The organism is Fontibacillus forbon (assembly GCF_046559655.1).
Taxonomy (GTDB): domain Bacteria; phylum Bacillota; class Bacilli; order Paenibacillales; family Paenibacillaceae; genus Fontibacillus.
Map to the genome: position 1 here is coordinate 286261 of NZ_JBKGFV010000004.1, position 57671 is coordinate 343931.

Annotated in this window: 52 protein-coding genes (1 of these 52 running past the window's edge); 16 read left to right on the top strand and 36 right to left on the bottom strand. The window is 52.2% G+C overall.

Annotated elements, in window-relative coordinates:
- Positions 1 to 397: 397 nt before the first annotated feature.
- On the top strand, positions 398 to 991 hold the full coding sequence (locus ACLB09_RS17105; RefSeq protein WP_410771067.1) for a DUF2087 domain-containing protein: 594 nt from the start codon (positions 398 to 400) through the stop codon (positions 989 to 991).
- A gap of 140 nt (positions 992 to 1131) precedes the next feature.
- Positions 1132 to 2568, top strand: coding sequence for an MFS transporter (locus ACLB09_RS17110; RefSeq protein WP_410771068.1), 1437 nt, complete (start codon positions 1132 to 1134; stop codon positions 2566 to 2568).
- A gap of 17 nt (positions 2569 to 2585) precedes the next feature.
- On the opposite strand, the gene ACLB09_RS17115 is transcribed toward ACLB09_RS17110, so the two are convergent.
- From ACLB09_RS17115 to ACLB09_RS17145, 7 genes are all read right to left on the bottom strand, one after another.
- Positions 2586 to 4142, bottom strand: a complete 1557-nt coding sequence (locus tag ACLB09_RS17115; RefSeq protein WP_410771069.1) for an amidohydrolase — start codon at positions 4140 to 4142, stop codon at positions 2586 to 2588.
- Between the two features lie 15 nt (positions 4143 to 4157).
- Positions 4158 to 5660 (bottom strand): Na+/H+ antiporter NhaC family protein, encoded by a 1503-nt coding sequence (locus tag ACLB09_RS17120; protein ID WP_410771070.1) that lies wholly within the window; start codon positions 5658 to 5660, stop codon positions 4158 to 4160.
- Between the two features lie 39 nt (positions 5661 to 5699).
- A complete protein-coding gene (locus tag ACLB09_RS17125; protein ID WP_410771071.1) occupies positions 5700 to 6554 on the bottom strand; it encodes a PfkB family carbohydrate kinase in 855 nt (284 codons plus the stop codon).
- Positions 6555 to 6645: 91 nt separating this feature from the next.
- Complete coding sequence (locus ACLB09_RS17130; RefSeq protein WP_410771072.1) at positions 6646 to 7659, bottom strand: SIS domain-containing protein; 1014 nt, start codon at positions 7657 to 7659, stop codon at positions 6646 to 6648.
- Positions 7660 to 7817: 158 nt separating this feature from the next.
- Positions 7818 to 8546 (bottom strand): GntR family transcriptional regulator, encoded by a 729-nt coding sequence (locus ACLB09_RS17135; RefSeq protein ID WP_410771073.1) that lies wholly within the window; start codon positions 8544 to 8546, stop codon positions 7818 to 7820.
- 103 nt (positions 8547 to 8649) lie between these two features.
- A complete protein-coding gene (gene nfsA / locus ACLB09_RS17140) occupies positions 8650 to 9393 on the bottom strand; it encodes an oxygen-insensitive NADPH nitroreductase (protein WP_410771074.1) in 744 nt (247 codons plus the stop codon).
- A 236-nt stretch (positions 9394 to 9629) separates the two neighbouring features.
- Positions 9630 to 10250, bottom strand: a complete 621-nt coding sequence (locus ACLB09_RS17145) for a LysE/ArgO family amino acid transporter (protein ID WP_410771075.1) — start codon at positions 10248 to 10250, stop codon at positions 9630 to 9632.
- Between the two features lie 178 nt (positions 10251 to 10428).
- Here ACLB09_RS17145 and ACLB09_RS17150 point away from each other — a divergent pair, with 178 nt between their 5' ends.
- The 5 genes from ACLB09_RS17150 (at position 10429) to ACLB09_RS17170 (ending at position 14531) form a co-directional block, all read left to right on the top strand.
- The gene (locus ACLB09_RS17150; RefSeq protein WP_410771076.1) at positions 10429 to 11877 is read left to right on the top strand and encodes an aminotransferase-like domain-containing protein; all 1449 of its coding nucleotides are present in this window, start codon (positions 10429 to 10431) and stop codon (positions 11875 to 11877) included.
- A 141-nt stretch (positions 11878 to 12018) separates the two neighbouring features.
- Positions 12019 to 12699 (top strand): hypothetical protein, encoded by a 681-nt coding sequence (locus ACLB09_RS17155; protein WP_410771077.1) that lies wholly within the window; start codon positions 12019 to 12021, stop codon positions 12697 to 12699.
- A gap of 175 nt (positions 12700 to 12874) precedes the next feature.
- Entirely contained in the window at positions 12875 to 13729 is an 855-nt protein-coding gene (locus ACLB09_RS17160) for an SPFH domain-containing protein (protein WP_410771078.1), read from the top strand.
- Between the two features lie 15 nt (positions 13730 to 13744).
- The gene (locus ACLB09_RS17165; protein WP_410771079.1) at positions 13745 to 13942 is read left to right on the top strand and encodes a type II toxin-antitoxin system antitoxin; all 198 of its coding nucleotides are present in this window, start codon (positions 13745 to 13747) and stop codon (positions 13940 to 13942) included.
- On the top strand, positions 13929 to 14531 hold the full coding sequence (locus ACLB09_RS17170) for a hypothetical protein (protein WP_410771080.1): 603 nt from the start codon (positions 13929 to 13931) through the stop codon (positions 14529 to 14531). The genes ACLB09_RS17165 and ACLB09_RS17170 overlap by 14 nt, the downstream gene beginning before the upstream one ends.
- 68 nt (positions 14532 to 14599) lie before the next feature.
- Here the strand turns inward: ACLB09_RS17170 and ACLB09_RS17175 are convergent, their stop codons facing one another.
- The 3 genes from ACLB09_RS17175 to ACLB09_RS17185 form a co-directional block, all read right to left on the bottom strand.
- A complete protein-coding gene (locus ACLB09_RS17175) occupies positions 14600 to 16831 on the bottom strand; it encodes a heavy metal translocating P-type ATPase (RefSeq protein WP_410771081.1) in 2232 nt (743 codons plus the stop codon).
- Positions 16832 to 16981: 150 nt separating this feature from the next.
- The gene (copZ, locus tag ACLB09_RS17180) at positions 16982 to 17182 is read right to left on the bottom strand and encodes a copper chaperone CopZ (RefSeq protein ID WP_410771082.1); all 201 of its coding nucleotides are present in this window, start codon (positions 17180 to 17182) and stop codon (positions 16982 to 16984) included.
- Between the two features lie 27 nt (positions 17183 to 17209).
- Positions 17210 to 17560, bottom strand: coding sequence for a metal-sensitive transcriptional regulator (locus tag ACLB09_RS17185; protein ID WP_410771083.1), 351 nt, complete (start codon positions 17558 to 17560; stop codon positions 17210 to 17212).
- Between the two features lie 299 nt (positions 17561 to 17859).
- On the opposite strand from ACLB09_RS17185, the gene ACLB09_RS17190 reads away from it, so the two are divergent.
- A complete protein-coding gene (locus tag ACLB09_RS17190) occupies positions 17860 to 18771 on the top strand; it encodes a hypothetical protein (RefSeq protein ID WP_410771084.1) in 912 nt (303 codons plus the stop codon).
- A 237-nt stretch (positions 18772 to 19008) separates the two neighbouring features.
- Here the strand turns inward: ACLB09_RS17190 and qoxD are convergent, their stop codons facing one another.
- The 5 genes from qoxD to ACLB09_RS17215 form a co-directional block, all read right to left on the bottom strand.
- Positions 19009 to 19293, bottom strand: a complete 285-nt coding sequence (qoxD, locus tag ACLB09_RS17195; protein ID WP_410771085.1) for a cytochrome aa3 quinol oxidase subunit IV — start codon at positions 19291 to 19293, stop codon at positions 19009 to 19011.
- Position 19294: 1 nt separating this feature from the next.
- Complete coding sequence (qoxC, locus tag ACLB09_RS17200; RefSeq protein ID WP_410771086.1) at positions 19295 to 19891, bottom strand: cytochrome aa3 quinol oxidase subunit III; 597 nt, start codon at positions 19889 to 19891, stop codon at positions 19295 to 19297.
- Positions 19888 to 21831: a cytochrome aa3 quinol oxidase subunit I gene (qoxB, locus tag ACLB09_RS17205; protein WP_410771087.1), complete on the bottom strand. Its 1944-nt coding sequence runs from the start codon at positions 21829 to 21831 to the stop codon at positions 19888 to 19890. Before qoxB ends, qoxC begins: the two co-directional genes overlap by 4 nt.
- 25 nt (positions 21832 to 21856) lie before the next feature.
- Positions 21857 to 22837 carry a cytochrome aa3 quinol oxidase subunit II gene (gene qoxA / locus ACLB09_RS17210; RefSeq protein ID WP_410771088.1) on the bottom strand — a complete coding sequence of 327 codons (981 nt, stop codon included), beginning with the start codon at positions 22835 to 22837 and terminating at the stop codon, positions 21857 to 21859.
- 439 nt (positions 22838 to 23276) lie between these two features.
- Entirely contained in the window at positions 23277 to 24254 is a 978-nt protein-coding gene (locus ACLB09_RS17215; RefSeq protein ID WP_410771089.1) for a diaminopimelate dehydrogenase, read from the bottom strand.
- A gap of 320 nt (positions 24255 to 24574) precedes the next feature.
- Between ACLB09_RS17215 and ACLB09_RS17220 the strand changes: the two genes are divergently transcribed.
- Together ACLB09_RS17220 and ACLB09_RS17225 are read left to right on the top strand one after the other, a co-directional pair.
- Positions 24575 to 26293: a copper resistance CopC/CopD family protein gene (locus ACLB09_RS17220; RefSeq protein ID WP_410771090.1), complete on the top strand. Its 1719-nt coding sequence runs from the start codon at positions 24575 to 24577 to the stop codon at positions 26291 to 26293.
- A gap of 36 nt (positions 26294 to 26329) precedes the next feature.
- Positions 26330 to 27142 (top strand): YcnI family copper-binding membrane protein, encoded by an 813-nt coding sequence (locus ACLB09_RS17225; protein ID WP_410771091.1) that lies wholly within the window; start codon positions 26330 to 26332, stop codon positions 27140 to 27142.
- 358 nt (positions 27143 to 27500) lie between these two features.
- On the opposite strand, the gene ACLB09_RS17230 is transcribed toward ACLB09_RS17225, so the two are convergent.
- From ACLB09_RS17230 to ACLB09_RS17255, 6 genes are all read right to left on the bottom strand, one after another.
- Positions 27501 to 28712, bottom strand: a complete 1212-nt coding sequence (locus ACLB09_RS17230; protein WP_410771092.1) for an SLC45 family MFS transporter — start codon at positions 28710 to 28712, stop codon at positions 27501 to 27503.
- A 4-nt stretch (positions 28713 to 28716) separates the two neighbouring features.
- Entirely contained in the window at positions 28717 to 29454 is a 738-nt protein-coding gene (locus ACLB09_RS17235) for a glycerophosphodiester phosphodiesterase (RefSeq protein ID WP_410771093.1), read from the bottom strand.
- Between the two features lie 204 nt (positions 29455 to 29658).
- Complete coding sequence (locus ACLB09_RS17240) at positions 29659 to 30522, bottom strand: ABC transporter permease (RefSeq protein ID WP_410771094.1); 864 nt, start codon at positions 30520 to 30522, stop codon at positions 29659 to 29661.
- 30 nt (positions 30523 to 30552) lie between these two features.
- Positions 30553 to 31587 (bottom strand): aliphatic sulfonate ABC transporter substrate-binding protein, encoded by a 1035-nt coding sequence (locus ACLB09_RS17245; protein ID WP_410771095.1) that lies wholly within the window; start codon positions 31585 to 31587, stop codon positions 30553 to 30555.
- 31 nt (positions 31588 to 31618) lie between these two features.
- On the bottom strand, positions 31619 to 32785 hold the full coding sequence (locus ACLB09_RS17250) for an LLM class flavin-dependent oxidoreductase (RefSeq protein ID WP_410771096.1): 1167 nt from the start codon (positions 32783 to 32785) through the stop codon (positions 31619 to 31621).
- Positions 32786 to 32917: 132 nt separating this feature from the next.
- On the bottom strand, positions 32918 to 33478 hold the full coding sequence (locus tag ACLB09_RS17255) for a flavodoxin family protein (RefSeq protein ID WP_410771097.1): 561 nt from the start codon (positions 33476 to 33478) through the stop codon (positions 32918 to 32920).
- A 246-nt stretch (positions 33479 to 33724) separates the two neighbouring features.
- Here ACLB09_RS17255 and ACLB09_RS17260 point away from each other — a divergent pair, with 246 nt between their 5' ends.
- Both ACLB09_RS17260 and ACLB09_RS17265 read left to right on the top strand, forming a co-directional pair.
- Positions 33725 to 33949: a PspC domain-containing protein gene (locus ACLB09_RS17260; protein ID WP_410771098.1), complete on the top strand. Its 225-nt coding sequence runs from the start codon at positions 33725 to 33727 to the stop codon at positions 33947 to 33949.
- A gap of 67 nt (positions 33950 to 34016) precedes the next feature.
- Positions 34017 to 34691, top strand: coding sequence for a PspA/IM30 family protein (locus tag ACLB09_RS17265; RefSeq protein WP_410771099.1), 675 nt, complete (start codon positions 34017 to 34019; stop codon positions 34689 to 34691).
- 683 nt (positions 34692 to 35374) lie between these two features.
- On the opposite strand, the gene ACLB09_RS17270 is transcribed toward ACLB09_RS17265, so the two are convergent.
- From ACLB09_RS17270 to ACLB09_RS17315, 10 genes are all read right to left on the bottom strand, one after another.
- Positions 35375 to 36301, bottom strand: a complete 927-nt coding sequence (locus tag ACLB09_RS17270; RefSeq protein ID WP_410771100.1) for an SPFH domain-containing protein — start codon at positions 36299 to 36301, stop codon at positions 35375 to 35377.
- Positions 36301 to 36735: an NfeD family protein gene (locus tag ACLB09_RS17275; RefSeq protein ID WP_410771101.1), complete on the bottom strand. Its 435-nt coding sequence runs from the start codon at positions 36733 to 36735 to the stop codon at positions 36301 to 36303. The genes ACLB09_RS17270 and ACLB09_RS17275 overlap by 1 nt, the downstream gene beginning before the upstream one ends.
- Positions 36736 to 36920: 185 nt before the next feature.
- Positions 36921 to 37559 (bottom strand): hypothetical protein, encoded by a 639-nt coding sequence (locus tag ACLB09_RS17280; protein ID WP_410771102.1) that lies wholly within the window; start codon positions 37557 to 37559, stop codon positions 36921 to 36923.
- Complete coding sequence (locus ACLB09_RS17285) at positions 37556 to 38104, bottom strand: PilN domain-containing protein (RefSeq protein ID WP_410771103.1); 549 nt, start codon at positions 38102 to 38104, stop codon at positions 37556 to 37558. Before ACLB09_RS17285 ends, ACLB09_RS17280 begins: the two co-directional genes overlap by 4 nt.
- On the bottom strand, positions 38101 to 39066 hold the full coding sequence (pilM, locus tag ACLB09_RS17290) for a type IV pilus biogenesis protein PilM (protein ID WP_410771104.1): 966 nt from the start codon (positions 39064 to 39066) through the stop codon (positions 38101 to 38103). The genes ACLB09_RS17285 and pilM overlap by 4 nt, the downstream gene beginning before the upstream one ends.
- On the bottom strand, positions 39036 to 39758 hold the full coding sequence (locus tag ACLB09_RS17295) for a prepilin peptidase (protein ID WP_410771105.1): 723 nt from the start codon (positions 39756 to 39758) through the stop codon (positions 39036 to 39038). Before ACLB09_RS17295 ends, pilM begins: the two co-directional genes overlap by 31 nt.
- A 23-nt stretch (positions 39759 to 39781) precedes the next feature.
- On the bottom strand, positions 39782 to 40243 hold the full coding sequence (locus tag ACLB09_RS17300) for a prepilin-type N-terminal cleavage/methylation domain-containing protein (RefSeq protein ID WP_410771106.1): 462 nt from the start codon (positions 40241 to 40243) through the stop codon (positions 39782 to 39784).
- 26 nt (positions 40244 to 40269) lie between these two features.
- Complete coding sequence (locus ACLB09_RS17305; protein ID WP_410771107.1) at positions 40270 to 41481, bottom strand: type II secretion system F family protein; 1212 nt, start codon at positions 41479 to 41481, stop codon at positions 40270 to 40272.
- A 1-nt stretch (position 41482) separates the two neighbouring features.
- Positions 41483 to 42532, bottom strand: coding sequence for a type IV pilus twitching motility protein PilT (locus ACLB09_RS17310; RefSeq protein WP_410771108.1), 1050 nt, complete (start codon positions 42530 to 42532; stop codon positions 41483 to 41485).
- Positions 42529 to 44220, bottom strand: coding sequence for a GspE/PulE family protein (locus ACLB09_RS17315; protein WP_410771109.1), 1692 nt, complete (start codon positions 44218 to 44220; stop codon positions 42529 to 42531). Before ACLB09_RS17315 ends, ACLB09_RS17310 begins: the two co-directional genes overlap by 4 nt.
- Before the next feature lie 262 nt (positions 44221 to 44482).
- Here ACLB09_RS17315 and ACLB09_RS17320 point away from each other — a divergent pair, with 262 nt between their 5' ends.
- The 3 genes from ACLB09_RS17320 to ACLB09_RS17330 are packed head-to-tail and all read left to right on the top strand — an operon-like array spanning position 44483 to position 46745.
- On the top strand, positions 44483 to 44956 hold the full coding sequence (locus tag ACLB09_RS17320) for a type IV pilus modification PilV family protein (protein WP_410771110.1): 474 nt from the start codon (positions 44483 to 44485) through the stop codon (positions 44954 to 44956).
- A gap of 2 nt (positions 44957 to 44958) precedes the next feature.
- A complete protein-coding gene (locus ACLB09_RS17325) occupies positions 44959 to 45456 on the top strand; it encodes a hypothetical protein (protein ID WP_410771111.1) in 498 nt (165 codons plus the stop codon).
- An 11-nt stretch (positions 45457 to 45467) separates the two neighbouring features.
- Positions 45468 to 46745: a hypothetical protein gene (locus ACLB09_RS17330; protein WP_410771112.1), complete on the top strand. Its 1278-nt coding sequence runs from the start codon at positions 45468 to 45470 to the stop codon at positions 46743 to 46745.
- Positions 46746 to 47053: 308 nt separating this feature from the next.
- On the opposite strand, the gene ACLB09_RS17335 is transcribed toward ACLB09_RS17330, so the two are convergent.
- The 3 genes from ACLB09_RS17335 to ACLB09_RS17345 form a co-directional block, all read right to left on the bottom strand.
- Complete coding sequence (locus ACLB09_RS17335; RefSeq protein ID WP_410771113.1) at positions 47054 to 48028, bottom strand: DUF4367 domain-containing protein; 975 nt, start codon at positions 48026 to 48028, stop codon at positions 47054 to 47056.
- Positions 48021 to 48593 (bottom strand): sigma-70 family RNA polymerase sigma factor, encoded by a 573-nt coding sequence (locus ACLB09_RS17340; protein ID WP_410771114.1) that lies wholly within the window; start codon positions 48591 to 48593, stop codon positions 48021 to 48023. The genes ACLB09_RS17335 and ACLB09_RS17340 overlap by 8 nt, the downstream gene beginning before the upstream one ends.
- Positions 48594 to 49078: 485 nt before the next feature.
- Positions 49079 to 50470 (bottom strand): L-cystine transporter, encoded by a 1392-nt coding sequence (locus ACLB09_RS17345; protein WP_410771115.1) that lies wholly within the window; start codon positions 50468 to 50470, stop codon positions 49079 to 49081.
- 234 nt (positions 50471 to 50704) lie between these two features.
- Between ACLB09_RS17345 and ACLB09_RS17350 the strand changes: the two genes are divergently transcribed.
- Positions 50705 to 51400 (top strand): 4'-phosphopantetheinyl transferase family protein, encoded by a 696-nt coding sequence (locus tag ACLB09_RS17350; protein ID WP_410771116.1) that lies wholly within the window; start codon positions 50705 to 50707, stop codon positions 51398 to 51400.
- Positions 51401 to 51501: 101 nt separating this feature from the next.
- Here the strand turns inward: ACLB09_RS17350 and ACLB09_RS17355 are convergent, their stop codons facing one another.
- Entirely contained in the window at positions 51502 to 57069 is a 5568-nt protein-coding gene (locus ACLB09_RS17355) for an amino acid adenylation domain-containing protein (protein WP_410771117.1), read from the bottom strand.
- 4 nt (positions 57070 to 57073) lie between these two features.
- Positions 57074 to 57671, bottom strand: partial view of a glycosyltransferase family 4 protein gene (locus tag ACLB09_RS17360; protein WP_410771118.1) — the end only. 737 nt of this gene lie beyond the right edge of the window; 598 of the gene's 1335 nt are visible here — the last part of the coding sequence; its start codon lies beyond the right edge, outside the window; its stop codon occupies positions 57074 to 57076.

The following is a 57671-nucleotide window of genomic DNA, read 5'->3' on the forward strand; positions in this document are numbered from 1 at the left end:
AGGTAACTACGAATTGCGGCTGCGAATTTTTGATACAGGCTAGACTATGGACTATAGGCTTGAGGCTTTGGCTTTTGGGCTATGGGCGGCGAGCCCTCGCCGGTTCTAACGGACATGAGAGACGTTATTCTCCGTACTGTGACCTTATTGAGCCGAATTCTGCCTAATTAAGGTCTCTGGTGTCCGTTAGCTTATAAAAAAGCGAAATTTGAGGTTATTAACGTCTCCCATGTCCGTTAGAGCAGAGCGCATCACGTCGGCTACGACGCAAATTTAGCGTTGAGGCCAGCTTGTCGCCCTGTCAACAGCTCCTATTGACAATGGACTTCTCAAATGCAATAATTTGATAATCATCTAATTAGCGTAACGTCAAATCATTTTGCCAGGAGGATGCCTCATGCAATTAGACCGTCTAGTCCACTTTCATAAAACGATTGGCGACGTCACCCGCATCCGGATCATCGCTTTACTTAAGAACGGGCCGCTTCACGGACAGGCACTGGCCGGCAAACTGGGCGTCTCGCCTCCCACCATCACCCATCATATGACCAAATTGCGTGAAGCCGACCTGATTTTTGAACGCCGGGACAAAAACACGATCTATTTCTATTTGAATGAAAAGAGCCTTTCCTTACAGGCTCAGGCCATATTGAACATCGGAACGAACCCCGAGTCCGAATCCGGCAATGACAGCAATGCTGCGAATGAGAAGGCCTTGGAAAAAATGGCGGTCATCCGCAATTTCTTCACCAAAGACGGGATGCTGAAGCATTTGCCTGCGCAGTTAAAGAAAAAGCGGTTTGTCCTCGAGCATCTGGTGCAAGGTTTGGAGCCGCATAAGAAATACACCGAGAAAGAAATCAACGAATACATTAAAAAATACCACGGAGATTTTGCCACGATCCGCCGCGAGTTCATTATGCATCATTATATGTACCGGGAAAACGGGATCTATGAACTGAATCCGCCGGAACTGTGGGGAAGATCCTGATCTGATCGTCCATAATATCATACCGCGGGAAGAAGGGAACACGGTTTTATGCCGGCTTCCCTCTTTTTTCGGTCAACTAATTAGATGATCATAAAATTAGATAGGCCTCTTATTGCCCGGATTAGAAAGGAGTTCTCAACTTGAATCACTGGTCCTTGTTAAAACAGGAAAAAAATTATGCCCGGCTTTTCGCGGCAAGTATCGTTAATGGCATGGGGGACCGTTTCAGCCAAGTCGCCGTGCTAGGTCTGCTGCTCTCGCTCTCCGGATCCGGGCTGGCCGTCGGCATTACGTTTGCCATCCGGCTTCTGCCCTTCTTGATCTTTGGCCCCTTGGGAGGCATGCTTGCGGACCGGTTCTCTAAAAAGCGCATCATGATTGCTACGGATCTGGTCCGGGCTGCTTTCGCCTTATCGCCGCTGCTTGTCCGGGATGCCGGTGACGTATGGATCATTTACGTTAGCTCGTTTCTGATGGCAGCCGGCGAAGCGCTATATTCGCCGGCCCGCATGTCTTTGATCCCCAACTTGGTCCGGAAAGAAAACCTGCTGCACGTAAACAGCTTGGAAGAGGTTCTGGTCGGGCTCGTCCTGATCGGCGGCTCCGTGACGGGCGGAGCGATTTCCTCGCTGCTCGGCGTGGAGACCACTTTCCTCCTGAATTGTCTGTCGTTTCTGGTTTGCGCGTTGCTCCTAATGCGGCTACCTATCCTTCATAAGGCTCCGCACATTCCTGATTCGCAGCCGCTGCTGCGGGCGGGCGCTGAACCGGCGATACAATCCGAAAGCCATGCCGGGCCTAACAGAGCGGAAGAGACTGTACTCCCGTCGGAGTATCATATCGAATCAACCTCACCAAAGGGTCGTCCCGGATTCAGACGGAAACGCGCTTCCGCGCGGCGGCGAACTAACGAAACCTGCCAGACTACTACGGCCGCATTCCGTGAGCTGCTTTCCGGCGCCCCGTTTCTCCGGCTGATGCTAATAATTTTTGCGGTCTGGCCGATTGGAGACGGTATCTTCAATATTTTGCTCAGCGTGTATGCGGTGAACGTTTTCCATATGGGCGACCTGGGCATCGGAATATTATACGGAGCCCTTGGCGCCGGGCTGGTGGTAGGATCGGGACTGACCGGCAAATTCGCCCGCCATATTAAAGCCACCGCCATCCTCGCGTTATTGGCGGAAGGAATCTTTCATGTGCTGATCAGTCAAAGCGGATCCTTTGGGCTGCTGCTACTGCTGCTGGCTTGTATGGCCGTATGCTCCGCCATAGGAAACGCCTGCAACCAAACGCTTCTGATGACGATCGTGCCGGGCCGGATGCGGGGGCGGTTCATGGGGATGCTCGCCACCTTGCAAAATACGATCATGGGAACCGCGATGTTTCTCGGCGGGTTCTTGCTGGAAGTCCTTTCGCCCCGCATGTTAGGCCTCTCCGGCGGATTGTTGCTAACCGTGTTGGGAACGGGATTCGCTGCCGTTTACTTTGTATCCCGCCGCCGCTATCATCGCAAGGATGGTGGCGAAAAACCCGACGCCGCATCGGCTGCATCGCAAACGGAGGCCACCCTCTAGGGCAGCCTCCGCTTTGTTTATCCTTGATCATGGACAATGCGTCCATCTGATAACGTAAATATGACTTTGGCGTCCCGCCAATTCTCCTCCGGAGTTTGGAACAAATCCCGGTCGAGTACGGCGATATCCGCATATTTTCCCGGCTCCAGCGTGCCCGTCTTATCCTCCAGGCCATTATGGTAAGCCCCTGAGATCGTCCATGCTTTCAATACTTCGGCTATGGACAGCCCGTTTTCCTTATGCCAGCCGCCTTCCGGCGAACCGTCCGCAAACTTCCGGGCAGTTACCGCATAGAGGGAGTCCGGTACGCTCGGATACATCAAGGGCAAGTCCGTTCCCATCGTAACGACAACGCCTTCGCGCCGCATCGTTCCGTAATTATAGAAATTCCCCTCCCGCTCTTCCCCTGCGAATTCGCGCATATAGGCCGATTCCTCCGAATCGTTCATCAGCAGAATTTGCGAATACACTTCCGCAACGATGCCGGCCTGTCCCATTCGCCGCAAATCATCCGGGTGCGTCAATTCCAGATTGGCGATGGAATGGCGCAGCTTCATTCCCGACTGCCTCCGGCACTCCTCCAGAATGAATACCGCCTGCCGCACCGCGGCATCCCCTTCGGCATGGATGCACACCTTGAAGCCTCTCCGGTCGGCTTCCAATGCGGCCTGCCGCACCTTCCCGTAATCGGCCGGCTTCCGGTTCGTCGTCGTGGCATCATTCGCGTACGGCTCCAGCAGATCGCCGGTGAAATCGGCGATAATGCCGTCCGTCATCAGCTTGTATCCTTGGAAGCGGAGAAAGTCGCCCTGATAGTCGGCCGTGCATCGTTCCCCGAATGCAAAATCGATCGGCCGCGAATTCGGCTGCGAGGAGAAATTGACCCGAACGCCGAGCCGGCCTTCTTTTTCCAGCGATTCCAGGATGTCCAGCATCCCCAAATAATCGTCAAAGGCGATATCTTTGATCGAGGTGACGCCGCGTTTCGCCAGCATGGCTCCGAAATCGGTGAATTTCCGCGCCATCTGCTCTTTGTCACTCGCCAGCTCCCGCAGCAGTTCGGCGACCGCTTCGGGATGGCAGGCATCCGGAGTATACCGGTACTTCTCCATCGCTTTGGCATTCATCCAGCAGTAGCTGCGCTCTGCGTTGAATAGCGCGACGGCTCGTCCCGGAAAGATCTCATCCAGCGGCGCCTGCGGAGGCTCCTCCCCCCATGCTTCGCCTTGCCAGCCGTGTCCGTAAATATCGCTTCCTTCCGGAAGCCCGGCCGCATAGGTTTTTACCGATTCAAGAGCTGCTTCCCAAGATCCGCAGCCCGACAGATCCAAGCCCAGCGTAGTCAGCACGCTTCCCGTAAAAAAGGTGTGATTATCGTGAAAACCCGCAGTAATCAGCGCACCGCCGAAATCTCGCACCACCGTATCGGGCCCGATCCAGGCGTCCATTGCCTCCTTCGGACCCACCGACGTAATCACATTCCCCGAAACCGCCACATATCCGGGCTCCGGCTTATCCGCCAGGCCGGTAAACAGGCTGTCCGAGACCAAAACCAAATCTGCCCGATCCGTCATCGTCTTCGCCTCCTATTAGAAAATGAACCCGGCCGCCAGATAAGCGCCCGCGGAAAGCACCAGTGCAATCAAAGCATACGGAATCGTGGACATACCGTGCCTGTATAGATCGATTTTCCCGGAAGCGGAAACCACGATGCCGGCGTCCGAGTAGAAGCACGCATTGCTGCCCCAAATCCCCGCCGAGATCAGAGCGGCGATCGTGAGATAAGGATTCGCCCCGGTCGCTTCGCAGAGCGGAATCAGGATCGGAATCGCCATAATATACAAAGCCCAGTTCAGCGACACCAGGAATTCCGTAATCGAGAATGCCGCAAAGATCAGGAACGGCAACAGTGCAGCCGATACCTTCGAGCCCGTTATTCCGACGATATACTTGGTAAATCCGATTTCATCGACGGAGCTGCTTACGACAAAAGAAACGATCAGCAACACGGTAAGCATCAACATGTCCTTCATGCCGCCCAGCAAGGTTTCGATATACTCCTCCGCATTGAAAATACCCTGTGCGATAAACACGATCGCCGTAACAATGACGGTGACGATCAGACCCATTTGAATGTTCATGTCGAAGTAAATCGTGGAAGCCAGAAGTACGATAATCGGAATGAAAAAATTGATGATCCTGGCCGGCTTTTTCGCCGGTTTCTGCGCTGCGTCCTCTGCAGCAACAGCGGCAACGGCAGCCGCAGCTTCCTGCGTCTCGTCTTCAGGGTTTTCCTCCGGAGATACCGAACCCCCGGCGGCAACCCGCGCATAAGCCTTTTTCATCGGTCCGATTTTCGGAATAACCCCTACTATTGCGAGCAAGGTCACTAGAATAATGATAATCGGATAGAACAGGAACGGCACCATTTTCATATACTCTGCCATGCCTTTACCGGGTGCCGCAAAATGGTTCGCCACAAGCAGGCTGGCGATAAATATCGACCAAGAGCCGATCGGATGCAACGTACAAGGCGGAACCGCGGTCGTTCTCAGCACCATCGCGTTCATTTCGCGCGGGGTTTTGAACTTGTCGTTGACCGGCGTCATGCAGGTTCCGACCGTCAGGGCGCTTAAATAATCATCAATCGACAGCAGCAGGGTCATCAGATAGGTGATGAACAGCCCCATTTTGCCGCCCTTCGCTTTTTTCGAGGCCCATTCCCCGAACGCCGCCGCCACGCCGCTCTTCTCGAACACGGCGATCAGGCAGCCGAACAGCATAAATATCACGATCAGCGACAGATTGTCGGGATCGCTAAGCTGCTCGATGAGCTTGTCATTGTACACGGTCAGCGTTTGCGCCTTATATTTCATAAAGACAGCCAGAAAGCTGCCCCACAGGAAGCCTTCGAGAATTTTTCTCGTGGTAAGCACGAACAAGAACATCACTACCGGCGGAACCAGCGTCCAGGCCCCGTAGCTTTCCGCACCCTTCGGCGCGGCAAAACCGATAACTATAAATACGATGAGAATGGCCAAATAAACGACTTTATTCTGCTGTATCGCCCAGAACCTTTTGGCTTTTTCCATGGATATGCTCCCCTTTGCCCTTCAAAGGATTAGAATCTTTCAGACATAAGCTTTGCCGTAACCGAACGAGCCTTCCACCAGGCAGATTTGCGCCGAAAACGCCGCCGCCTTCCGCAATCCCTCGATGACTTCCCCTTCTCCAGGGAAATGCCCCTTTCTCCAGCCCGACTCCAGCAAGTGGACCAGAAACGCCGTTACGAAAGCATCCCCGGCCCCCATCGTGTCGACGGGAACGACATAATCGACTTTTCCTTCGTAAAACCGGACGCCGTCATAGAAGATCGAACCTTTCGAGCCCCGGGTGATCAGGGCCGCTCCCGCGCCAAAGCCGGTTACCCGCTTCAGCATTTGCTCGATCTGCAAAGTCGTAAGTTCGCTGCATGACAGCAGCGCAAAATCTATATAAGGACAAACCTTTGCCAAATAAGCATCATCATGGAACTGGGGTTCATCCGAAAAGTCGAAGGATACAAGCGCATCCAACCCGCGCAGTTTAGGCAGCTCGTTCTCCAGCCGCGAAAAGCAACTGGAATGAATCAGCCGAAAATCCCGCAGATAATCGACCTGTGCCTGCTCCACCACGACGGGCTGCTCCGTGGAAATTCCGCCCTCGTTCCAATCGACGAATACACGGTCCCCGTCCACCAGATTGACCTGACAGTAACCGCTTACACCATTGCGGTCAATGCATTGCGAAATATCGATCCTTTCTTTCAAAAGCGACGCCTTGATCAAATCCGCTGCTTCATCACGTCCGAACACGCCCAGATAGGCCGAATCCACGCCCAGCTTATGGGCGTAAACCGCAAAATTAACCGCATTCCCTCCGGGATACATCACCCCGGTGTGCTGATATTGGTCGACGACATTGTCTCCGAATCCGATAACTTTCATGGTTCCTTATCTCCTTTCCCCTTGTGCAAAAATCATTCCGGTCCGAAGCTCCTTGCCTCGGACCCGATCCTACCCTAAGCATTCTTGAATCTTAATATTCCACGGTTCTGTAGTATCTGCGGGTGGACAACGGATGATTGCGCTGCGCCTCCAACTGCACGCTCACGCGCTCAAACAGCGAGGCGATGATCAGCGGGGACAAATACTTGCGGAACTGGTCGCTGATTCCCTTAAGTTCATATTCCTTCGTATCAAAAATGCTCAGCTTGTCCGTATATTTCCGGGCAAAACGTTCCACCCGCTCCATCAGCGGACGGCTTTCGTCTTCACCGGTCATCAGGATCATGCTCGTATCCCGTTCGACCAGTTCAAGCGTGCCATGGAAAAATTCCGCGGCATGGACCGATTTGGTGCGGATCCATTGCATTTCCTCCAGAACGCACATCGCATAAGAATACGTTTCTCCCCATACGCTTCCCGATCCGATCAACATGTGGAAGGTTTCATCTTTGTATTTGTTCACGAAGGCTTCGGCCGGCCCTTCCGTTGCCCGTTTCACGTCCAGCAGCACTTCGGGCATGGTCTCCAGTTCATCCGCAAACCGCGCATATTCCGGAAACTCGCCCCGGGCGGCCAGCAATTTGAAAATGAGCAGATACAGCTGCAAATAAATCGAATCGGAGGCCGTATCGTTTTCCGAATAATTTACGAGCGTATAATCGGACAATTCCGCCAAAGGCGTGCCGAGCTCGCCGACGAGGCCGATGGTGGTAGCCCCTTTATCTTTGCAGAATTTCGCCGCTTCCACGGTTTCCTTCGTGGTTCCGGACAGCGAGGACAGGATCACCAGGGAATCCGGACCGAACTGCTTGTGGTCGTAAAGCACAAATTCCGCTGCGATTTCCGCATATACCGGGAGGGTTGACGTCGTTTTGATCATATATTCAAAAGGATACATAATCGCGATCGACCCTCCGGAACCGATCAAGAACAAGTTTTTGTAGCCGCGTGCCGTGAGCTTCTCTCCGATCTCCTCGATTTGCCCGCGCAGGCCGACCGCACCTTTCGTTACTTTCCGGAAATTGTCTTCGTTAAAGTTAAACATGCCTGTTTCCTCCTTCTTAAGCTGCACTGAAATCGCTTTAATGGTATATACCATATTTATTGGTATATACCATTTATGGACTTAGTATAACTTCATGATCTAGGGGAAGTCAATGCTTTTTCCGATATTGGTATATACCAATATCGGAAAAAGTTAATTTAGAGCGTCAATTCGGTATAAAAGCTGACGATGTCTCCGCGTGTGACCGATTGCGAAAATTCGATGCTCCGCCCTTCCGTATCATAGGCGACTGTTTCCAGCAGAATGCAGGCGCTTTCGTTTTGGATCTTTAAAAGCCGGCTCTCCATCTCGTCGCTGATCGCAATCCGGGTATACTGGGTCGCTTTGTGCAGCTGGATCGAGTAAACGTCCTCCAAAATTTGATACAGGGATACATTTTCGTTCATATACTTCTCGATACCCTGGCAATAACGGTACGGAATTTGCGAAAGTTCGATGGCGACCGGAATCCCGTCGGCCAGCCGCAATCTTTTCAACGAGAAAAGCATTTCATCCTCGGCCAGATTCAACGCCTTTGCCACCGAAGAGGTTGCCGGCACCATCTTCATGTCCAGCGTCTGCGTCGTCGGCTTCATCCCGATATCCAGCATCGCTTTGGAAAAGCTGTTGAACGTAAAATCCATCCGGATTTTCTTGTTGGACACAAACGTGCCGGCCCCGACCGTCCGTTCGACGAAGCCTTCCCTCTCCAGCAGCGAAAGGGCGTGCCTTGCCGTCATCCGGCTGATTTTGTGTCGTTCCGCGAGATCGCGTTCGGACGGAAGCTTGTCTCCCTGCTTGAGCTTGCCGCTCTCGATGTCCTCCACGATCATTTCCTTCAGCTTCTTGTAAAAAGGTACGGATTCCTCCGTTTCAAAATTTTTCATAAGGCCTACCTCTTAAACTTAATCATAGTATGAGTCCTATTCCATTATATGGAGGGTTCGAAATAAAGTCCATGGCCCCTGCCGTTTCTCCCCCTCCGTGCAATTACTTCAATTCGAACCCGCGCTGTAGCAAAAACTCCCGCATATGAAGCCGGGCGGGCTGGGCAAGCTTCTCCGCCATCAACATGGACCATGGGGTATCCTTGGCTCCGCCGGTCCGCTCCCGCAGATACTTCACCATAACCTCATCGTATTGCTGCACGCCGTTTTCCGAACGCTCGCGGTCATACTCGTTCCAATGCAACACCGCTTCCTGAGGCAATCGCGGGCGCAGTCCCGGCTTCTGATCGGGATAGCCGACGCACATTCCGAACACGGGATATGCCAACTCCGGGAGGCCAAGCAGTTCGGCGACTTCCTCGCTCCGGTTGCGAATCCCGCCGATATAGACGATACCGAGCCCGAGCGATTCTGCGGCGACCGCCGCATTCTGGGCCGCCAGCGCTGCATCGACCGTAGCCACGATGAAATTCTCCGTCGTGTCCTCATAGGTCTCCCGCTCCGGCAGATGCCGATCCGCGGCGGACTTCAATCGGGACAGGTCCCCGCACCAGACGAGGAAAACCGGGCATTCCCCAATGTAGCTCTGATGTCCGCAGAGCTCCTCCAGCTTGTCCTTCCGTGCCTGATCGGTAACCGCGATCACGCTGAACGCCTGGACATTGCTTGAGCTGGATGCCATCTGGGCCGCCCCGACGATCTCTTCGATCTGCTCCCGGGTAACAGGCTTAGCGCTATATTTCCGAATCGAGCGGTGATTTTTAAGCTGTGCGATGATGTCATTCATTCCCTATTCACTCCCAAACGTCTTAATATAAATTGTATTGCCTGCGCGCAAGATAGGTTTTCGAAAAGTCTTCCCGGATATCCGTAAGTTGTTCTAGTCCCTTTAATATAACCACTAGTTTCATTATCAAACTTTCATCACCGGCGCGCAAGGTCTTCAACTTGAACAACGCAATGCAGGCGATGGGGACAGCTAGCAAAAAACGTCCGAAGTCATGCAAGCTACCGGTAACTTACCTATGAACTCCAAACTACCCCGCTCAGCAGCAAATATACCGCCATGATCCAGACGACAACCGCCGAAACTTGATTCATCCGCTTCAACAAAACCCCGCTCCGGCTCACACCGCCGACCATCCGGCCAGCCAGCGAAAGCCCGGCAAACCATATCCATGAAATCAGGATGGTGGCCAGCGTAAACCCTATCTTGGCATTCCCTTCGTAGTTCAACGAACTGGCTCCAATTACTCCGATGGTGTCCATGATCGCATGCGGATTCAACAAAGATACCGACATGGCGAACATCGCCTGTTTTCGAGCCGTAAGCCCCGCCGGTTCTGCCGAGCTTCCTGCCGGCGTACTTTTCCAGATCGACCAGCCCATGTAGATCATAAAGCACGCTCCGGCAATGAATAAAATTAATTTTAGCCACTCCAAGGTAAATACAATGACGGAAACGCCCAGCACCGCAAGCAGAATCAGAACCGTATCGCATAAAGCCGCCGTGATGACGGCCGGCCATGTGCGGGTCCATTTTCGGCCCGCAGCCCCTTGATTGAAAATAAAAACATTTTGTACGCCCAGCGGCAAGATCAGTCCGAATGCAAGCACTATCCCATGAATAAAGGCACCCCACATAACCTGTTTCTCCCTCTCTTTCTTAGCTGAAAAAGCATGATTAGCTGTTCAGAACTCCATTTTAACGTCAAGGTGCAAACTTGGCTCCATCCATTTGGATGGATACAAAACCAACCAAACTATATAATTATTAATAAGATCATGACCTGTCTCAAATTACCCCAGGGAGAACTTTACTATGGAAAAATCCTTTTGGCGGCCCGACCGCCTTTCTCCAATCCCATTGCATATACAAATCACCGAATATCTCCGGGACAAAATCGCCGGCGGCGAATGGCCGGTCGGCACGCGGCTGCCTTCCCAGCGCGTCATGGCGGAGAGCTTTGGCGTAAACCGCAGCACCATTGTCGCCGCACTTGGAGAACTCACTGCGGCCGGTATGATCGAGGGCGGGCGTGGCGGCGGCACCAGGGTCGTGAATCATACCTGGGGCATACTGGCCTCCACTCCGCCGCCGGACTGGAACGCCTATGTCAGCGCCGGGATACACCGGCCAAATTTGCCGGCCGTCCAGGAAATCAACCGGGCGGAATTCCGCCCGGGCATCCTGCGTCTGGGGACTGGCGAATTATCTCCGGAACTGCTTCCCCAGGCGGAAATGAGCCTGCTCCTTCGCCGCCTGGCCGACCATGTCCCCGATTTGGGCTACGGAGAGCCGAATGGCGATCCCATGCTGCGCGAAGTACTTGCCGCCCGGCTGAATAACCTGGGCATCAAGGCCTCCCCGGCATCCATCCTGGTCGTATCCGGTGCGTTGCAGGCGCTGCAACTGATCTCAGTGGGGTTGCTGCAACGGGGATCGACGGTGCTCTTGGAGCGGCCATCCTATCTATATTCGGTACCGGTGTTCCAATCGGCCGGAATGAAGCTGCAGGGGGTGCCGATGGACGAGGAAGGACTGCGCCCCGAGCTCGTCGCTCCTTACGCCAAACAGTACGGCGGCGCGCTCCTTTACACCATCCCTACCTTTCACAATCCGACCGGGATCGTCATGAGCCAGCAGCGCCGGAAGCGGCTGCTTGAGGTGTGCCAAACATCCGGATTACCTATCCTTGAAGATGATGTTTACCGCGATTTGTGGCTGGACGAGCCGCCTCCCCCTCCGCTGAAAGCGCTGGACTCCAGCGGCGGAGTGCTGTATATGGGCAGCCTGTCCAAAACGCTCAGCCCGGGTCTTCGCATCGGGTGGATCACCGGACCGCAGCACGTTATTGAGCGGCTGGCCGACATTAAAATGCAAAGCGATTACGGTTCCAGCGCCTTTTCGCAGCGGATTGCGGCGGAGTGGCTGTCCAGCGGCATGTATGATGCCCATGCGGAAAACCTGCGGGCAAAGCTGCGCATACGGAGGCAAGCCACTTTGGGGTTCCTGCAAAAGTATTTCGGCGGAGGATTGGCCGATTGGAGCGTTCCCAAAGGAGGATTCTATATCTGGCTGAAGCTTCATCGAGCCGCTGCACCAAGAAAATTGTTCGATGCCGCGCTGAAAAAAGGAATTCTGATCAATCCGGGCCATCTATACGACCCGGAAGCATGCAACCGGATAAGACTTTCTTATGCCTTTGCCTCATTGGATGAACTGGAATCCGGCATCGCCCGCCTGGCGGACATTGTCGCTTCGCTGTAGACGTTGTTGCCCTGCTACCGGTCCGGATTCGATGGATCCGGGAATAAAGTCTTATTTTCGGCTTGTTTCGTCCCGGTTTGGAGTACATTGGAAACTATTGTTATTTCCGGAACGTCTATATGTTCGAAAGGGGGTTATCTCATGAGGGTCAAGCAAATCGCGGTCGCTCTGTTCGCTTTATCCCTTCTGCTAAGCGCTTGCGGTAACCATAAAAACGGCGAATCCGCCACGTATGCCGAATCCGGCAACAACCCGGAAACAAACGGCCGGGAGATCATCGACAAAGGCGATTTGAACGACTTGTCCGGAAGTTTGGACGAAACCCAAATGCAGCCGGAGGTTACGGGGCCTGCCCCCGGAAGCGAGCCAACCTCTGAAACCGGGTCAAGCGAGGCCGATCACCCCTCGGACAAAGAAATGATGGGGACGGCCGGGCAACTGTACAGCCTTGCTTTTCATGCCATGTTCGAGATGGATGAAGGTTTGAATTCCGATATGAAGTACATTTCCATCGATTTCAGCGAATTGACGCAACTTACGGAACAAGATAAAGCTTACATTATGGCCTCCTTCGATTCCTACGGGGTTGAAGTCCGGGATGCGGCCTTTGATGAGCTGAAGCAAGAAGAAGGCTTCAAAGACAAATTGGTGCTGGAAGGCATCCTGCTGCAGGTGAAAAAAGTGGATGTCAGCGAAGCGGCCGCCGTGATCGAAGGCTCCAAGTATCGGGCCGGCAACGGAGCCATCGGGACCAAAATTACACTGAAGCTGGAAGACGGATCCTGGAGCGTAAGCGATGCCGGAACGACCTGGATTAGCTAAACGCGGGAAGGAACGGAACACGCATAGACTTTCCATACCGAAACGAAAACCGGTTGTCCCCAAGTCATGCCAATGACTGCGGGGACATTTTTTTAAGTTAGCAATTTACAATATATTCAATAAGTGATATCATAAACATATCAAATTAATATTCAACCCAAAGGAGTGTTCGGACATGTTGAAAGAGAAAGAACTTTCGTATTTGAACGGCTTTATCGCCCTGCTGTTCATACTGGGAATTACGGGTGCAGGCGTTTATCTGATTACGCTGGGAGACATCGTTCCTATGGTTGCCGGCATTATTGCTTGCTGTGTAGCCTTCGTACTGCTTACCGGCTTAACGATCGTGCAGCCGAATCAGGCCAATGTCGTGACTTTCTTCGGACGTTATATCGGCGTCATCCGCAAGAGCGGCTTTTACCTGGCGATACCGTTTTCCACCCGGAGAAGAGTCTCGCTGCGGGTTCGCAACTTTAACAGCGCGAAGCTGAAAGTAAACGATGTGAGCGGAAATCCGATTGAAATCGCCGCCGTCGTCGTATTCTCGGTGGTCGATTCGGCCAAAGCCCTGTTCGAAGTCGATGAGTACGAAACCTTCGTCGAAATTCAAAGCGAAACGGCCCTGCGCCATGTGGCCAGCAAATATCCGTACGATCAGCCGGACACTACCGGATTCTCCCTTCGTGCCAATACGGAAGAGATCGCTTTGGAACTGACCGATGAATTGCAGAAACGCCTGACCATTGCCGGAGTGAAAGTGATCGAATCACGGCTGACCCATTTGGCCTACTCGACCGAAATCGCCAGCGCGATGCTGCAGCGCCAGCAGGCCGAAGCGATCATCGCCGCCCGGGAAAAAATCGTCGACGGCGCGGTCACGATGGTTCAAATGGCCATCTCCCGCCTGCAAAGCGACAATGTAGTCGAACTGGACGACGAACGGAAAGCCGCCATGATCAACAACCTGCTCGTTGCCGTCGTATCCGACCGTTCCGCCCAGCCGGTCATCAATACGAGCACGTTGTATTAAGAGGAGCCTTTCGCAATGGCCGGCAAAAAGAGCTTTCCGCTGCGCCTGGACCCGATTCTTTATGAAGCTTTGGAGCGCTGGGCGGCTGACGAATTCCGAAGTGTGAATGGTCATATCGAATACCTGCTCCGGGAAGCTTTACGGAAAGAAGGGCGTCTTCCTGCGCCACGGGGAACGGCCCGCAAGGAGGATAAGAGGGATGCAGAACACTAAGAAGATCCGCAAACCATGGTGGGTATCGAAATCGACGGCTCTGCTGCAGGAGTACGCGCATACCGCACGCGGAACCTATGTCCCCGGGTCGTTCAAAGACTGGAAATATACGGGGCAGCATGTAAAGATACCGTTAGGCCATGGATTGGGCACGATTATTGTAACAGTGACGGATTCCGGTTCCGGCTCTTCAAACCAACTGGTCGTCGGTATGAAGTACAGCTATTCTCCCCGGCGTAAACTGGAATTCCATCTATGCAAATTAAGTCGTCCGCTATTTCTGCCGTTTCATCCGCAGCTTCGCCACGTTACGCTGCCCAATACGGCCATGAATAAGCAGTTTCACGCCAAAGCCTCGCATCCCAGCTTGCTCCGTTCCATATTGAAGCAAGATGGGCTGCACGAGGAGCTGGAGGCCCAGCCTTCCGCCTATATCAAGCTCCAACCAAAAAAACAGATGGCAATCCTAAGCTTGGACGACACCAGCAAAACGCCGGATGCTCACATGTTGGACCGCAATATCAAGCTGATGAAGCATTTCATCGCCGCACTCCACGAACAAGGCTATATCCGGGAAAAAATCAAATAGTAAACCTAAAAGAAGCCTTCCGCGAACCGAAGAATCATGGTTCATGGAAGGCTTCCGTTTTATTTAGTTTACAATTTGACCCTTTGCAATCGGAGTGCGTTAAGCACTACGGACACCGAGCTGAGCGCCATGGCCGCTCCCGCGAGCCAAGGGGCAAGGAAGCCCACGGCGGCTACAGGGATGCCGATGGTGTTGTACGCCAGTGCCCAGAAGAGATTCTGCTTGATATTGCGCATCGTGCGCTTGCTCATCAGGATGGCGTCCGGCACCCCGTGGAGGTCGCCGCGCATCAGCGTGACGTCGGCGGCTTCCATGGCCACGTCCGTGCCCGTGCCGATCGCAATCCCGACGTCCGCGATCGCCAGCGCCGGGGCATCATTGATGCCGTCGCCGACCATGGCCACCTTGCGTCCCGACTCCTGCAGCTTCTTCACTTCTGCGGCTTTGCCTTCCGGCAGTACTTCGGCCAATACTTCATCGATGCCGACTTCCCCGGCAATCGCCTTGGCCGTTCTTTCGTTGTCGCCGGTAATCATAACCACGCGCAAGCCAAGTTCCTTCAGCCGGGCAACCGCCGCTTTGGAGGTGTCCTTCACCGTGTCGCTGACGGCAAGCATCCCGGCGTAAATTCCTTCGACGGCGATCAATAGCACGGTCTTCCCTGCTTCCTCCATCGCCGTCATTGCGGCGAAGGCGGCGCCGGCGTCAACGCCCTCCCGCGCCATCAAACGGCGCGTTCCGGCCAGCACGCGGCGGCCTTCCACCACGGCGGCGATGCCGTGCCCGGGCACCGCTTCGAACGCGGAAGCCTCCGGCAGATCGAGGCCCCGTTCCCTGGCCCCGGCTACGACCGCTTCCGCCAGCGGATGCTCCGAGCTGCGCTCGGCGCTGCCTGCCAGGCGCAGCAGCTCTTGCTCGTTCCAGCCCGCGGCCGGAACGACTTCGTTCAGCTCAGGCTGTCCGCGGGTGATCGTGCCGGTTTTGTCGAGCACGATCGTATCCAACGCCTGAGCGCTCTCCAGGTGCTCGCCGCCCTTGAACAGGATGCCGTACTCGGCCGCCCGGCCGGATCCGGCCATAATCGAGGTCGGCGTCGCCAGACCCAGCGCACAAGGACAAGCAATGACGAGGACGGCGATCGCCTTCTCCAGCGCTTCCGGGAAGTTCCCCGGCTGCACCAGGAAGAACCAGACCAGGAAGGTTACTACGGCGATGCCTACTACGATAGGGACAAAGATACCGGAGATGACATCGGCCACCCGCTGGATGGGTGCCTTCGAGCCCTGAGCCTCCTCGACGACGCGGATGATCTGGGCCAGGGCGGTTTCATGGCCGACCTTGGTCGCCCGGACGCGGAGTGCGCCGTTTTTATTAACCGTGGCGCCGATGACCGTATCGCCTTCTTTTTTCTCCACGGGGATGCTTTCCCCGGTTAACATCGACTCGTCCACGGCCGATATGCCAAACACGACTTCTCCGTCGACCGGGATTTTCTCGCCCGGCTTAACGATCAAAATATCGCCGGGTACCACCGCCTCAATCGGCACGGTCGTCTCCACCCCGTCTTTAAGCACGAGCGCCGTTTTGGCCTGCAAACCCATCAGCGTTTTTATCGCCTGCGACGAACGGCCTTTGGCCAAAGCCTCGAACCATTTGCCAAGCAGAATCAGCGTGATCAGAATGGAACTCGTTTCATAATACAGCTGGGGGGTATGCCCGTGCGGCATCGACAGGGCGTCCAGACTCAGATAGAGGCTGTAAAAATAAGCCGCCGACGTCCCTAGCGCAACCAATACGTCCATATTGGCACTGCGGCTGCGCAGCGCTTTATAGGCGCCGACATAAAAACCGCGGCCGATAATGAATTGGACCGGCGTCGCCAGTACGAGCTGAAACCAGGGATTCATAAAAATCTCGGGAGTCCAGATGAACGAAGTAAAGGAAAAGTGTCCGGCCATAGCCCACAGGAGAGGAAAAGACAAAATCGCCGACAAGATCAGCTTGACTTTTTGCCGGGAAATTTCCCTGGCCCGGGCATCCTCGGTCTCCTGCTCCGATTTTTTGACCGCCGCACTGTATCCTAACTGACTCACTTTTTTCATGATGTCATCCAGGGAAACATCGCCGGGCGAAAATTTTACCTGAGCCGTTTCCAAAGCAAAGTTAACGTTCGCCAGCTCCACCCCTTCAAGCCGGTTCAGTCCCTTCTCGATCCGGTTGGCACAGGCCGCACAGGTCATTCCCGTAATTTGCAATGTTGCCGACTGATCATCTTTTGTAGCCGATAATGCATTTTCCATCTGTATTTCCTCCTCCACACATACATACCGGGGGTATATTTCGGACGACAGAAAAAATTTCTGTCTCACGTTCTGGCTGAATCGAAGCTTCGGTAACAACAAAATAATGTAGCCTTCATCGTGATTAAAGCTATAAATGAGAGCCGTCTGTTAAACTACGTCGTACCCTTGTTCTTCGATGGCTTCTTTAATAGCTTCTACGGTCAGCTTGCTTTCGTCATAAGAGACAGCCACGCTTTTTGCCGAAAGATCTACTTTCGCCGTAGCGCCAAGTTCCTTCAAAGCCCCTTCGACCGAATTGACGCAATGATTGCATGACATGCCTTCTACTTGCAGCGTAATGTTTGTCATAAATAAATGCCTCCTGAGTTTAAGTTATTATTTCATTAATTTATTAACCGTAATCAGCAGTTCGTCGACGACTTCCATCTCGCCTGCCTGAATGCGTTCAATGACGCAACTCTTCATATGCCCTTCCAAAAGCAGCTTGCCTACGCTATTCAATGCGGATTGAACCGCCGCAATCTGATTCAGGACATCGTCGCAGTAAGTATCTTTCTCGATCATTCCCTTGATCCCGCGGATCTGACCCTCGATCCGGTTAAGCCGGCTTGTCAGATTGCTCTTGACCGCTGCCGAGTGATGGCTATGTCTTCCGTGGCCCTCGCTCTCGCAGCATGACTCCGCCGCTTCGTGAGTTGTCTTCGTCGGCTCAAGTTCAGCTGCCATGATCCACCTCCTCCCGCCTGCCTGCAAAAGGCCGGCGTTTTGTTGTCCTTTGCATCCTCATTATATTATACCCCCAAGGGGTATGTAAAGACCTTTTTGAAAAATGATCATTTTGCTTATCATTCGCTCTTGGTCCCCGGATATATTCACTTTAAAGTAATCGTTCACCACTTAGCTATCAAATTCCCAACAAGAAAGGTAAATTTAACCATTCATTTAACCGATATTATTTTTAAGTTTGAAAAACCACTTTTACTAAAATGAATTTACATAAAATGATATCTGCCAGGAGGTCTAAAATGAAAATTGATCTTTCGTATCAAGGCGCTTGTTCTGCCCGCATGAAAAATACCGTGGATTGGCAGGCCTATGCCGATTCCATGGCAGGAAAAGAAATTGAAGTTTCGAGGAACGGACAATCTGTCAAATTAACGTTTTCCAACGAGTTGATCCGGTTCAAAGATTATACGGATGAAGTTTTCTTAATGGACATCCATGCGCAGAACGGCGATCCTAACGATATTTTCTCTTATAAGCCGAAGGATCAATGGCTGGTGTTCAGCCAATATTTATCCGAAACGAAGTATTTTGATTCCTATGACGCGAAAGAAATTACCGAGATCGAATCGGCATTGCAAAAAATCACGGACGGCCTGGATACGCTCCCTTCGCAGGGAATCAATTTCTTTGGAGGTATTAAGTCACAGCTTGATTCTTATGAAGCTCCTTTAGAACTGGCTGCATCGTCGATTGCCCTGGCTGCGTTCAGCCAGAAATATTTATCCGGGGATATTAAGAACGGCTTCGACGAGTTAATAAGCCAATACACCGAACACAACGCCAAAAAAGCGGTAAACCACCACTCGCTAGAGGAAAACTTCTACGGTTACCGTTCAAAGGTACACATCATGAATGTAAGCAAAGAACAGACTGAGGATTATGCTATTACCGAAAAGCTCAGCAAAAAAAATTATTCCGAAACCGAAATCTCCGGGTTGGTGAGTTCCTACACAGAAATGTTCAAAAATATAGGACCCGACAGTGATTTGCAGCAAATTCTGCAACAAGCCCGGGAACATCTGGTTGACTCTGCAACCAAAGATTTCTCGAACGACCCGCATTACGGCAAGGCCAGAGACTACGTGAACCAACGAGCCGACGACACCTTCCAGCGAATTGCGGAATATCTAAGCCCCTTACTCACCAAGTAAAATTACGCAAAAAAAAGCCGCAGCCCCCTTTAATAAGGTGCTACGGCTTTCATATAATTCCTACTTCCTTCACGCGGTGACCGAGTCGCACGCAGACTGAATTCGTTCTGGAGAAGCGTCAGCGTTCGCCTTTGTGAGCGGATTTCTACCATATGGTTCTATACAATAAGGAAATCCGCGAACGACAGCGATCGGAAGAATGAATCAGACGAAGGGCGACTCGCGAACCGCCCTCTCTTACTTATATCCCCAAATCATCGTGAACAGCGTACCGAATATGGTGACCAGGCCCACAAACAAAGCGTAGGCAATATTCGTATACAACTCCTTTTTGGAGCCATCTTCACCGATGTGCATAAACAGGATGAGCTGAACACCCATTTGGATGACCGCACATACGAGAAGAATGGTCATTCCGACAGCCAGAGACAAGTCGAAGAAAACAACGGACAAGGCAACAATGGACAGGATCAATGAGAACAAATATCCCATGACGTGTTTAACAGGGAATAGTTTTTTCATGTCACATCAGTCCTTTCAAATAGACGAAGCTGAAGATGAAAATCCAGACTACGTCCAGGAAGTGCCAATACAGCGAGAAAATAAACGACTTGTTCGCCGTATCGAGCGTGAAGCCTTCACGCCCGATCTGAATCATCAGTCCGATGCCCCACAGCAGACCCAACGTTACGTGGGCGCCGTGCGTCCCGAGCAGGACGAACAGGCTGGACAGGAACGCGCTCGTTTGCAGCGTCGCACCTTCATTTACATAAGTTACAAACTCCATGATTTCGACCCCGAGGAACCCGGCGCCTAGCAGCAACGTGATGAAAAAGAACACCATCGCCGGCTTTTTCAAGCCCTGCCGCATACTGTTGATAACCAGGCCGATCGTAAAGCTGCTTGTAAGCAGCAGGAACGTTTCGATCATGACCGGTCCGATTTCGAAAATCTCATGCCCCGACGGTCCGTTGCCTGTACGATTCCAAAGAGTAAAGTAGACGGCAAACAAAGTCGAGAACAGAACAATTTCAGCTCCGAGGAACAGCCAGAATCCGAAAATACGGTTGCTGTTTTCTTCGGAACGATACTCCAGCGGTAACGTATGATCTATTTTCACGCCTGTTCACCCCGCAATCTTGATTCCGTCTCCAGAATTTCTTTTACCGGGATATGCCGCCCATGGTCGCGTTCAAACGAACGCACCGCCAGCATAACCACTACGCCGATGCCGGCGACGATCGCCGGAACCCACCAGCTGAACACCATGAAGAATCCGAAGAAGAAGAAAATGATTCCCAAAATAAATGGCTGTCCGCTGTTATTCGGCATATGAATTTCTTCATATTCACCTTTGTAGAGCTGATGTCCGCCTTTTTTGGCTTCCCAGAACGGATCCAGCCCCTTAACTGTCGGTTCGATCGCGAAGTTATACTCCGGAATCGGGCTGTGCGTACTCCACTCGAGCGTCCGCGCATTCCAAGGGTCACCCGTCTTATCTCTCGGAGCATAACGGAAGCTCCAGTAGATATTATAGACCAAGAGAATAAAGCCGATGGCAAGACCGACAGAGCCGATCGAAGCAAGTAAATTCAGCGGACCGAAGCCCGTACTTTCCGAGTAAGTGTACATCCGGCGCGTCATCCCTTTAAGTCCAAGGAAGAACAGCGGGAAGAAGGTGACATTGAAGCTGATAATGATCCACCAGAAAGCACGTTTCCCCTGGCGTTCATTGAGCCGGAACCCGAACAATTTCGGGAACCAGTAATAGAATCCGGCAATGACGGCGAACACGGTACCCGGAATAAGCACGTAGTGGAAATGGGCCACCAGGAACATCGTGTTATGGTATTGATAATCGGCGCTCGCCATCGCAAGCATAACGCCGGTCACGCCGCCGATCGTGAAGATCGGGATAAAGGCGAGCGAGTACAGCATCGGTGTGGTGAACTCGATTCGGCCTTTCTGCATCGTAAAGAGCCAGTTGAATATTTTAACCCCGGTCGGTATCGCAATCGCCATCGTGGTGATCGAGAAGACGCCGTTGACCATCACGCCGTGGCCCATCGTGTAGAAGTGGTGAGCCCATACAAGGAAGGACAGCAGCGAAATGACGACCATACTCCAAACCATGGATTTATAGCCATACAAATTTTTCCGAGAGAATGTGGAAATAATTTCACTGTAAATACCAAACGCAGGCAAGATAACGATATAAACCTCAGGATGCCCCCAAACCCAGAACAGGTTGGCCCAAAGCATATCCATCCCGCCATTGGCCATCGTAAAGAACTGCGATCCGAATAAGCGGTCGAACATCATTAATGCCAGCGCCACGGTCAATACCGGGAAGGCGAACAGAATAATGACGCAAGTAATGAGTACCGACCACGTAAACATCGGCATCTTCATCAGGGTCATGCCTTTCGCACGCATTTTCAGAATCGTAGCGATAAAGTTGACGCCTGTCATCAGCGTACCGATACCCGCAATCTGAATCGCGATCGAATAGTAGTTATTCCCTACCGTCGGGCTGAACTCCAAACTTGCCAACGGGAAGTATGCCGTCCAACCCGCATCCGGCGATCCGCCGATGACGAAGGAGATATTGAACAGCATCGCTCCGGCAAAGAACAGCCAGAAGCTGACCGCATTGAGCCGAGGAAATGCCACGTCGCGAGCCCCGATTTGCAGCGGCACTACGACGTTCATCAAGCCGATAATAAACGGCATGGCCATGAATAAAATCATGATGACCCCGTGGGTCGTAAAAATTTCGTTATAATGCTGCCCGTCGAGCAGCCCGTTGTCCGGCATAGCCAGCTGTCCCCGCATCAAAAGCGCGTCAACGCCGCCGCGGAACAACATGAGCAGCGCAGAGATAATATACATGATCCCGATCCGCTTATGATCGACGGTAGTCAACCATTCGCGCCATAAGTAGCCCCATTTTTTAAAATAGGTCAGGCCGATAAGAATCGCTAACGATGCAACGACGATGCTGACCATCGCGCCATAAATCATCGGCTCGCCAGTGACGAAAAATTCGTCCCATTTCATGTCTAGCTAACTCCCTTCCGTTCTATTAATTGCCGTGCGAGCCGTGATCCGCCGCTCCGGCGTTGTCTGTACCCGTTTGTTCCATATCCATTTCGGAGTGGTCCATCTCGGAATGATCCATTTCTCCGGACTCCGAATCCATATTCGTGCCTTCCGAACCCCCATGGTTGTGGCCGCCATTTTCACCCTCTGGAGCCGGTCTGAAAGTCAGATGCGTAGAAGAATATGTTTTTCTGCCGACATGGCTTTCTTTAAGTAAAGCATCGAATTCCTGCTCCGTCAGTTCCGGAGCCGTCGTTTTTACTTCTTCAAGCCATTCTTCGTATTCCTGAGGCGTCATGGCCAGTGCCTCAAACTCCATGTGAGCGAAGCCTTCGCCCGAGAAGTTGGAGTTTTTGCCCATGTAAGATCCTGCGTGCTCGGCCACAAGGTTAAGCTTGTTGACCATATCGCTCATCGCATACTTCTGTCCGCCAAGCTGCGGGATCCAGAAGCTTGTGATCGGCCCATAGGCGTACAATCTGAACTCAACCGGACGGTTTGTCGGGAAGTTGACGTAGTTGACCGTCTCAATCCCTTCCTCCGGATAACTGAAGTGCCACTTCCAGTTGGAAGACGCCGCGTAAATTACGAGCGGTTTTTGATCTTCGTAGCCTTCAGGCACCTTCTCTACGGCGGAAGTACTCCGAACCGTAACGACCGACAAAATCGCTACAATAATGACCGGAATTGCAATCCAGGTGATTTCCAGCCATTTATTCCCCTCCACATGAGGCGGCTCATAGTCGGGAGCGGCTTTGGAAGCGCGGTATTTGGTAAGCATGTAAACGTACAGAATATAGACAACCAGCAAAACTAGAGCCATTACCAGGATCGAGAAGATAATGACATTAGATTGCGTCTTGGCCACCGGACCTTTCGGGTTAAGTACGGCTAAATTGTTGCATCCGGTCAGGAGGACAAGAAACGCTGAAAAAACAGCTAACAGCAATCCCTTCCTTTTCATAGGATTCCGATACCCCTTTCTAAATTGCGAACCTCATCACGATGAGCGAGATGAATTCTTATATATCAGTTAAGTTTTATGTTAGGGAAGCTGCGAAATAATGACAATTCATAGAGATAGGTATATTTGCAATATTTTTACATTTAACCCCTTGTCCTTTTCACTCTTCTCTTCACCCAATTCCGATTTAAGGTCGTTTAAGTTCAAATTACGTCAAATTCGGCGATTTTGATAATTGTTCACATTGCATCGCCCAAGGGCTTGAGTTCGCAAAATTGTCATATATAAAATGAATCTACGTGATATAAATCACTTACTTGTTCATAAATTTCGAATGGTAGACGTATAAATGTTCGTGATAATAAAAAAAGAGCCACCCGGCTTAATGACCTAGGCAGCCCTTGTAATACTGAATTAACCAGTTAATTTAGATGTTAAACTATAGCAGTTCTTTGCGAAGTTGTTCCGGCGTTTTCGGAGACAGGAGCCCGAAAGGAATATCGAACACGGTTTTCGCTCCCGATTGTCCTTGTTTGGAGAGCTTGTACACTGCACGTGCATAGGCAATGAGTACACTTGCCGTAAATTCAGGATTGCTGTCCAGCTTGAGCCCGAATTCAATGATTTGCGTGCTGTTCTCCCCGGTACGTCCGCTGCGGAGAACGGTACCGCCGTGTGGCATGGTGGAGTGGTTTTGCTTAAGCTCCTCTTCGCTGATAAAGTTTACGGTCGTCAAATAATCCGCAAAGTAATTTGGCATTTCTTTAATTTCCCGTTCGATCTTCGCCAAATCCGCTCCTTCTTCAGCTACGACATAACACTCGCGCAGGTGCTTCTCCTTGGTCGACAACTCCGGATTCTCACCGCTACGGACACGATCCACAGCAGATTCGATCGGGATTGTATATTGAACTCCGTTCTTCACGCCCTGTACGCGACGAATGGCATCAGAATGCCCTTGGCTCACGCCTTTGCCCCAGAAAGTATACTCTTTCCCCTCCGGTAAAACGGCTTCGGCCAGCAAGCGGTTCAGAGAAAACAAGCCCGGATCCCAACCGGTCGAAATCACGCTGACATTTCCGCCTTTAACCGCTGCCGCGTTGACTTGCTCAAAATAGTCGGGGATTTTCGCATGGGTATCGAAACTGTCCACCGTGTTGAACAAAGCCGCAAGTTCAGGTCCTTGTTCAGGAAGGTCTGTGGCCGAGCCGCCGCAAAGGATCAATACATCGATCTCGCCTTTGTACTTCTCCACCTCGGAAATGTGTACGACGCCGTTTGCCGCCGCAACATCATTGGGTTGTCTTCTTGAAAAGATCGCGCTGAGTTCCATGTCGGGGTTTTGTTTGATCGCCTTTTCTACACCGCGACCCAAATTTCCATATCCTACTATACCCACCTTGATGTTCGATGCCACTAACGTTTCCTCCTTCAAATGTAAATATGTTTACCATTTTAACGCACTCCAGCGGATTTTTAAATATCTAACACAAGGGGTGAAGAATTATTCCTTTTATTCACAGTACAATAAAGGGCTAATAGACACATTTTAGACATATTGAGCGTCATTATTGGATTGGATTGGAAGTTTTAGCTATACTCAACCGGAAATAATAATTGTAAAATGGTATCAAAATGTTAAATAAGTCATTGCATTTATAGGTGGTGCTCTTGATTTTTTCGAAAATTAGAAAAATATTCTTGATGTTGATGCTCTTCTTGGGATGTTGGTTTGCTGTGGCGCCGTCATCCGTTGCCGCTCACGCACATGTCGTATCGTCATCTCCCTCATCCAACGAAGTATTGGCAGAATCGCCCGCTTCGATCTTCATTCAGTTTGATGAGTCGATTGAGCCTGCCTTTTTCTCACTGGATGTGCTCAGCCCTACTGGAGAACGGGTAGATCAAGATAATGCCGCTATCGATCCGCAGCATCCCGACAGACTTGTCGCAGGTCTGACCCCGCAGTTGGCTGACGGGGCCTATACCATCAAGTGGAAAGTCGTTTCCAGTGACGGACATCCGGTTACGGGAACTATTCTTTTCCAAGTTGGCCAACCTGATGCAAGCGCCGGTCCTCAGAGCACCTCGGGTGAATGTGATGATACCCCTGGCGGGCCCAGCGGGGACCTGCTGGTTATCCGTTGGCTCTGGTATGCGGGAATGGTCATGTATTCCGGAACCCTACTCTATCATTTTGTTTTACTGCCGCGAAGAGCGCGAATTGTGGGGCAATCAGCCACGCCACGCAGCAAATTTGTCCTTCTCGTCGGCCTTGCGGTTACTGCTGCAGGCATCATTGTTAGCCTGCCCCAGCAAGTCGTCAGCATTGCAGGCAGTTCATGGACAAGCGTCTGGGATTTGAAGCTGTTACAAACAACCCTGGAGCAGACCAGTTTCGGTACCGTCTGGTTCATTCAGATGTTACTACTGCTGTTGCTAGCCGGGACAACGCTGCTCTTAATCCGCAGCAGTCAAGCTCGCCGCCCGCTTCATGGTCTAGGCAGCCGTGTTGTTGCCGGAGCCGCCTTTCTTTTCAGCCAGGGACTCTTTCTCTCCAAAGCATTCATCGGCCATGCGGCCGCTGCGGAAGGAAAGACCCTAGCCATAGCCGCGGATTATTTGCACTTGTCTTCATCATCCCTTTGGCTAGGCGGCCTGTTGGCGATTGCCTTTTTGCTGCCGGATGCTGTAAAAAAACGTATGCCTGGCGACTTGTCGTCAGACGTCTCGCTGCAAGCTGCGGCGGAAATCGGCACGGATAGCGATTCGCCGCCGGACACCCGCACAACCGTATACTGGGAAACGGTCAACCGTTTCTCGGCAATGGCTGCCGGATGCGTCGCCGTTCTGCTGTTTTCCGGCTCCTACGGCGCCCTGCTCCATATTCCGTCGCTGTATACTCTTTTTCATACCGGCTATGGTCTGGCGCTGGTCGCAAAAATGGTCTTGTTCCTGGTCATGCTCGGCTTGGCCTTGTCTGGCTTTATTCGCGGCAGAAGACGCAACCGCCCTCTGGGCCGCGGCGTATGGACCGAGTTCGTCCTGGGCCTAGTCGTACTGGCACTTGCCGCATTACTTGCAAACCTGCCTCCGGCTTCCACCGGTGAAGGCGCTAAGTCAGATCAAGCCACGGGACACCTTGAGGCTTCGGTCCAAGGATACCGGATTATCTTGAACATCACGCCCAATAGGATCGGCAAAAATCAATTTGCGATCGACGTGAAAGATCCGGCCGGAACACCTGTTGAAGATATCGAACAAGTCACCTTGCGCCTGACATCCAACGAAATGGATATGGGGGTTATTGAGGTAGTGATGCCTGGCGGAAGCCAGGAAAGCGGTGAGAGCATCATTACCATGGGGGGCAGTTGGAACATAAACGTCCATATTCTGTTAAAAACCTTGGACACGATCGACCATGATTTTACGCTGCAAGTGGACAATTCTTCATAACGAGAAATCATTCCGGCATTAGAAAGGGGAAAATTTATGAAAAAGCTTATATCCCGCGCTGTTACGCTATGTTCGGCTGTTGCAGCAGGCTTGCTGCTGTTTTCCGGGTTGGCAAGCGCCCATGTTACCGTAAAACCCGATGTATCCGCACCAGGGGCTTGGGAAACCTACACTATCAAAATTCCGGTGGAAAAAGACATTCCAACCGTGAAGGTATCGCTTAAAATACCCGAAGGTTTAGATTTTAAGCAGTATCGGCCCGTCCCCGATTGGAAGGTTGAGCTTACCAAGAACGAATCCGGAAAGGTAACCGTAGTAACCTGGTCCGCTGAAGATGAGGGAATCGGTCCCGGCGAGTTTCAACAATTTGACTTTGTCGGCAAAAATCCGGCCGCTGATGCCTCCCTGGCTTGGGATGCATTCCAGTATTACAGCGACGGTTCGATCGTGGAATGGAGCGGTGAAGAAGGTGCCGACACGCCGCACTCGATCACGAAGGTCACTGCGGATGCGGATGCCGGTTCGTCGAATGGCTCGAATAGCGGCCATGCCGATCATGGGCATGACAACGCCGGCGCCGCGAATGGCGCCGGTACTGAGGCTGGTGCCGATGCGGGTGCGGATAGCGGCACTGCTGACAGCGGCGCGGGTAATGGCGCTGGCGCGAATGGTGCCGCGTCTGGCAGCGGCGCGGAGAACGCGGCGGCGACGAGCGAGCCTGCAGGCGTAGCGGAGCAGAGCGGCGCCTCCGCTACCGAAACAGCAACGTTGGTGCTGTCGGTCGCCGCGCTGCTCGTCTCCCTCGCGGCGCTTTGGGCCGCACTGCGCTCCCGCAAAAAAACTTCCTAAGCGGAAAGCTCCCGTTCTTCGAACGAGCCTTCCTCCTGCCTGCAAATTAACTGGAAAAACTACAGTTAATTTGTATCAATCTGCCGGATGATCGAAATTAACTGGAAAAACTACAGTTAATCCGGTGTAATAAAGCAGGATCCGGCAATATGGGTAAAATTAGATGGAGGTTTTCCATCTAATTCATTTGAAAAGCAATTTCCCGGAAAAATAACTGGAGAAAATCCAGTTATTTTTCATTTGCTCGCCCGGTCTAACCGGGCAGCCCGACCCAAACCAAAAACCTCCGAAAACAGGCGATTCTATCCGCCCGTTTTCGGAGGTTTTCTACCTTTTTATCCCTTACAGGCACTACTCACTACTCCACGGTTACCGGCGTCCTGTCCAAAGGTCCTTTCCCTGCGGGTCTCTCTTCCGAGGAAGCCCCAAACAGACAACCCAGAGCCAGGAGCAGCCCTACGGAGGCACTGATGAACAGTGCCGGGTAGCCGAATACGTCGATGATCCAGCCGAGGAGCGGCGGAGACACGATCGCGGCAAGCGAAGAAACGAAATAGTAAATCCCTGTCCGCGTACCGATGCTCTCTTCCCGTCCGGTCGAAATGACCCACGGATAAGAATTGATGTTGATGCAGGCCCAGAAAATACCGCCGATGATTAGCACCAGCCTGAGCAAAAACACGGAATCTACGAAAACCACGGATCCGAAGACAAGGAACAAGCCCATTACGCCGATCATAATGATTTTTTTCTTGCCGAATTTGGCTCCCAGCCATCCGCTCGGAAGCGCGAACAGGAGAAACGCCAACGAGAAGAAGGTCAGCGAGAACGAAGCCTCCCCGTCGCTCATCCCGACATGCTTCGTACCATATAGGGTGAACAGCGCCTCGACGCCTTGATAGGCTACGAACCAGAAGAAAATCGCGCCCAAAATGAACAATGTCGTTCTGTCGAGCTGGTCCTTGATCCCTACCTGCGGCCCGCTCGGCTTGGCGTCGGGGTGGCTTTCCAGAAGGATCGGTTCTTTAATTACCTTTTTTAGAATAAACATCGAGCCCAGCATCACAATGCCGGCAAACAAAAACGGCACGAAAGAACCTATTCCGTATAGCATCGAACCGATGCCAAAAGCCAACACCGAACCGATCCCGCCCATGAAATTGATAATCCCGTTGGCTCTCGTCCGATCCTTTTCCGGAGTGATGTCCGGCATTAGCGCCACCGTCGGTGCCCGGAACAAACTCATGGACAAGTTCATTAACATCATGAACAATACCAGGGTTATTAATCCCGTATGTAAAGGAATCAACGCGGCAAATACGGCCCCCAGTGGCATCCCGATGAGCAGATACGGCATCCGTCTGCCATACTTCGTAGTCGTTTTATCGCTGCGGTGACCGATCCATGGCTGCAGAAACATCGCGAAATAGTTATCGATCGTCATCATGAACCCGATCAATGCCGCGCTTTTCAGATAATTGTCCAAAAATAGCGGTACAAAGGCGTTATACAACGCCCAGGTCAAACTGATGCTGAAAAAACCGAGTCCCAGCAGCCATGTTTTTTTCATCCGGTCACGCTCCTTGATCGGACAGCAGTTCGGCCAACCGGTCAGGGTAATCGGTAATGATGCCGGCTACCCCCGCCTTGATCAACCCTGCCATCTCGTGTTTTTCATTTACAGTAAAGGGATTATAAACTACCCCCTGCCCGGCGGCAGCGGCAACAAACTCAGGCCGGACTGCATAATGGAAAGCGTGCAGCGCTTCTGCGCCAATGTTCTTCGCATATTCCCATGGCTCATACAAGCCTTCCCCATACAGAATACCGGTCCGGATTTCCGGTGCAATCTTTTTGCAATCCACCAGAGAATAATGATTGAAGCTAGAAATAATTGTGCGCTCCGCCAATCCAAATGCTCTTACCGTTTCGATGACCTTGCGTTCCAGTTCAGGGTACTGTACGAAACCGTTTTTCAGCTCAAGATTAACGATGGTATCCGTGTCCTTTACGAGCTCCAACAACTCATCCAGCGTCGGGATCTTTTCCCCTCTATAATCCTCATGGTACCAGGATCCGGCTTCTTGTGAGCGTACTTCCTCCAGCGTCAAATCCTTAACCCAGCTCGGATTTCCCGCCGTCCGTTGCAAGGTTTCGTCATGGATCAGCACCAGGTGCCCGTCTTTAGTCATCTGTACATCGGTTTCAATCCCGGTAGCTCCAAGCTCCAGGGCATAGGCAAATGAGGCGATCGTATTCTCCGGACGGTGTCCGGCCGCTCCGCGGTGCGCAAAATTAATGAGTTTAGGCAATGGAAGGTCCTCCTTGGATGATAAGTCAATTTTATTCTTCAATTTTAAGTATTATCCATCTCTCTAGTATAATCCTGCTATGTTAATGCAATATAAAAAGATAAATGATGCGAACATCACGCTTCGGCAAAAAGAAACCCGAGGCATTTGCCCCGGGTCCCTATTTCCCTGTAACATTTTTGCTAAAATTATTCCATTATCTCACTATCCCGTGAAATTCTCCCGCCACTTCAGCAGCCGTTTCTCCAGCCACCGGACCAGGGAATCCGACAATTTGCCCACCGCGGCAAAAATGGCAATCCCCACGAACACGATCGTGATGACCGAAAATTGTCTCGCGTCTTGAATCAGATAGCCGACCCCGGAACTGGAACCCATCATTTCGGCGACGACCAGCCCGAGCCAGGACACGCCCAGGGACAACCGGACTCCCAGCAGCACATTCGGCAGAGCGCCCGGCAGGATCACCAGCCGGATTTGCTGCCAGCGACTGAACTCAAGCACCCTCGCCACTTCAACCAATTTCCGGTCTACGCCTCGAATCCCGAGGAAGGTGTTTACATATAGCGGAAAAAAAGCACCCAGCGCGATCAGCAGAATTTTCGAAGTCTCGCCAATGCCGAACCAAAGAATGAACAGCGGTGTGATCGCAAGATGCGGGATGGTCCGCAGCATTTGCAGCATCGGATCGAGCGCCTGCTCGGCCGGGCGCAGAAATCCTACCGCGAGGCCGGCCGCAAGTCCGATGGAGCCGCCGACCAGAAAGCCCGACGCCGCCCGGGCGACGCTGATCCCCAAATGGCGTAGTAATTCTCCGGTGATGAGCAACTCATATCCTTGCACCGCAATGGCATATGGCGATGGAAGCAACGTTCCCGGAATCCACCCTGCCGAGCTCGCATATTGCCATATCGCGATGAGAAACAAAGGAAGTAGACTTCCCCGGACCCAACCGGTCTGCCATATTTTCAGCGTGAAACTTTTTATTGAATGTCGCACTGCTTTGGTACGATGAACGGAAGAAGGTGCTTTGACGGTTTTGACGGTTGTCTCTTTGATTAATGACATGAATATCACCTCGATATGCGGATCGCAGAATTACTGATTTTGAAGCGCTTCTTCAACAAAACGGTTCTCTACGACCTTACTGACATCAATCTGCTTCCGGATTCCGCCGGTTTCAAACAGCAGATCCGCCGTCTCCTGCTGCGCCTTTATGTAGGCATCGCTGACCGGTTCCACGGAATACCGCGATTTGCCCAAAAGGAGCTGGATCAGGCCGGCATCGACCTTTTTCTTCTCGGTAAAAAATTGCGCGGTCTCCTCTGGATGCTCACTGCTCCAAGTAATGACCTTATCCAACTCTTTCAAAAAAATGGTGACGAGTTCCGGATGCTCCTCGGCAAATTTCCCCCTTACGATCGCAAAGCTCGGGCTAGCCAGGTTCAACTTTTCCCCGTCCGCAATCCCCACGGCTCCCTGGTTGGTAGCCAAAGTAACATAGGGCTCCCAAACGGCCCAGGCGTCGACGGCCTTAGATTGAAAAGCAGGCTGAGCTTCATCCGGCTGGAGCTGGATCAACTCGATGTCCGAAGGCTTTAAGCCCTGCTGTACCGCCGCCCTGTATACGAAGGCATAAGCGGAGCTTCCTTTGGCTACGGCCACTTTTTTTCCCTTCAGATCGGCTACCTCCTTTATTCCCGATCCCTCATGAACGAGGATGGTATCCCCCCGCTTGCCATCGGAGATGACCGCAATTTCCTTAAAATCGATATCTCCTGCCTGGCCGGCGATTACCGGACCGTTACCGACGAGTCCGAAATCCAGATGTCCGGCCGCGATGGCCTCAAAGTGAGGCGGACCGCTGGGAAAATCGGTAAACTTGATTTCGGCTCCGGCCGCGGCAAACGCCTCATCGATCCACCCTTTTTCATGCGAGAGCGACAGCAGGCTGATTCCCTGGGTCCCTATGTTGACGACGACGGTTCCCTTATCCTTGGCCTTCCCGTCCGCCGCGGCGGAAGCCCCCTCTCCTGCCTGACCCGAATTGTTGCTCGCCTTGGCGGAGCAGCCCGCCAGCACCAAAGCGAGTCCGAGCAAGGCAACGGCGTTTTTCAACAACAGCTTTTTCATGATTTCTCCATCTCCCTCTCTTAAGTCCTATCTATACGGTTTGCCCGATTCGGGCCTCCCATTTCGTTTTGAATAGCGGAAGCAATTTTTCTCCGGCAATTTGCGCCTCCTCGACGTGCGGGTATCCGGATAACACAAACGTGCTGATTCCCGCGTCCACAAATTCAAGCAGACGGTCCGATACCTGATCCGGGGTTCCCACGAACGCAACCGCTCCGCCTCCGCGAATACGCGACAACCCCGCCCAAAGATTCGGGCCGATTACGTAATCGTTATCCTGCGACTGCTTCCACAGTTCGGTCTGACGCTGTTGATTCGTAGCATCGGTCTTCGCATGAACCTGATCGATCACATTCAGCAATTCCGGTGCGGCGAGGCTCGTGATTTCGCGGGCGGCGGCCCAGGCCTCCTCCTCCGTATCCCTCACGACCAACTGCGCACGGAGACCGTACCGCAGCGTACGGTTAATGCCTTTCGCAATGCGCAATTCCTCCAAATAGGAATCGACTTCTTCAATCTGCTCCCGGATCTGCGGTATCGTCTCCGCCCAGAGCAGATAGACGTCCGCCGTTTCGGCGGCTACCCGCTTGCCGGCAGGCGAACTTCCGCCGAAATAGAGCGGCGGGTGAGGTTTTTGCACCGGAGCCGGTTTCGAAACTCCGCCGTCAATCTGATAGTACTCCCCGTCAAAATGCACGCCGGTGCGTCCCCCGCTGCGCAAAAATCCTTCCACGGAAAACTCATGCGATTCGGTCCAGACTTGCTTCACGATGCTCAGAAACTCAAGCGTCCGGTCGTACCTGGCGTCATGATCGTGATACAGCGGGTCTCCCGTAACCCGCAAATCATCCGGGTAACCGCCGGTAACTACATTAATCAAGGCTCTCCCGCCGGAGATCACATCCAGGGAAGCCCCCATCCGGGCGGCCAGCACCGGAGCGATCAACCCGGGCCGCATGGCTACAAGCGGCTTCAGCGTCTTCGTTTGCGCGGCAAGCGCCGACCCGACGATCCAGGCATCGATGCAACTGTTGCCTGTAGGAATCAGCGCAAACTCAAATCCTGCCTGTTCCGCGGTTTGCGCCACCTGGATCATATACTCCAGCGTAGATTCCCGCTCGGGCTTCACCCCGATATGCTTGCCATCCCCCGTTGTCGGAATAAACCATCCAAATTCTACTTTTTCAGCTGCTGCCATGTTCTCCTACCTCCCTGATTAAAATAAAAACCGGAGACCTCCGCCGCCTGAACAGGCCGCAACAAGTCTCCGGTTGACCGGTAGAATATTATTCTATTCCAATCGGTTAAGTGTGATTTTTATCATATATGGTTATCCAATTACTGTCAACCCTAATTTTTGCAATTCCGCATTAAGCCATCCTGCCTCTTGAATCGCCCGTTTATCATTCAAAATCTCCCCCGGCTTGCTTGCTTTACCGATAATATAACCTTCGAGCGGCATGCCCACAAAATCGAAGGTGTATTTTAGTTGCTGAATTAGCGGCATCGCTTTAATCCGGGGATTGTCCCCGCCCACAACAAGGACGTACGCTTTTTTTTGCGCCATCTCGGTTTTGAAATCGAACCGGGAATCCCGGAGACTTTGGGACCAGCGATCGATGAAGTTCTTCATAATTCCCGATATGGTGTACCAGTAGACCGGAGTCGCAAACAAGAGCGTATCATGCTGCAGCACTTCGCGAATGACGTCGTCGTAATCATCATCGACGGGATCAAATCCACCCTCCGCATGCCGTTGATCATTAATCGGCAGGATACGTTTGTCCCGCAATAAAATTTCCTTGTGTTCAATTCCCTCCAACACCAGTTTGCTCAGCTGCTCCGTATTCCCTTCGTCTCTTGCGCTTCCTTGCAAAACCAGGATACTCATTCAGGCACTTCCTTTCCATCCCTAATCGACTTTTTCCGCGAATTGCGGCTCTTTAATGTTATACTGCAATCCCGCAAATTTATGCCGCTTCCGTCTCCTGGCGAGGATCGGGCCCGACCAAGGTCCAGTTCAGAAACCGTCTCAAGCCTGTTATGCCGCAATATAAATCACGGTAGAATTAAGACATCAACAGCGGACTTTAATAATAATCCAAACTGACATAAAAAAGAAAGCGAGTGTTCAATCATGAAAAAATTGTATCGTTCGGCAACCGACAAACAGATCAGCGGCCTTTGCGGCGGCATCGCCCGTTGGTTCGGAATCGACCCTACCGTGGTCCGGCTGATCGCCGTTGTAGCGGCACTGTGCAGCTTTGGAACCGTAGTTGCCCTTTATCTCATCGCCAGCGTGATCGTCCCGAAAGAGCCGATCGGCAACTTCGGATTCGACGACCATTTCACGCACTATTAAGCAGCAGTAATACTACACGTTTTTGCCAAACTATAAAACTACTATCCAACCAAAGGAGAGAATTTCAATGAGTCTGTTCAACCGAATTGCCAACCTGACAAAAGCTAGCCTTCATGAAGTATTAAACAAACTGGAAGATCCGGTTATCATGACGGGGCAGTATTTGCGCAACCTGGAGGACGATATTCGCATAGCCGAAAATATGCTGAAAGAACAGCAGATGAACGCTAGCATCCGCCTCCGTAAGAGCGAAGATGCCGCCAAAGCAGCGAAGGAGAGCGAGCTTCGCGCGCTGTCCGCGCTTGAAGCCGGTGATGAAGCCGGTGCAAAAGTGGCCGCTGCCGCCAAAATCCATTACGAGGAACAGTCGCAGCAATACGCGACGGAAGCGAAAGAAGCCCAGGATCGCGTAGCTGAGCTGGAATACCGCTTGAAAGAAGGCAAAGAAGAACATGCCCGCCTGAAAGAAAAGCGCAACGAACTAGCCGCACGAGCCCGCAAAGTGGAAGAGCATGAGCAAATGGAGCGGCCGAACTTCAGCCGCGGCATGGATTACGGCGCAGCCGCACGCGGCTTTGAACGCATGGAAGAAAAAATCCTCGAATGGGAAGCCGGAACCCAGCTTTCAGGTCAATCCTACGCAGGAAGCGGCGCAAATTCCGCAACAAATTCGGAAGACAACGCAGCCGTTGCCGAAGAATTGCAACGCATGAAGGATCAATTGGCTTCCAGCAAAAATTAATCGGTCAAAGGTTGGACTCGGATGGATTATCCTTGTCCAACCTTTTTTGTTGGGTCCTTGGAGGTCCTATTCGAAGAAGAACCCTCATCCCGCCTCATTTCCGAATAAATTAACTGGATTTTCTCCAGTTAATTTAAGTGGATTCTGCTATCTCGGATCATTAACTGGAAATCATACAGTTAATTTTGCCCATCTGGCCAACTTAGCCCTGAATCCGCCAAATTAACTGTAGGTATTCCAGTTAATTATTGATTTCGGGGGATTTCGGACAAATTACCTGTAGGTTTTCCATCTAATTTTCTCGAACTAGGAAGTACATATGAAAACTCCGGCTAACCGAAACCAGCACAGTAGTTTTGTCTCCCTTCAACAGTCCAGCACCCTTGATGACTGCATATCTTCACCGGCCTCAATCCGCTATGCAGCTCAATATAGTGCACTATTTACTCTCACTGCCTATCAAGTCACTGCGCAGTCCATCACAACGTTATCTGGTCGCATCACCTGTTTGCAACATTTCAACATACAGCTGCAGCGACACACCTGGGCACCTTTGCACATTCGCACCATATAGGTCATTACCGCATAGCCCACAGATAACCCAACATTCCTCCTCCCAGCAAAAAGTCTCCGATACCAACAAATGCATTGGTTTCGGAGACTTTGCAACGTGTACAGTGAACTTATTTACCGGCTTTGAAAATCTCGCCGATGGCGCCGAGGCTACCCAGTGTTTCGATCGCGTTGGAAGGAATGAACACTTTGTTGGCAGGGCCTTTCGCCACTTCTTTAAGGGCTTCAAAGGATTGGTATGCCAATACTTGCTCGTTGAGCGCGGCGTTACGCAGCATTTCGATACGGACCTGCTCGGCCTGAGCAACCGCCTCGATCGCTTTCGCTTCCCCGAGAGCTTCCAGTTCCTGCGCCTGACGCAAGCCTTCCGCTTCGCGGATCCGCGCTTCCTTGTCACCTTCCGCCTTGAGGATCTTACTTTGCTTATCCCCTTCGGCACGCAGGATCATATCCTGCTTAGCGGCTTCGGCTTCAAGGACGATCGCCCGTTTGTTCCGCTCGGCCTTCATTTGCTTATCCATCGCTTCCTGAATATCAAGCGGCGGTTTAATGTCGATTACTTCGACGCGCTCAATCCGCACGCCCCATTTTTCGGTTGCTTCGTCAAGCGCAAGCCGGATGTCCGTCGAAATTTTTTCCCGGCCGGACAACGTCTCGTCGAGCTCCATCTTACCGATGATTTGCCGCATCGTCGCGGTCGAAATGTTCCGGACCCCGTAAACATAATCCGAAATCCCGTATGTTGCCTGTTCAGGGCCAACAACTTGATAGAAAATGATCGTATCGATTTGAACCTGAACGTTATCTTTCGTAATTACCGTTTGCGGCGGCACATTGGCTTGTTGAATCCGCAGGTCATGATAAGTGCGAACCTGATCGATTACCGGAATCAAAATATTGAGCCCCGGGTTCATCAGCCGATTGAATCTACCGAGCCGCTCCACTACGCCTACCCGCTGTTGCGGCACGATTTTGACCGTGAGTGAGATAAATACGACGACAACTACGACAATGACGGCAATAATTGCCCATTCCATTAAGTGAATTCCTCCCATCGTTCTACTTCGATAATCGTACTGCTTCGTCTCAGCACCCGAACCCGCTCATCTTTTGCCAGAGTTTGAGCGGACGTGGCACTCCAGGTGTCTCCCCCGATTTTGACAATGCCATATTGCCCCTCTTCAATCGGTTCGACGACGACTCCCTGTCTCCCTACCAGTTCGGTACCGGTATCCTCAAATCCTTTGGCGGCGCGAAATTTTCTGGAAATCGGTTTTGTGAAAACCGTCAAAATCAGCGCTACCACACTCCCTGCCACTACTTGAAGTAAATACGCATCCGGCGCAATCCATGCTACCAACGCCGCAACCAAGGTTCCGATACAGAACCACAGCATATAAAAAGTCAGCGTAAACATTTCAAGCACCAAAATAATTCCTGCGGCAATCAGCCATAGTACCCATGCATCCATCTTGGCAGATGCACCACCTTTCCGCATTATAGTTATATATACGGGACTCCGGGGAAAAAGTATCAGGAAATGTTAATAAAGTGCTGGAAATTATGTAATATCAACTCCGCTCCAGACAACCTGTGCCGCCAAACAAGCAATTTATTAAAAACTGCCGTTCCAAAGAGCGGCAGTCTCCATCTTGTCTACTCAATTTTCACTGGACGATATAAGGCAGTCAATCCCATCACAGCGGCCACCGTGGTACTGTTATTGCTTTCATCTCCAAACAGCAATGAAGTAGATATATACAACCGTTCTTCTTTTTGAAGGTTTGCCGCGAAGCTTTTCATTTGCGGCAGTGTTCCGCTCAGTCGAACCTCCAGGCTGACCGATGCCAACCCCTCTGTCTCCAGCTTGGTCGTATTCAATTCGGATAGCAGATTTTTTCCAGCATCTGCTGTCCCAGCTTCTTCTCCGGTTCCCTGAATATCCTGCGATAACTCATTTGTAGACAAAAACGCAACTTCGTTCACGGTCATCCCCGATGTCTTCGCAGCCGTTTCAACATCTCGTAAAATTTGCTCACGATCAGGCAAACTCGGGACCTTCGCTTGTTCAAATTTTTGATTGTCTGCTGCTTCAGTATCTTTACGTTTTTCCTCGGCAATTGCTTCCGTTTGTTGCAAAAAGTTCAGGGTTTCCTCCTGCTCGGCAAACAGAGCCCTGGATTCGGTTACTGCAGGCCGATACCAGAAGAAATAGAAAACTCCTATCCCTAAAAAAAGAATAACAGCAAGCAATAATATTACACCGGATCCCCGGTCAGAACGACTAGATATCATCCTTCGTCACCTGCCTCTCCCACAGGATCCAGGTTCACAAGCTGAAATTGAAATTTTCCTACATACATACCGAGCTTTTGGGTAACGGAATGGATCAAGACGCTTCCTTCGCCGGAGTTACGTTGAATGGCAAGGGAATACGCGGCTGCTTCACTCAATGTTTTAAAAGAACAGGTCCATTCGAGCACTCCCCCGCCATATTGAACGGTTTGCAATTGACCTCCGGCAGGCAACGGGTTCTCCATTTCACTTAGCATGGAACTAAAATCCGGACGTAGCGTCAGAAGCAGGTCGATCCATTCGGCAGCCTCTCCGCTCAGTCCCTGACTTTGGCTTAATCTTTGGATTTCTTCCTGCAATTCGGTCTGACGTTGCTGGGCCGTTTCGATGTTTTGTCGCGAGTCATCCGCAGACTGAAGGACGTCCAAATAATCCATGGTCAAATATACAGCAAGGCCCAGGCCGATTACGATAAAGGCCAGAGGCATAAGCAGCCTGGTCCAGGCCGGCCGTTGCCGCGGGGGTAAGAGATTGATCTCGATCATCTTCCCTTTCCCCCTCTCAACGCCAAGCCAAGCGCGATGGCATAACTGTCACGGTTTGATAAATCCGGATCGGAAAAATAGGAAGACAGATCGATCTCGGACACCGCTACCTCGCTAAAAGCTTCATTCATTTGATTCAATATCATCGATTTGTCCGGAGCATTTCCGGTGATCATGATTTCTTTGATCCGTTCATTGCCGTCATGCAACGTAAACTCATAAAAGTTCATGATACGCGTAACCGACGAGACAATCTCTCCGTAACGCCAGGTATTCAAATTGTCTTCCGACATCGGCTCGAGCGGAAAAGTCCGGATAAAATCCGGGATTCCCCGGTGATATAAATACACCTCGGCTTCCTTTAACTTGAAATTAACAGCCATCAAACAGTCACTGGCAAGCAGATTTTGCTGTTTCAGGATCCGTTCAAGCGCGATCGTCGCCAAATCCACGGAAGCGACCTGAAGTCCGGCCAGTTCCAATACGGTTACGGCCTCCTTGACGATGGAATGAGGAACCGCCGCAACAAAGGCCCGGATCGTACCTTCTTCACTACCGTCGTCATCAAACCAATAGTAGTCAACGATCGGATCCTCGAAAGGAAACCGGATGCTGCTTTCCACTTCCAATTCGGTCACCTGTCGAAGCTGTTTTCCTTTCGCTTTAGGCACTCGAATAAGTCGAATGAAGGATTGCGAGGTTGGTGCCGAAAGATGGACTCTGCTCCCGGCCAATCCGGATTTATGCACCCACTGCTTCACTGCCTCTACATGGGACGAAATCCCCTGTACCCCGTCCTCGTCAAAAAGCGAAGGCAACGGTAGCATATCCGTGCCTTCCACGGTTCCGAGCTTTGGATTAAAGCGAACGATCCGAATGCCGTCCTCGTCAATCGTCATGCCTAGCGCAGCCTTACGGCCCCAGCCCTTCATTAAAGATGAACTACGTTTGACAGATACCAATGGATGATCTCCTCTCCATACATGTAAACAACCAAGGTGCCGAAAGCTAAAAAGGGACCGAAAGCAATGGTTTGGCGACCTTCCTCACGGCGCGCAACCTTCAGGAGCAATCCTGCCACAGCCCCAGTCAAACTGGCCAGAAACAAGGCTATGATAACGCCGGGAAATCCGATCACCCAGCCGAGTAGGGCAAGTAACTTTACGTCCCCCATGCCCATTCCGCGACCCGAGGTGACCACCGCCAGCAAAAGCAGAAACCCGCCGCCGACTAGCGCACCCAACGCATGGTTCAATAGTGGCCTGTCGCTCCAGAGCAACACGGCAGTCAGCAGCGTGGATGCGAAGACCAAGAGCGCCCCGTTCGGAATGACCCTTGCGGTCAGATCCGTAAACGAAATCAACACGGACAGCGCGGACAGCAGCAGTCCGATCACCCATGCGCCGGACAAGCCGAAGCGCATGTACATTAAGGCGAACAGCGCCGCCGTCCCGAAGGCAGCGGCGCTGTTCGCGGCCAGGCGGCCTCGCACCGGGAACCGGACGCGAGCCTGAGTCGCCAGGCCTTCGGCGTTGTTTGCCGCCGAAGGTTCCGTGGCGTCCGGCGCCAGCCCGCGCCGGACCAGCAGCCAGATGCCGGCTTGGGCGAGCACCCAGCCGGCGGCCAGGCCGATGACGATATTAAGCAGCATCATGGTCAGGTTCATGGTTTGTCAGTTTATGATCCGCTACCTTCACTTGTAGGCGGAGCGCTTCCTTTATCACCATTTTTCAAATTCGCCAAGGTATAATTCAAGGTGCCGTCATCGGTTACCAAAGTCACAATGGTTGCCGTCGTCGAAGTCAAATCCGAAAGATTTACTTGAGTACCGGCACCAAATGCTTTACCCGACTTCGGATCTGTAAGCCCCTTCTGTATATAATCCTCATCAAGCAAATCTGTAAGAGTATGTTCTCCCTTCAACACTCCATTGTTTTGCGCAATCGACCGCAGTTTAGCGGCTTCAAACAATTGGTTTGCCGTCGCAACGCGGGCGCTGTCCTTCGTGTCTTTGATTACCCCGGTGATGATCGGTACGGCGATGGCGGCGATGACGCCGATGATGACGATGACGGCCAAAAGTTCGATCAGGGTGAGTCCTTTTTCTTCTTTCCTTAATCTTTGGATAAGTGCTGTCATAAAGATTAACCTCCTAAAATATTCATCTAATTGATATTTCCATAAAGGCTTAGCATCGGGATCATGATAGAAGCCATGATAAAGCCCACGACGCCGGCCAGAATGACGATCATAATCGGCTCAATCAACTGCTTGAGCTTGTCCACGCTATTCTCTACATCCCGTTCGTAAAAATCCGCTACCTTTTCGAGCATAACGTCGATCGAACCGGTCTCCTCGCCGACCAGAATCATCTGGGTCACAAGCGGCGGGAAGATCCAGGAACCTCTGAGCGGTTCCGAAAGCGGTCTGCCCTGGCGAAGCGAGTTCTGGCTTTCCCGGATGGTGGCTCCGATGACGCGGTTGCCGACCACTTTCTCCACAATCGCCAGCGACTGTAGTACGGGCACCGCACTGGCATATAACGAGGACAGGGTGCGCGTCATTTGCGCAATCGCGCTCTTTCGGTTCAGCAAGCCGAATACCGGCAGCTTCAACTTGACGTAGTCCCAGGCATACGCTCCGCGCTCCCAGCGAAGCAATAAATAAACCGCCGCGATCAGCGCCGCCGCGCCCAACAGCCATACATACCAGTGTGACTCGATGCTTTGGCTGAGCGTCAACGTAAATTTAGTAATCGCCGGGAGATCTCCGCCAAACTGCGTGAACATGGATTGAAAACGCGGAATAATGAATTTCAACAAAAAGACGATAACCAGCACCGCCATGATGCTGACGATCAACGGATACGTCATCGCGGATTTTACTTTCTCGCGGGTATAATGGGCCTTTTCGAAATAAACGGCCAGCCGTTCAAGCGTATCTTCCATGCTCCCCGACTCTTCCCCGGCCCGGATCATATGAACAAAGATGGACGGGAAGATCCGCGGGTAAGCGGAGATGGCACCGGAAAACGTATTGCCTTTGCGCAGTTCGGCGGTTACTTCGTACAGCGCCTTCTTCAGCGGCTTGCTCTCCGATTGCTCCGCCAGCACGGCTGTAGCCTCCACAATGGAAATCCCGGCCCGGATCATCGTGGCAAACTGGCGGCAATAGACGACGAACTGCTCGTTTTTGACCGGGCTACCGAGATAAAACTCCTTGTTCCAGACGGTTTCCCGCCTCTCCTGAAGTCCGGTGACGATACATCGCTGTCGCTTGAGCTCGGCCAGCGCGGAGTTCCGGTCCGGAGCCTGAATCACTCCGCGCCGCGATTTTCCGGTCGCAACGTCCTTCCCTTGATACTTGAATGCGGGCATATCACATCTGTCCTTCCGTGAAGTACGGTTTTGCGGCGGCTTCGTCGATAGCCCCTTGCCGCAACAGTTCACGCAAATTCATCTCCAACGTATGCATGCCAAGCTGGAAGCTGGTCTGCATTACGCTCTTGATTTGGTGAACCTTTTCCGTGCGAATCAGATTTCCCACCGCCGGTGAGTTGAGCAGCACCTCCGTTGCGCAGACGCGGCCCTTGCCGCTTCGGGCGGGCAGCAAACGCTGCGAAAGTACAATCAGCAACGTCGAAGCCAGTTGGATACGAATCTGACCTTGCTGTTCCGGCGGAAATGCGTCGATGATGCGGTCGATCGTTTGCGGCGCATCGGAGGTATGCAGCGTGGCAAAAACAAGGTGCCCCGTCTCGGCTGCGGTTATCGCCGTCCGAATCGTCTCCGGATCCCGCATTTCTCCTACCAGAATAATATCGGGATCTTGACGCAACGCGGCCCGGAGACCGTTTTCGAACGACAGCGTGTCCAAGCCTACTTCCCGCTGGTTTATAATCGACTGGTCATGACGGTGAAGATACTCGATCGGGTCCTCCAGCGTCACGATGTGCTTACGCTGAGTCTTGTTGACATGGTCGATCAGCGAAGCAAGAGTCGTTGACTTGCCGCTGCCCGTCGGACCGGTCACGAGAAACAATCCCTGCGGCTTTTGCGCCAGTTTAATCAGAACAGGCGGCAGCTTCAACGACTCGAAGGAAGGAACCGACGGCGAAATTACCCGGGCAGCGATGCTAACGGAGCCGCGCTGCCGAAAAACGTTTACCCGAAACCGCGAAACTCCGGGAACCCCGTAAGAAAAGTCCAGTTCTCCTTTTTCGGTAAACTTGTCATATTGGCTCTCGTTCATCATATCCCGTATGAACTCATCCAATTGATTCGGCGTCAGCAGTTCATCTCCCAGACGTTGAAGCTCTCCATCGATACGAAGCACCGGCGGCGAATTCACCGTCACATGAAGATCCGACGCGCCCATGTTAAAGGCTTGTCTCAATAATCCGGCAAAAAGTTCCTTCTCTTCATTCACCGCTGCCCTACCTCCTCTTCCTCTCCTGCCTCCCGGAGAATTTCCCGCAGCGTTGTCTTCCCTTCAAGCATTTTAAGCAGCCCGTCTTCGAATAGTGATTTCATCCCTTGCCCTGCGGCGTGCTGACGCAATTCGTGAATGGATACCCCGTTTACGACCGCGGTGCGGAGCTCATCGTCTACCATGAGAACCTCATGGATCGCCATCCGGCCGCGATAACCGCTCTTCCCGCATGTACCGCAGCCTTTTCCCCGATATAAGGTTTCCGCCTTTATGCCAATGCGCTCTAAATATATTTTTTCCTGCATATCCGGGGTGTACGGCGCCTTGCAGTCCGGACAAATACACCGGACCAGCCGCTGGGCGACTACGCCGACCAAGGACGACGAAATCAAATAAGGTTCTACGCCCATGTCGCGAAGCCTCACCACTGTGCTTACCGCGTCGTTCGTATGCAATGTGGAGAATACAAGATGCCCCGTCAACGAAGCCCGGATCGCGATCTCCGCCGTCTCGAAATCCCGGATTTCCCCGACCATGATTACATTGGGGTCCTGCCGCAAGATGGAGCGCAACCCTTTGGCAAAAGTCAACCCGGCCGCCGTGTGAACCTGCATTTGATTTACGCCTTCCAGCATGTATTCCACCGGGTCCTCGACGGTGATGATGTTGGTCTCCTCCCGGTTCAAATGCTGCAGCGCGGAATACAGGGTCGTTGTTTTACCGCTGCCCGTAGGACCCGTCAGCAGGACGATGCCATGCTGTTTCTCGATCATCCGCCGGAACAGTCCCAAGTTGTACTCCGTCATCCCCAACCGGTCGATTCCTTTTACGCCTGCCGCAAGATCAAGCAGCCGCATAACGATCTTCTCGCCATGCACCGTAGGGAGAGAGGACAATCGAATATCAATGCCTTTGCCGTCGACCGTCATTTTGATTCTTCCGTCCTGAGGAAGACGGCGCTCGGCGATATTCAAATTGCCTAATATTTTCAGACGTGCGATGATGACGCCCTGCATCGATTTCGGAATGGAGCGTTCACTCCGCAACATCCCGTCAATCCGGTACCGGATTGCTACCTGGGTCTCCATGGGATCGACATGAATATCGCTCGCGCCGAGACGTACGGCCTGCTCGATCATTTGCTGAACCAGCCGGACGACCGGGGAATCTTCGTCGGTGATCACCGACTGTTCCACCTCTAAGGAGCCGTCTCCGTTTGCCAGATCCTTGATCATTTCATTCATGGAGTCCTGCAGTCCGTATAAGCGGGCGATTCCGCGCTGGAGTTCCCCTCTTGAGATGATCGCCGGCTCAATCGTAAAGCCCGTGCTCATCCGCAAGTCGTCGATAACGAACAGGTCGAGCGGGTCGGCCATAGCGACCATCAGTTTCCTGCCGTCTACGCGGATCGGCATGACCTGATATCGCTTGGCCATCGTTTCAGGAATAATTTGGCTTAACTTGGGGTCGATTTGAAACCTTGACAAGGTTACATGCGGGATGCCAAGCTGGAATTCCAGCACTTCGATCAATTGATGCTCTGTAAGAACTCCCTGTGACAACAACACGTCACCGAGCTTTTTTTTGGTGCTCCGCTGTTCTTCGAGTGCGGTCTGCAATTGCGAATCCGTAATGATTCCGGATTCGAGAAGAAGTTCACCCAGACGTTTTTTGATCGTGTACATGTTTCACACCCTCTTAATTGAGTAGAAATATCTAGTAGTTGCAGGCGGAGACTGGAATCATAGTCAGAAATGTCAACATAATTACGTAGGGTACTATATTCGTGGAAAATACTAGTAAGTGTTTGTAATGATTATATACCTTTTACCTATTTGATGCTATTATAAAATAGTACATTTTACCTATTTTTCAAACAATTCTCCTTCTGAAGCAGCAATTTTTGACAACAAGATTTACGAACACCGATGAGAGAGAGGAATTGTCATGATGAAGCTAAATCCACGCACAAAAAACTCCCTCGGATCCACGATCGCTAGGGAGGACGGCTTGACGCTGATAGAAGTAGCGGCTGCGTTAGTAATACTCTCGATCGTCAGTTTATATTTTATGTCCTATTTTGTTAATAGCGAGGCTCAAAGCCAACTGACCAATCAGAAGCTGTCAGCCACCCATCTTGCCAATGCCAGGTTGCACGAAGTGCAGGCGATGTCCTTCGACGATCTGCAGGGACAAGCCACCTGTGCACGAAATTCCCTACCAGAACAAGACAAGGATATTTATGTCATTGATACGCAAATTTGTCGAAACTATCCTAAATATACCTCACACCCCGATGTTTTGTACATCACTATCACAACTTATTGGAATCCTGACCCGGAACAGCCCGATCGATATAGGCATAAAGTCTCAATTGTCGGCGCAGCCAAAAAAAGCTACGCGCCAACAGGAGGGAGCTAAGCATGCGGAAGCGGACCATGAACTTTCGGAACGAAGACGGTCTGTCCCTGGTCGAATTGCTTGCGTCCTTGGCCTTGGCAGGATTGCTTATGGTACTCGTATCCACGATCCTATCAACCTCGCTGCTGGCTTTTGGAAGAGTCAATCACGAGACCGAACTGAGAAACAAAGCCATCACGCTTAGCGCCGAGCTGCAAACCAAGTTAAAGAATACCGTATCCGTAGACTCTCCCGGCGTAACCACCGGGTCGTTCACGGTTCTCAATGCGGAAATCATGACGGACGTCCTGAGCGGCAGCACCGTCCATACATCCGTAAGCATACAAGACGGAAAGCTGTATATTAACGGCACCCTTGCAAGCGATAGTGAACTCGACATAAGAGACTCTTATTTTATAAAGGTTAAACAAGAGTTGCAACTCCATCTGACCTGCCGCCTGGTCGACGAGAAAAACGTGGAGCCCCTCTATTTGTTCGTCTCTGTTAAATTAATCTCGTGAGGTGATTTGAAATGAAGGCGAAGTCCGGCAAAAACGAACAAGGTTACGCCCTGCTCTCTACTCTATTTCTTATTGCCATCCTGCTCGTCATCGGAACGCTGCTTATGCGTACCGTGGCCAATTCGCAAGGAATGGTCAACGTATCGTCCGATCTGATGGCTGCGCAAGCCGATGGGGAAACGAAGCTAATGGTGAAGCTGGCCGAAATCCGAAGTGCCGTCATGGCCTTGAAAGAGGAAGAGAAAATAACGCTTGAAAAGGTTAGCGATACCGTCGCAACTACGGCTTCGACCAGCTTGGATACAGACAGTGTTTTACTCGATAAAGACAAACTGAAATACTCCGCAGTCATCGCCGTTCAAGGGAAGTCGGGAAAGATAACCCAGACCGCAAGTAAAAAAATCGAAGTTACGCTTTCTTATGTGCCGGACGATCCTCCCGCCGGCGGTGGAAACAACGGTTTCGCGGTGGTTAGCCAAGGGGCCATGATGCTAAATGGCGCAATTATTGAAGGCAGCGTCTATGCAGCAGGCGGCCTAAATAATAACCATTCCACCGTCAAAGGGCAGACCATTACCCCTACTTCGCCCGGGCACGGTGTTGTTTTACCGGGTCGGGTCGAGGTTTCTACCCTCATCGCCAAGGTAGACAAGGAGGCGAATGAAATTAAAAATGTCCTCCTCCAGGCGAAACCGACCGAACCTGATAACTTCGAAGTCAAGCAAAACAAACACTTCGCCAAATCTACGGCACTCAATTCCTTTAAATTGATGTCCAAGGCTGCCGTCACCGTTGACGGCGACTTGGTTATTAATGGAGAACTAACCATGGAAAACGGAACGTCCTTATCGGCAACAGGGAATATCATTATCGAAAGGAACCTGATCGCCAACGGCGGAGAAATCAATCTGCGGGCCGGAACCGGCAAATTTATCAGAGTTAACGGGACTACGAACTTTAACAGCAATCCGAAAGTAGTCATTTCAGGCGACTTTTACACAAGGCATCTCAATGTGCACGGAACGCTGCTGGCGGGTAAGGTGTTTGTAGACGATTCGACTACCGGCACCTTAAACGGCATGAATCAGTTCTCGCTTTACGGCGCAGGTTCGATCGTCTTGGGTGGAAACAATAAGGCCGAATTGACCGGCTACGTTTACTCCAATGGCTCGGTCCATGTCAACGGAAACGGTCAACTCACCATTCACGGCATGAATACCGGCTCGGAGCCTGAGCCCGACGAACCGCAGGAAATTGTTTTTGACGAGAAAAATATGGTCATTCTGTAAGCTCTTTTTAGTACTTACTTTTCGGTACTTTTCTTGTACTGGGCTTGATTGGATTTCTTCCAACCGGGAAGCTTACGAACCAGCCTCTACCCTGTCTTGATTGGATAATATCCAATCATTTGGAACGATCATGCGGGTGAAAGCCCCTATACACCTGAATTCATTGGAAAGTTTCCAGTCAATCCGTTTTGTCCAGGAAGATAGGTCAATGTTATTGGATTATCTCCAATGAATCCCTCAAAAAAATGGCCCGCAGGAGGAGCACTTTAAAGTGTCCTTCCTGCGGGTCTGTCTTCTTAATGCAGCCTTTATTTCACCGACTCGGCGATTTTGATCAGTTCGCTTTTCTCAATGGATTCTCCCATCCTCTTGGTCATGACGCTGTAAAGGATGCCGTCAGCCTCCCAATCGATCGATTTCTCGTTAATGATCACGGCGTCAACGCCATTTACCTTTGCGCTTTCGATCGTCCCGCTTGTCGATTGTTCATAGGCGGTTTCCTCGTCGGCATAGCGCTCTTGAATGTGGATTTGCTTGCCGCTGTCTCCCTTGGTGAAGTACAGATCAATGTATTTGGGGCTGGCGTTCCCCTGATCATCCACGTATTGTTCGGCCCGGTCGAAAGCATAACCTTCGGGCAGGTAAGTGGGGAGTCCTACCTTGAAGTTGGTATATTCATCTAACGCGGTTGGATCCGTCAGCGTCCGGATTCCCTCTTTTAGCTCCGCTTCCGCTTCGGCCTTGGTAACAATTTTACCGTTCTCGATCCCATCGATCTCCTCGCCGGCCGCCGTATAAAGCGCCCCCGTCTTTCCATTCACCTCGTACAACACCTGACCGTCCTTGTTGAACAGTTGGCCCACCAAAGACTCAGGAATCGGGTAAGACAAATCCTCTGGTGGCGGTTCGACCTGGGAGATCGTAATATGGCCCAGCGAGATCGTGGAGACGATCTTTTGCAGCAAACCGCTGGCAAACGAAGGCTGGGTAAACAGAACTCCTATTAGCATGACGACGGTCGCTGCCGCAACGGCCAATCCTTTGGAAAACTGGTTGCGTTTGCGGCCTGCTCCCGCCTTCCGGGACGCCGCTTGTTGCAGCAACCTGTTCCGTACGCCCTCTTTATGGTCTTTGCTGCCGAGATCGGCGGCGGCCAATCTTTCTCCGAGCTGAAGAAGAGCCCTATATTCCTCCGGTTTATCAAAAGAAGCAGGCGGCTTGCCGTTCAGGCAATCGTCCAGATCTTCGCCAAACCGCTTTTCCGTTTCTTTCCCGTTAATCATGTGCATCCATCCTCTCCAGTTCAATCTTCAATTTCTTCATGACGCGAAATAAAGTCACGCCGACATTGCTTTCGCTCATCTCCGTCAATTCGGCGATTTGCACATTTTTCAGATCGGCCCCGAATTTAAGGGCAATGATGTGCCGTTCCTTAGCGTTCAGCGATAGTAGCGCCCGGTTCAAATGTTCCTCCGATTCCTTTCCCATGGCCAGAGACTCCGGCCCTTTTTGCCCGGATACGGCCTCTTTGAACAGATCCAGGGAAAATAACCGCTGACGGCGTTGCCGCCGAAAATAATCGTTCACCGTATTGCGGGCAATGGCAAACAGCCATACTTCAAACGGAGAGCGGTCGGCCCGGAAAGTGGACCGTTTGGCCAATGTTTTCTCGAATACCTGGCTGGTCAAATCCTCGGCGGTATACCGGCATTCCACCCGGTACCGTATATAATTAAAGATCCGTTCGTAATAAGCCTCGAAAATAGCGGCGAATTCCGTATCCCCGGACACGGCTTCCCGCTTGTCCATTTCCGTTAAGGGATGAGACAGCGCGCGCTGCTGTATCATGTCTTTCCCTCCTTTCGCTGTTGTTTAACCTTTCTTTGCCAAAACACGTGTTTCCTGCAAACCTATAATAGGATGAACTATTGAAATGGATATGAAGGCAAGTCCGTAAAATGTTCCTGCGATCGCTGTTGTTCCCAAATTTCATTGATTATATAAAATCAAATAAAGTTGAAAATTCGCTCACAAAGGCGATCACTGCCGTTTCTTCGGAATCATTTTACTCCCTTGTCTGCATCTTATTCTTTAGTTCATCTTATATAGCTCAAAGGACTTAATCGGGTGCCGCGGCGGAAGTGTGCCCGAACGAACGCCTCTGCATTATTCGCGTCCAAAAGGGTTACCCATCCCCATCTTCAAGCCTTCAGCAGGTTAATACGCTCGGCAAAGGCGTTTCATTACAAACAAAAAAACCCCCTTCCAGGACTATACAAAAAAAACCGCCGAAGCTCGGGGCTCCGGCGGTTTTTCTACGGACAAATAATCTATTAAGCCTGCACAACATCCAGATCCACGTTGCGCTTGAATACATCTTGATCGTTCTCGCCTAGCACCTTGCCGGTAATGACGCCGGCCGTGATCGAATCGTTGACGTTAAGCGCCGTACGGCCCATATCGATCAACGGTTCAACGGAGATCAGCAAGCCTGCGAGAGCTACCGGCAGGTTCATCGTGGACAACACGATGAGCGAAGCGAAGGTCGCGCCGCCGCCGACACCGGCAACACCGAAGGAACTGATCGTTACGACCAGAATCAGCGTCAGGATGAAATCCCAGCTGAGCGGATCGATTCCGACCGTAGGTGCGATCATCACGGCCAGCATGGCCGGATAAATGCCGGCGCAGCCGTTTTGGCCGATCGTTGCCCCGAACGAAGCCGACAGATTGGCGATCCCTTCCGGTACGCCGAGTCGCTTCGTTTGAGTTTCCACGTTAAGCGGAATAGTAGCGGCACTGGAGCGCGAAGTAAACGCGAATACCAGCGTCGGCAGTACTTTTCTCACGTACTGTACCGGATTGTACCCGAACAGCGCCAGCAAAATCAGATGAATGATAAACATCACGATCAAAGCTACATAAGAAGCCCCTACAAACTTGATCAGTTTGAGGATTTCCTCGGGATTAGTGGTCGCTACGGTATTGGTAATGAGCGCCAAAATCCCGTAAGGCGTCAGCCGGAGCACCAGCGTTACGATTCGCATCACGACAGCGTACACGGATTCCACAATTTTACGGAACGTATCGGCTTGTTCCGGTTTCTTTTTATCCAGTCCAAGCACGGCTACTCCGATGAAGGCCGAGAAAATAACGACGGCAAGCGTTGAAGTACTGCGTGCGCCGGTCATATCCGCAAACGGATTCGTAGGAATAAAATCCAGCACCTGCTGCGGAATCGATTTGTCCGCGACTTCGCCCACACGTTCCTCAAGTTTCGCGCCACGAGCTTGTTCCTGCTCACCGGCTTCAATTTCGATCGCCTTCAAGTCGAAGCTCAGGCTGGTCACGATACTTACCGTTGCTGCAATCGCCGTAGTAATCAACAGCACGGCAATGATCAATCCGCTGATTTTACCGAGGTTTTGTTTTCCCTTCAGCTTCGTAATGGCCGAAATAATCGAAACCATGATCAACGGAACGACAACCATTTGCAATAGGCCGACATAACCGCGTCCCACCAGATTGAACCAATCCGTCGACTTGGCCAGCACTTCCGAATCCGCCTGGTAGATCAGCTGAAGAATAACCCCGAACACGAGACCCAAACCAAGACCGGTAAATACCCGCTTCGTAAAAGATATATGTTTCTTCTGCATCCAGAGAAGAACGCCAAGCAGCACGAGCATGACGGCTACGTTAATGATGATCCACAATGTTTCCATCTTCCGATTCCCCCTATAGAACCTATAAATATTGATGACTGCTGCATGTCTGATCAGCTTCACAGACGTATCATAACATAAACACAAGTAATTTTATAGGATTAATTTATTCGCAAATTTTCCTGCTAGTTATTACCCTTAATTCATGTAATAAATACATGCCGGCAATCGTTTGTTATACTATTAGTACCAGAAAATCTTACCGTTGGTAAAACTTAAAATAGGAGAAACAGTATGATCCGAGTGTACGCCGTCAAACTGGAGCAGGAGCCTGATCCGATGCTGGAGCGCAAACTCCTTGAAGCTCTGCCTTCCCAAAAACAGGAGAAAATAAGCCGGTTCTTTCACCGGGCTGACGCCTTGCGTTGCATGACGGCCGACATCCTGTCCCGGTATATGATATGCCGGACTCTCGCCTTCAAAAACAGTGAAATCCGGATAAATTTCAACCGTTTCGGCAAACCCCTGTTATCCGGGGATACCGGCTATCATTTCAATCATTCCCATTCGGGACAATGGGTTGTCGGCATCCTTGCGAACTCGCTTTGCGGCATCGATGCTGAAGAAATCCTCGAAGCGGACATGGGCGTTGCGGAGTACTGCTTTGCGGAACAGGAATTCCGGGATTTGCAGGCGTTGCCGGCCGAGCTCAGAGGAGAGTACTTCTTCGATTTGTGGACGCTAAAAGAAAGCTATGTTAAAGCCTCCGGGCTCGGATTATCGCTACCCCTCGCTTCCTTCGCCATCCGGAAACAATCCACCGGCATCACGCTGCAGACGGAACAGGAATTCCGGGACTGCCATTTCAGGCAATATCCTATTGATCCCGCTTATAAAATGTCTGTTTGCGCCGGAAGCGGCGAGTTTCCTGAGAATCTGGAACTCATCGACCAAGAGCAGCTTTATATTCAATTTATGAATTGTTTATAACATGAATTAAGAATAGCAAATTTAAAAAAACAGACTACCTCGGTGCAATGAGAGCCGAGGTAGTCTGTTTGATTTGATTAAAGACTGCAAAATCTATAACGTCATACTTCCAGCGAATGTCCGGCGCCGACGGCGGAATGATTATTCATCACCTGGCTATCCAGCCGGGCTTGCAAGGTATCCCGGTCCTCGATGACCGCATCGGGCACGGCGTCCTCCAAATCGTCCTCCATGTTGCGTAACGGCTTGAAGTTAAAACCGGCAATCGCCCAGGCCATGGCAAGCACGCCTACGCAGATGATCAGCAGCCCGATGCCCCGGCCCTGGCCCGTGCCGATAATCGGCCCCAGCGTACCGGCCAGCGCTCCGCCGGGATTCATCGCCGTGTTGAACACGGAATCGGCCAGTGTACCGGCCAGCAAATAGCCTACCGGCATGCTGGACATCGCGATCATCTGGTTCGTCGCCAGCACCCGGCCCTGCAGTTCCAGCCCCACTTTGGTCTGGATCAGCGACTGCCAGTGCGTATTCACCAGCGTCACGGAGAACCAGATTCCGAACACTCCTGCAGCGGTGAGGATGACATTGGGTTGGAGTCCGGCAAGGATCATGAAGAGCCCTTCCAGTATAACGAAACCGACCATCCCCGTTGCCATTCGTTTGGTTCCGCCCCAAATACTCATCAGCAATCCGCCGGTCATCGCGCCGACGGCACCCATCGTCGTCACCGCGGCAAGATCCGGCGCCGAGCCGAAGGACAGTACTAACGGCTGGATCAGCACGGTAGCCAGGCCGAACAAAATATTGCCTATCAGGAAAAAGGCAATCATGTACAACATCCCCGGTCGTCTGATAATGAACTTCCAGCCCATCAGCACTTCCTTCACGAACGTCTCTTCCCTTTTTCGGAACAAGGTATTCGGGAATCTTACGATGGCAAGCGTCGCAATCGCCACGACAAAGCTCAGAAAATCCAGAATAAAGATGTTGGCCATTCCGATGGTAGTGTACAGCGCGACACCGACCAGCGGGGCTATCATTTCGCTACTCGAGCTGGCCAGTTGCACGATGCCGTTCGCATGTCCCAGATACTGCTTCGGGATAATCTGCGCGATCGAAGCAACGAAGGCGGGCCGGTGGAAAGACCGGGCCACGGAACCGACCGCGGAGGTGACATAAATATGCCAGATCTCAAGCGATCCGGTAGCCATCAGCACCGCCATTACGGCGATGGGAACCGCCATCATGATGTCGCTGAACAGCATCACCAGCCGCCGGTCGTAACGGTCGACGATCGCGCCGGCAATCGGCAGGACGAGAATGCCGGGAATGAGCGAGGCGGAGGAAATGGCGGCAAAATCCCCCACGGCTCCGGTCTGGGCGAACACCCATACCCCGAGTGCAATGCCTGTGAGTCCTGAGCCAAGGACCGATAACAGCTGCCCGAAAATGACCAGGAAAAACATATTCAGATTCGGCACTGCCACTTTCTTTTTCGCAACCGTGCGCTCCGCACTTTCCGTTCCCTTCAACGAATCCGCTCCTGCGCGGCAAGAATCCGGTTCGTCCTTCTCAAGAACAATGTCATGAATCCAGCGGGTCACTTGATCTGCCTGATGCTTGATAAAATAATGCCCGGATTTCGGAATCACGATCAGATCCACCCGGTTGCTGAAATACTCCCACTCTTTGTACCGTTCCTCATACAGCTCGGTGGCCCTGTCCTTTTCTCCAATGATGCAGGTGACGGGGCAGCTGAGTTTCGGCCATGCCTTCTCCGCATACGCCCCGGTGAAATAGTCCTCGCTTTCCCTGGCGTCATGCCGCAGACAGCGGATCATGAAATCCCGCTCCTCAAGGTCCTCCACTTCCGTAAACCCGCCGAGCGCCTTGAGAAAGGCGTGATACGACTTGTTGGACATGCTTCGGTCGGACGGAAACAGCTTGGAATACCAGTCGAAGAACCGGCCGGGAATGCGGGCAATCGGGAAGGTTCCGCCCAGAAATACCCGCAGCAGCGGGTACTGTTCCTCCCCGAGCTGCCTGGCGATTTCCATCGTCAGGGCGCCGCCCACGCAGTGCCCGTACAGTACGACGGGGCCTTTTACCGTATGCTTGATCTCCTCGATGCACTGGCGTGCCACTTCCCGGATAGGCAGCAACGCCTCATCCTTACGGCTGTAATCGTGACCGGGCAAATCCAGCGCATAAAGCTCAATGTTCTCCGGCATTTGCACGGCCAGAGGCTGGTAAGTAATCGCGCTGCCTCCCGCGTAAGGAACGCACACTAGCGAAAAATCGGTCCGTCTCCCCGGAAGATGCCGCGTCAGCTTGTGCAGCAGATGGCGGTCCGAAGGCTTCCCTGCGTCGATGTATTCCGCCAAAGTCCGTACCGTCGGATGCTTGAAGAAATCCATAATGCCGATCCAGTCGCCAAGCCGTCTTACCGCCTTCAGCGCCTTGAACGATTCGCCCCCCAGCTCGAAAAAGCCGTCGTCTATGCCGAACGTCTCCAGGCCGAGAATGTCCTTCCATACTTCATAAACGGCCTTTTCCGTGGCCGTACGCGGGGCTTCGCCCCCGTTCCCTGCTCCCGCCAAGTTTGGAAGCTCCATGGCGTCCAGTTGACGAACATCTACTTTACCGTTCGGGTTCAAAGGAAGGGCGTCCAGTTCCACGATAAGAGCAGGAATCATATACTCCGGCAATTTATCCTTAAGCAGCCGTTTGAGCTCGGTAAGCGGCTGCTCCAGCTCCGAATCTCGCCTGTAAACAAAATAGGCGACAATCTTTTTCTCTCCTGCGACGGTCTCCTTAAGCCGGACGGCGGCATCGGTGACAAAAGCGAATGAAGTCAATACGGCTTCGATCTCCCCAAGCTCGATCCGGTAGCCGCGAATTTTAATCTGGCGGTCCATCCGGCCCACGATTTCCACGGCGCCGTCTCGCAAATAACGCACGCGGTCGCCCGTCCGGTACAATACGCCGCCTTCTTCATCATCCGTAGCGTACGGATTCGGCAGGAAGCGCTCCTTCGTCAGCTCCGGCCTGCCGTGATATCCCCGGGCGACCCCGGCGCCGCCGATATACAGCTCCCCGGGCACGCCGACCGGCACCGGCCGGAGCCTGCCGTCGAGGATGTAGCGGCGCACATTGCCGAACGGATAGCCGATCGGCACATGGGTAGATCGGTGTTCCGGTACTTCGTCCGGGATCCGGTAGGCGAAGGCCGACACGGTCGTCTCCGTCGGGCCATAGTGATTTTCCAATCTAACGCCCGGCTTCAACGCTCTGATTTTTCTCACGGTTTCCCAGCTTAAGGCCTCACCCGCTAAAATCAGAACCTTCCGAGGGATGACTTCAACGGGATTCGCTGCCTCCAGCAGTACCTCGAAGTGACTCGGCACCACCTTCATCACATCGATCGCGTGGTTTCCGAAGTAGCTTGCCACCCCGTCGGGATCGCATGAAAGCTCGTAAGACAGTACATGCAGCGTTCCGCCGGTGCATAAAGCCCCGAACACATTGCTCATTCCGAGATCCGCAGCAAAGGTCGAAGCCATGGCAAAGCCAAGCGGCTCCGTTAATTCCAGACGGCCGATCAGCCCGCGGATATAGTTGTGGAATTGGGCCAGCTCCACTGCGACCCCTTTCGGAGCCCCGGTCGTTCCGGATGTAAATACGATATACATCAGGCTGGAGGCATCCGTGGCCAAAACGGGGTTCTCATCGCCAAAACGCGCCAACCCGCTTACCGATTCCGGGTCGTCCATGGCATAGACGGTGACGCCGGATTCCGGCAGTTCCAGGTCCGTCGCTATTTTGCTCTGCGTCAGAAGCATCCCCATCCCGGACTGAACCACCATGGAAGCCAGCCGGTCCTTGGGATACGAAGGATCCAGCGGCACAAAGGCGCCTCCCGCTTTCAGCACGGCGAGCATGGCGATGACGAAATCCGCAGACCGCTCCATGTAAATTCCAACCGTCACTTCGGGACCGATCCCCTGATTGCGTAAATAGTGGGCCAGGCGGTTGGCGCGGGAGTTCATTTCCCCATAGGTAAAAGAAACATCTTCGAAGACAAGCGCCGGATGATCCCCCCTGGCGGCCGCCTGCGCCTCGATTTGCGATACGACATGAAAGCCTTTTTCATAGAGGGCCGTATCTCCAACCCACTCTTCAAGCAGTTGAAGACGCTCGGGACAGGTCAACAGCTGCATATCCGCAAGAACCCGATCCGGAGATGCGCAGGCCCTGTCGAGCAAATGGACATAGTGGTCAAGCATTCTTTGCATGGTCGATTCCAGGAACAGGTCCACACTGTATTCCACCTGTAAATTATATGCATTTGCCGAAAGGGTGAGGTCGAACTTGGAACTGTTCGTAGGCACCGAATTGCTGAACCGGAGCGGAAACTCCTCCGCCTCCTCCCAGCCCACATGCATGTTCTGCAGGACAAACATCACCTGGAACAAGGGGTTGCGGCTTAAGTCCCTTTCGATCGGCAACAGTTCGATCAGCTTGTCCAGCGGGAAATTCTGATGCTCCTGCGCCTCAAGCGCGAGTCTCTTAACCTGCCGTACCGTCTCGCGGAAGGTGGAAGACTCGTCAAGCTTGATCCGGATCGGCAGCGTATTGACGAAAAAGCCGATGTTCGGTTCGATTTGTTCCATGCTGCGATTGGCCGTCGGGGAACCGATGATCAGGTCGGTCTGCCCGGTATAACCATACAGAAGCACGGCGTATGCGGCGAGCATCAGCATGTACGGTGTGACGTCTTCGTCCCTGCACCATGCTTGCAACCGGGAATGGAACACTTCCGGAAGCGGCTTGATAATATGAGCCCCTCGAGAGGTTTTCACCGGCGGGCGCGGGAAATCGGTCGGCAGCTCCAGCACGGGAAGTTCTCCCTGGAATTGCCGGAGCCAGTACTCCTTATGGTAATCAAGCTCTTTGCCGGCCATGAATTTCCGCTGCCAGACGGCATAATCGGCGTACTGTACGACCAGAGGCGGCTTCTGCATAGCCTGAGCCCGGTTCCGGCCTAACGCGATGTAGGCCTCTTGAATCTCGCTCATGATGATGCCGAGCGACCAGCCGTCGCAAGCGATATGATGAATATTCAGCAGTAAATAATGCTCCCGCTGGCCCAGCGTAAATATATAAGCTCGAATGGGCAACTCACTTTCCAACTGAAAAGGGATAGCAGACTTCTGGCTAACCAGCGCCTCCAGCTCGTTACTACGTACCTCCTCCTGTCCGGCAAGGCCGTCGAGATAGTAAACCGGCAAATCCAGCGGCGAAAAGGGCTGAACCACCTGAACCGTCTCTTCTCCCGAAGCCTTATAAGTCGTACGTAAAATTTCATGGCGTTCAATAAGCACGTTGACGGCTTCTTTTAACCGGGGAATATCCAGTTCCACCGGGATGTTGAACAAGCACGGAATGTTGTAAGCCGGGCTGTCCGGCTCCCACTGATACATGAACCAGAGCCGTTCTTGGGAAAAAGAAAGCGGGAATTCATGAAAAAACCGGGATCCGACCCGGGTCAGCGGCTCGATCACCGGTCTGGATCCCGCTTGCCCCGCCGCCTTCGCTTTGATTTTATTTAGCAATTGCTGCCGCTTTTCCGGGGGCAGCATGCCGATCCGATCCATTAATTCGCTCAAAGGCTCACCTTCTTTCCTGTAGCATCGCGAGCAGCCGGTCGCGCTTCTCAGAAGGGAGCGTTTGGATCCGCTCCAGCACCTCGGACTTATGGCGGGTATGCGCCTGATCCATGGCCGACGCCGACGCCGACGCCGCCGCAGTCTCGCCTTGGATACGGTCTTCAGCCTTATCGATGACTTTCCGGAAATAGGCCTCAAACGGCTCAATGCCTAACGAGGCATGGAAACGGTTGGCGTGTTCGTAAGAAGCTGCGGATAACGACTCATAGTGATCCCGATCGGAAGTCAGCCGGTCCAAGGCTTCCACCCATGGTCCGAGTTCCTGCTCCGGAATGACCGGAATCGGGACGCTGTCCGCAAGCACCTCTTCCTTGACGTACTCCCGGATGGGCCGGACCGGCAAAATGTAATCCAATTGCTGCTTCGCTTCCGGCAATCCGCCGACATGGCTGGCGAGGACGGGGATACCCCGTAGCATCGCCTCGACGACGACCTGGCCGAACGATTCCCCCCACAGCGAAGGCATTAGGAACACCTTGGTCTGCTTGTAAATATCGTTAATATTTTCGGCTGGCTTCAATATGGTTATGTTCGGAAGAGCT

Coding starts and splice junctions, on each gene's coding strand:
- ACLB09_RS17185 (WP_410771083.1), bottom strand. CDS start 17,560: ATGGCAGCTGAACTTGAGCCGACGAAGACAACTCACGAAGCGGCGGAG.
- ACLB09_RS17320 (WP_410771110.1), top strand. CDS start 44,483: ATGATGAAGCTAAATCCACGCACAAAAAACTCCCTCGGATCCACGATC.
- copZ (WP_410771082.1), bottom strand. CDS start 17,182: ATGACAAACATTACGCTGCAAGTAGAAGGCATGTCATGCAATCATTGC.
- ACLB09_RS17270 (WP_410771100.1), bottom strand. CDS start 36,301: ATGGAATGGGCAATTATTGCCGTCATTGTCGTAGTTGTCGTCGTATTT.
- ACLB09_RS17250 (WP_410771096.1), bottom strand. CDS start 32,785: ATGGCAGCAGCTGAAAAAGTAGAATTTGGATGGTTTATTCCGACAACG.
- ACLB09_RS17275 (WP_410771101.1), bottom strand. CDS start 36,735: ATGGATGCATGGGTACTATGGCTGATTGCCGCAGGAATTATTTTGGTG.
- qoxA (WP_410771088.1), bottom strand. CDS start 22,837: ATGAAAAGGAAGGGATTGCTGTTAGCTGTTTTTTCAGCGTTTCTTGTC.
- ACLB09_RS17325 (WP_410771111.1), top strand. CDS start 44,959: ATGCGGAAGCGGACCATGAACTTTCGGAACGAAGACGGTCTGTCCCTG.
- ACLB09_RS17300 (WP_410771106.1), bottom strand. CDS start 40,243: ATGACAGCACTTATCCAAAGATTAAGGAAAGAAGAAAAAGGACTCACC.
- ACLB09_RS17130 (WP_410771072.1), bottom strand. CDS start 7,659: ATGTTTAACTTTAACGAAGACAATTTCCGGAAAGTAACGAAAGGTGCG.
- ACLB09_RS17150 (WP_410771076.1), top strand. CDS start 10,429: ATGGAAAAATCCTTTTGGCGGCCCGACCGCCTTTCTCCAATCCCATTG.
- ACLB09_RS17120 (WP_410771070.1), bottom strand. CDS start 5,660: ATGGAAAAAGCCAAAAGGTTCTGGGCGATACAGCAGAATAAAGTCGTT.
- ACLB09_RS17115 (WP_410771069.1), bottom strand. CDS start 4,142: ATGACGGATCGGGCAGATTTGGTTTTGGTCTCGGACAGCCTGTTTACC.
- ACLB09_RS17165 (WP_410771079.1), top strand. CDS start 13,745: ATGGCCGGCAAAAAGAGCTTTCCGCTGCGCCTGGACCCGATTCTTTAT.
- ACLB09_RS17105 (WP_410771067.1), top strand. CDS start 398: ATGCAATTAGACCGTCTAGTCCACTTTCATAAAACGATTGGCGACGTC.
- ACLB09_RS17155 (WP_410771077.1), top strand. CDS start 12,019: ATGAGGGTCAAGCAAATCGCGGTCGCTCTGTTCGCTTTATCCCTTCTG.
- ACLB09_RS17330 (WP_410771112.1), top strand. CDS start 45,468: ATGAAGGCGAAGTCCGGCAAAAACGAACAAGGTTACGCCCTGCTCTCT.
- ACLB09_RS17245 (WP_410771095.1), bottom strand. CDS start 31,587: ATGAAAAAGCTGTTGTTGAAAAACGCCGTTGCCTTGCTCGGACTCGCT.
- ACLB09_RS17190 (WP_410771084.1), top strand. CDS start 17,860: ATGAAAATTGATCTTTCGTATCAAGGCGCTTGTTCTGCCCGCATGAAA.
- ACLB09_RS17125 (WP_410771071.1), bottom strand. CDS start 6,554: ATGAAAGTTATCGGATTCGGAGACAATGTCGTCGACCAATATCAGCAC.
- ACLB09_RS17230 (WP_410771092.1), bottom strand. CDS start 28,712: ATGAAAAAAACATGGCTGCTGGGACTCGGTTTTTTCAGCATCAGTTTG.
- ACLB09_RS17265 (WP_410771099.1), top strand. CDS start 34,017: ATGAGTCTGTTCAACCGAATTGCCAACCTGACAAAAGCTAGCCTTCAT.
- ACLB09_RS17170 (WP_410771080.1), top strand. CDS start 13,929: ATGCAGAACACTAAGAAGATCCGCAAACCATGGTGGGTATCGAAATCG.
- qoxB (WP_410771087.1), bottom strand. CDS start 21,831: ATGAAATGGGACGAATTTTTCGTCACTGGCGAGCCGATGATTTATGGC.
- nfsA (WP_410771074.1), bottom strand. CDS start 9,393: ATGAATGACATCATCGCACAGCTTAAAAATCACCGCTCGATTCGGAAA.
- ACLB09_RS17175 (WP_410771081.1), bottom strand. CDS start 16,831: ATGGAAAATGCATTATCGGCTACAAAAGATGATCAGTCGGCAACATTG.
- ACLB09_RS17305 (WP_410771107.1), bottom strand. CDS start 41,481: ATGCCCGCATTCAAGTATCAAGGGAAGGACGTTGCGACCGGAAAATCG.
- ACLB09_RS17145 (WP_410771075.1), bottom strand. CDS start 10,250: ATGTGGGGTGCCTTTATTCATGGGATAGTGCTTGCATTCGGACTGATC.
- ACLB09_RS17345 (WP_410771115.1), bottom strand. CDS start 50,470: ATGGAAACATTGTGGATCATCATTAACGTAGCCGTCATGCTCGTGCTG.
- ACLB09_RS17340 (WP_410771114.1), bottom strand. CDS start 48,593: ATGATACAGCAGCGCGCGCTGTCTCATCCCTTAACGGAAATGGACAAG.
- ACLB09_RS17135 (WP_410771073.1), bottom strand. CDS start 8,546: ATGAAAAATTTTGAAACGGAGGAATCCGTACCTTTTTACAAGAAGCTG.
- ACLB09_RS17285 (WP_410771103.1), bottom strand. CDS start 38,104: ATGATCGAGATCAATCTCTTACCCCCGCGGCAACGGCCGGCCTGGACC.
- ACLB09_RS17295 (WP_410771105.1), bottom strand. CDS start 39,758: ATGATGCTGCTTAATATCGTCATCGGCCTGGCCGCCGGCTGGGTGCTC.
- ACLB09_RS17350 (WP_410771116.1), top strand. CDS start 50,705: ATGATCCGAGTGTACGCCGTCAAACTGGAGCAGGAGCCTGATCCGATG.
- ACLB09_RS17255 (WP_410771097.1), bottom strand. CDS start 33,478: ATGAGTATCCTGGTTTTGCAAGGAAGCGCAAGAGACGAAGGGAATACG.
- ACLB09_RS17315 (WP_410771109.1), bottom strand. CDS start 44,220: ATGTACACGATCAAAAAACGTCTGGGTGAACTTCTTCTCGAATCCGGA.
- ACLB09_RS17240 (WP_410771094.1), bottom strand. CDS start 30,522: ATGTCATTAATCAAAGAGACAACCGTCAAAACCGTCAAAGCACCTTCT.
- ACLB09_RS17335 (WP_410771113.1), bottom strand. CDS start 48,028: ATGATTAACGGGAAAGAAACGGAAAAGCGGTTTGGCGAAGATCTGGAC.
- ACLB09_RS17225 (WP_410771091.1), top strand. CDS start 26,330: ATGAAAAAGCTTATATCCCGCGCTGTTACGCTATGTTCGGCTGTTGCA.
- ACLB09_RS17280 (WP_410771102.1), bottom strand. CDS start 37,559: ATGATATCTAGTCGTTCTGACCGGGGATCCGGTGTAATATTATTGCTT.
- ACLB09_RS17160 (WP_410771078.1), top strand. CDS start 12,875: ATGTTGAAAGAGAAAGAACTTTCGTATTTGAACGGCTTTATCGCCCTG.
- qoxD (WP_410771085.1), bottom strand. CDS start 19,293: ATGAAAAAACTATTCCCTGTTAAACACGTCATGGGATATTTGTTCTCA.
- ACLB09_RS17260 (WP_410771098.1), top strand. CDS start 33,725: ATGAAAAAATTGTATCGTTCGGCAACCGACAAACAGATCAGCGGCCTT.